At 33.0% G+C, this 41736-nt stretch carries 44 protein-coding genes; 5 read left to right on the top strand and 39 right to left on the bottom strand.

Annotated features, from left to right (window positions below; all coding sequences use genetic code 11):
- Window positions 1–142 precede the first annotated feature (142 nt).
- Window positions 143–715 carry a recombinase family protein gene (locus F5ESL0237_RS07615; RefSeq protein ID WP_122025106.1) on the top strand — a complete coding sequence of 191 codons (573 nt, stop codon included), beginning with the start codon at window positions 143–145 and terminating at the stop codon, window positions 713–715.
- A 407-nt stretch (window positions 716–1122) separates the two neighbouring features.
- On the opposite strand, the gene F5ESL0237_RS07620 is transcribed toward F5ESL0237_RS07615, so the two are convergent.
- From F5ESL0237_RS07620 to lepB, 4 genes are all read right to left on the bottom strand, one after another.
- Window positions 1123–2181: a replication initiator protein A gene (locus F5ESL0237_RS07620; protein WP_122025107.1), complete on the bottom strand. Its 1059-nt coding sequence runs from the start codon at window positions 2179–2181 to the stop codon at window positions 1123–1125.
- Window positions 2182–2739: 558 nt separating this feature from the next.
- Window positions 2740–3033 (bottom strand): ribbon-helix-helix domain-containing protein, encoded by a 294-nt coding sequence (locus tag F5ESL0237_RS07625; RefSeq protein ID WP_122025108.1) that lies wholly within the window; start codon window positions 3031–3033, stop codon window positions 2740–2742.
- Window positions 3034–3045: 12 nt separating this feature from the next.
- A complete protein-coding gene (locus F5ESL0237_RS07630) occupies window positions 3046–3852 on the bottom strand; it encodes a ParA family protein (protein WP_122025109.1) in 807 nt (268 codons plus the stop codon).
- A gap of 353 nt (window positions 3853–4205) precedes the next feature.
- Window positions 4206–4781, bottom strand: a complete 576-nt coding sequence (gene lepB, locus F5ESL0237_RS07635) for a signal peptidase I (RefSeq protein ID WP_122025110.1) — start codon at window positions 4779–4781, stop codon at window positions 4206–4208.
- Between the two features lie 197 nt (window positions 4782–4978).
- On the opposite strand from lepB, the gene F5ESL0237_RS08415 reads away from it, so the two are divergent.
- A complete protein-coding gene (locus F5ESL0237_RS08415; RefSeq protein ID WP_158592443.1) occupies window positions 4979–5116 on the top strand; it encodes a hypothetical protein in 138 nt (45 codons plus the stop codon).
- Window positions 5117–5233: 117 nt separating this feature from the next.
- On the opposite strand, the gene F5ESL0237_RS07640 is transcribed toward F5ESL0237_RS08415, so the two are convergent.
- Entirely contained in the window at window positions 5234–5674 is a 441-nt protein-coding gene (locus F5ESL0237_RS07640) for a hypothetical protein (RefSeq protein WP_122025111.1), read from the bottom strand.
- 352 nt (window positions 5675–6026) lie between these two features.
- Between F5ESL0237_RS07640 and F5ESL0237_RS07645 the strand changes: the two genes are divergently transcribed.
- Both F5ESL0237_RS07645 and F5ESL0237_RS08650 read left to right on the top strand, forming a co-directional pair.
- Window positions 6027–6851 carry a helix-turn-helix domain-containing protein gene (locus F5ESL0237_RS07645; RefSeq protein WP_122025112.1) on the top strand — a complete coding sequence of 275 codons (825 nt, stop codon included), beginning with the start codon at window positions 6027–6029 and terminating at the stop codon, window positions 6849–6851.
- Between the two features lie 200 nt (window positions 6852–7051).
- Window positions 7052–7138 (top strand): putative holin-like toxin, encoded by an 87-nt coding sequence (locus F5ESL0237_RS08650; protein ID WP_369916880.1) that lies wholly within the window; start codon window positions 7052–7054, stop codon window positions 7136–7138.
- A gap of 168 nt (window positions 7139–7306) precedes the next feature.
- On the opposite strand, the gene F5ESL0237_RS07650 is transcribed toward F5ESL0237_RS08650, so the two are convergent.
- The gene (locus tag F5ESL0237_RS07650) at window positions 7307–7915 is read right to left on the bottom strand and encodes a recombinase family protein (RefSeq protein WP_122025113.1); all 609 of its coding nucleotides are present in this window, start codon (window positions 7913–7915) and stop codon (window positions 7307–7309) included.
- Between the two features lie 451 nt (window positions 7916–8366).
- Between F5ESL0237_RS07650 and F5ESL0237_RS07655 the strand changes: the two genes are divergently transcribed.
- The gene (locus F5ESL0237_RS07655) at window positions 8367–8897 is read left to right on the top strand and encodes a ClbS/DfsB family four-helix bundle protein (protein ID WP_122025114.1); all 531 of its coding nucleotides are present in this window, start codon (window positions 8367–8369) and stop codon (window positions 8895–8897) included.
- Between the two features lie 410 nt (window positions 8898–9307).
- Here the strand turns inward: F5ESL0237_RS07655 and F5ESL0237_RS07660 are convergent, their stop codons facing one another.
- From F5ESL0237_RS07660 to F5ESL0237_RS07820, 33 genes are all read right to left on the bottom strand, one after another.
- The gene (locus tag F5ESL0237_RS07660; RefSeq protein WP_147440995.1) at window positions 9308–9856 is read right to left on the bottom strand and encodes a hypothetical protein; all 549 of its coding nucleotides are present in this window, start codon (window positions 9854–9856) and stop codon (window positions 9308–9310) included.
- Window positions 9857–10019: 163 nt separating this feature from the next.
- Entirely contained in the window at window positions 10020–10373 is a 354-nt protein-coding gene (locus F5ESL0237_RS07665) for a hypothetical protein (RefSeq protein ID WP_122025116.1), read from the bottom strand.
- A gap of 125 nt (window positions 10374–10498) precedes the next feature.
- Window positions 10499–10846, bottom strand: a complete 348-nt coding sequence (locus F5ESL0237_RS07670; RefSeq protein ID WP_122025117.1) for a type II toxin-antitoxin system PemK/MazF family toxin — start codon at window positions 10844–10846, stop codon at window positions 10499–10501.
- Window positions 10847–10851: 5 nt separating this feature from the next.
- A complete protein-coding gene (locus tag F5ESL0237_RS07675) occupies window positions 10852–11112 on the bottom strand; it encodes a type II toxin-antitoxin system PrlF family antitoxin (RefSeq protein ID WP_122025118.1) in 261 nt (86 codons plus the stop codon).
- Between the two features lie 76 nt (window positions 11113–11188).
- On the bottom strand, window positions 11189–12865 hold the full coding sequence (gene mobP2, locus F5ESL0237_RS07680) for a MobP2 family relaxase (protein WP_147440998.1): 1677 nt from the start codon (window positions 12863–12865) through the stop codon (window positions 11189–11191).
- A 9-nt stretch (window positions 12866–12874) separates the two neighbouring features.
- Window positions 12875–13261, bottom strand: a complete 387-nt coding sequence (locus tag F5ESL0237_RS07685; protein WP_122025120.1) for a hypothetical protein — start codon at window positions 13259–13261, stop codon at window positions 12875–12877.
- A 74-nt stretch (window positions 13262–13335) separates the two neighbouring features.
- A complete protein-coding gene (locus F5ESL0237_RS07690; protein ID WP_122025121.1) occupies window positions 13336–13674 on the bottom strand; it encodes a hypothetical protein in 339 nt (112 codons plus the stop codon).
- Between the two features lie 420 nt (window positions 13675–14094).
- Window positions 14095–15012, bottom strand: coding sequence for a hypothetical protein (locus F5ESL0237_RS07695; protein ID WP_122025122.1), 918 nt, complete (start codon window positions 15010–15012; stop codon window positions 14095–14097).
- The gene (locus F5ESL0237_RS07700; RefSeq protein WP_122025123.1) at window positions 15009–15431 is read right to left on the bottom strand and encodes a conjugal transfer protein TraF; all 423 of its coding nucleotides are present in this window, start codon (window positions 15429–15431) and stop codon (window positions 15009–15011) included. Before F5ESL0237_RS07700 ends, F5ESL0237_RS07695 begins: the two co-directional genes overlap by 4 nt.
- 30 nt (window positions 15432–15461) lie before the next feature.
- A complete protein-coding gene (locus F5ESL0237_RS07705; protein ID WP_147441000.1) occupies window positions 15462–16085 on the bottom strand; it encodes a hypothetical protein in 624 nt (207 codons plus the stop codon).
- A gap of 11 nt (window positions 16086–16096) precedes the next feature.
- The gene (locus tag F5ESL0237_RS07710; protein WP_147441002.1) at window positions 16097–16729 is read right to left on the bottom strand and encodes a hypothetical protein; all 633 of its coding nucleotides are present in this window, start codon (window positions 16727–16729) and stop codon (window positions 16097–16099) included.
- A 12-nt stretch (window positions 16730–16741) separates the two neighbouring features.
- The gene (locus F5ESL0237_RS07715; RefSeq protein ID WP_122025126.1) at window positions 16742–17959 is read right to left on the bottom strand and encodes a M23 family metallopeptidase; all 1218 of its coding nucleotides are present in this window, start codon (window positions 17957–17959) and stop codon (window positions 16742–16744) included.
- 1 nt (window position 17960) lies between these two features.
- Window positions 17961–19964: a VirB4 family type IV secretion system protein gene (locus F5ESL0237_RS07720; protein ID WP_122025127.1), complete on the bottom strand. Its 2004-nt coding sequence runs from the start codon at window positions 19962–19964 to the stop codon at window positions 17961–17963.
- Window positions 19965–19977: 13 nt separating this feature from the next.
- Entirely contained in the window at window positions 19978–20892 is a 915-nt protein-coding gene (locus F5ESL0237_RS07725) for a hypothetical protein (protein WP_122025128.1), read from the bottom strand.
- Between the two features lie 13 nt (window positions 20893–20905).
- Window positions 20906–23095 carry a pLS20_p028 family conjugation system transmembrane protein gene (locus tag F5ESL0237_RS07730; RefSeq protein ID WP_122025129.1) on the bottom strand — a complete coding sequence of 730 codons (2190 nt, stop codon included), beginning with the start codon at window positions 23093–23095 and terminating at the stop codon, window positions 20906–20908.
- 62 nt (window positions 23096–23157) lie between these two features.
- Window positions 23158–25896 (bottom strand): VirD4-like conjugal transfer protein, CD1115 family, encoded by a 2739-nt coding sequence (locus tag F5ESL0237_RS07735; RefSeq protein WP_122025130.1) that lies wholly within the window; start codon window positions 25894–25896, stop codon window positions 23158–23160.
- A 15-nt stretch (window positions 25897–25911) separates the two neighbouring features.
- A complete protein-coding gene (locus F5ESL0237_RS07740; protein WP_122025131.1) occupies window positions 25912–28212 on the bottom strand; it encodes a hypothetical protein in 2301 nt (766 codons plus the stop codon).
- 31 nt (window positions 28213–28243) lie between these two features.
- Complete coding sequence (locus tag F5ESL0237_RS07745) at window positions 28244–28522, bottom strand: TrbC/VirB2 family protein (protein WP_122025132.1); 279 nt, start codon at window positions 28520–28522, stop codon at window positions 28244–28246.
- A gap of 379 nt (window positions 28523–28901) precedes the next feature.
- Window positions 28902–31004 (bottom strand): isopeptide-forming domain-containing fimbrial protein, encoded by a 2103-nt coding sequence (locus tag F5ESL0237_RS07750; RefSeq protein WP_122025133.1) that lies wholly within the window; start codon window positions 31002–31004, stop codon window positions 28902–28904.
- A 71-nt stretch (window positions 31005–31075) separates the two neighbouring features.
- The gene (locus F5ESL0237_RS07755) at window positions 31076–32284 is read right to left on the bottom strand and encodes an SLAP domain-containing protein (protein WP_122025134.1); all 1209 of its coding nucleotides are present in this window, start codon (window positions 32282–32284) and stop codon (window positions 31076–31078) included.
- A gap of 26 nt (window positions 32285–32310) precedes the next feature.
- Complete coding sequence (locus F5ESL0237_RS07760; protein ID WP_122025135.1) at window positions 32311–32613, bottom strand: DNA-binding transcriptional regulator; 303 nt, start codon at window positions 32611–32613, stop codon at window positions 32311–32313.
- Window positions 32614–32615: 2 nt separating this feature from the next.
- A complete protein-coding gene (locus tag F5ESL0237_RS07765) occupies window positions 32616–32990 on the bottom strand; it encodes a type II toxin-antitoxin system RelE/ParE family toxin (RefSeq protein WP_122025136.1) in 375 nt (124 codons plus the stop codon).
- Window positions 32991–33069: 79 nt separating this feature from the next.
- Window positions 33070–35610, bottom strand: coding sequence for an isopeptide-forming domain-containing fimbrial protein (locus F5ESL0237_RS08550; protein WP_122025137.1), 2541 nt, complete (start codon window positions 35608–35610; stop codon window positions 33070–33072).
- Window positions 35611–35730: 120 nt separating this feature from the next.
- Window positions 35731–36141 (bottom strand): hypothetical protein, encoded by a 411-nt coding sequence (locus F5ESL0237_RS07775; protein ID WP_122025138.1) that lies wholly within the window; start codon window positions 36139–36141, stop codon window positions 35731–35733.
- A gap of 14 nt (window positions 36142–36155) precedes the next feature.
- On the bottom strand, window positions 36156–36701 hold the full coding sequence (locus tag F5ESL0237_RS07780; protein ID WP_122025139.1) for a hypothetical protein: 546 nt from the start codon (window positions 36699–36701) through the stop codon (window positions 36156–36158).
- A gap of 11 nt (window positions 36702–36712) precedes the next feature.
- Complete coding sequence (locus tag F5ESL0237_RS07785) at window positions 36713–37189, bottom strand: hypothetical protein (protein ID WP_122025140.1); 477 nt, start codon at window positions 37187–37189, stop codon at window positions 36713–36715.
- 307 nt (window positions 37190–37496) lie between these two features.
- Complete coding sequence (locus tag F5ESL0237_RS07790; RefSeq protein WP_122025141.1) at window positions 37497–37949, bottom strand: hypothetical protein; 453 nt, start codon at window positions 37947–37949, stop codon at window positions 37497–37499.
- A 26-nt stretch (window positions 37950–37975) separates the two neighbouring features.
- Entirely contained in the window at window positions 37976–38434 is a 459-nt protein-coding gene (locus F5ESL0237_RS07795; RefSeq protein ID WP_122025142.1) for a hypothetical protein, read from the bottom strand.
- 192 nt (window positions 38435–38626) lie between these two features.
- Window positions 38627–39331 (bottom strand): class A sortase, encoded by a 705-nt coding sequence (locus tag F5ESL0237_RS07800; protein ID WP_122025143.1) that lies wholly within the window; start codon window positions 39329–39331, stop codon window positions 38627–38629.
- Window positions 39332–39352: 21 nt separating this feature from the next.
- Window positions 39353–39586 carry a hypothetical protein gene (locus F5ESL0237_RS07805; protein WP_122025144.1) on the bottom strand — a complete coding sequence of 78 codons (234 nt, stop codon included), beginning with the start codon at window positions 39584–39586 and terminating at the stop codon, window positions 39353–39355.
- Window positions 39587–40500: 914 nt separating this feature from the next.
- Entirely contained in the window at window positions 40501–40845 is a 345-nt protein-coding gene (locus F5ESL0237_RS07810; protein ID WP_147441003.1) for a hypothetical protein, read from the bottom strand.
- 66 nt (window positions 40846–40911) lie between these two features.
- Entirely contained in the window at window positions 40912–41202 is a 291-nt protein-coding gene (locus tag F5ESL0237_RS07815) for a hypothetical protein (protein ID WP_122025146.1), read from the bottom strand.
- A 1-nt stretch (window position 41203) separates the two neighbouring features.
- Window positions 41204–41536, bottom strand: coding sequence for a hypothetical protein (locus F5ESL0237_RS07820; protein ID WP_122025147.1), 333 nt, complete (start codon window positions 41534–41536; stop codon window positions 41204–41206).
- Between the last annotated feature and the right edge of the window lie 200 nt (window positions 41537–41736).

The raw sequence follows: 41736 nt of genomic DNA on the forward strand, positions 1-41736 counted from the left end.
CCTCTAACAACTATTGTCACTTGATAAATTACATTTCCTAGACCGCCATAACTTAAGAGTTGTGGCGGTAAAAAATTGATGTTATAATATGATTAGTTACTAACATAGCACAGCTTACCGCCAAGAATAAGAAAGGAACAAAATGAATTACGGTTATGCTAGGGTAAGTACAGTTGGGCAAAATTTGGACACACAATTAGATCTTTTAAAAAAAGCTAATTGCGACAAAATTTATCAAGAGAAATTTACTGGTGCTACTTTGAATCGACCTGTTTTTAGCAAACTGCTACATCAACTTAAATCTGGTGATCAGTTAACTGTTACTAAACTAGATCGTTTTGCTAGAAACACAATCGACGGCTTGCATATTATTAATCAACTCTTTAAAAAAAATGTTTCTGTTAACATTCTTAGCATGGGTGGAATAATTGATAATACGCCAACTGGACGACTTTCTCTGACTAATTTTTTATCTTTTGCTCAATTTGAACGGGATATGATTGTTACTAGAACTCAAGAAGGTAAAGAGTATGCTAAATTACATGATCCCAATTATCGTGAAGGGCGACCACGCACTTATAATCGTGCACAAATTGAAGCAGCTTATCGATTAAAAGAGAGTGGTATGACTTACAAAATGATCAGTAAAAGCACTGGTATAAGTGAAAGAACATTAATAAGGCGCTTCCGAGAATTAAAAGATGAAAAACATTAAAATAGTAATAAATGCAATAACCGCCATAACTCTTAATTTTTGTCTTTTTAAAAAAATAATGATTTAACAAAAACCATCATGCAATAAACCTTTAAAATAAAGGTTTATTGCTTTTTTGTTTTACTATAAATTGGATAAATTTTAAATTTTAAATTAGTTTGTTTTTTAAACAGTCATTTTTTTACATTTAAATTTTATTACTATCATACATAATATAGCTAAAAATATATATTTACCGTAATTTAATTATAATAAAAATAATTTTTAACTATGCTTATTTTCTAGCTTTGATTGTTCGTGCATGTATTAATTGAAGTGTACAGGTAACTTTCAAAATTTTTAATTTTTTCCTTAAGTCATTTTCTGCTGCTCAAATGCAATCCTTCTTTTGCTAAATCAAAGTTGTTCTACTCTTGGGACGACAGTGCAGAATGTACATAATTATTTAGATTATTAACCATTGCTGTATATAAATAGCCTTCGTAATTAGTAATGCGTTTACTCGAATCAGTGTCTACTGTACGGATTCGGTTAAAGTAATTACGTAACCACTTTGGCATTTCATCGGTTAAATTTTCTAAGTCTACCAACCCTGTGTAAGCCCCAAAGCCTTGATTAGTCATGTTTTTAGTTACTGCTTTTTTGGCATTCAAAATAATCTGAACAAAACGATAAACTTCTTTTGGTGTTTTGCACCACGACTTGATTAAGATTGCTGATTCTTTATTTAAAAATGGGGGAATATCTTTATTGTTAACTAAATCAGGTAAATGGTTAAGTAAATCTGTATTTTGTTTTTCAATTTGCTCAGGCGAATATTTGTTCTCAGAAAAGTTTAACTGAGTATCTTCATGTATCTTCTTAGTATCTATATTATTATTATATAAATTGTGTTTCATTTTGATAATGTCGCTTGGCTCTAAGGATTTCGCACTTTCGTCTCGAGGTTTCATTTTGATAATGTCTTGTGGCTCAACGGTTTTCGGCTTCGAATTATTTTCGTCTCGAGGTTTCATTTTGATAATGTCTTGTGGCTCTAAGGATTGTGCTATATTTTGCTCTATTCCTTGTTTTATGTATACATCTTTAGCTGTAACTTCTAAGTCAGCTAGGTAAAGTCGATTAGGTAGATTCTTTTTTTGTTTTGGATCAAAGCCTTGATTGATTTGAAATAATAATCCTTTTTGTTCAAGTTCTTTTTTTATTCGAACTACTTTAGCAGAACCCCAGCCAAAAAGATTATGTAGTTCTTGATTAGTAAAAATAAAATATACTCTATTATCATTGTCTACCCAGTTGTTTTGAAGGCTATAGCTTAAGCGATTCTGTAAGACCATATATGCCAATTTTGCGCTGTCACTTAAGTCCCGATATTTCTCGCCATACAGTAAAACTTCTGGGAATTGTAAATATTTAACGCCGTATGCACGTTGTGAAGTGATAAAATTAAAGTTTGTTTCGTTCATTTTGAACTCCTTTTTAGTAACAAAAAAGTCGCAGTAGATTAACTACTGCGACTTTGGTTTATCAATTTTTCGATTATTTTTCTTTTGAGATAAAAGTAAGGAAGTATTGTTTTAATATTACAAGAATGGTATACTTTATCTAAAGAAAATAATTGATTAGCTAGGTCTAGTAGTTGATCAACTGGTTTATAAAAAGTTGGCGCTTTTTATAAGCCTTTTTTGTTTCTTTATTAATTAAATTTTAAATTTTTGTTTCTTGAGATAAATATATCAATAAAAGTTTAATATTGCAACAGCAACTTTTACTAATAAAAGTCATATCAAAAATAACATCAGGTACCTCCTTATTTATAAACACATAAATAATTAAATAAATAATTAATTAAATTGTTTATTTGCGTATAAAATAACCCGTTAACTAAAACAGAGTTTAGAAAATGGGTTTTCTATAAAGATAAGTATTAAATAATAAACTGCTTTACATATTTATTAAATAAGTAATTTAATTATTTATTTAATAAATTATTTAATAATTAAACAATTTATTTATTTTCTTTTTTACAATGCGTCAATAATAGCTGAAAGTAGGTCTGATCTGCCTTTAAAGCCCCGTTCTCTAGCAATTTTATTCAATTTTTCTAATTGATCTGGTGTAATTGAAAATGTAACCGATTGTTTATGTACCTTGCTTTTGGCTGTAATATTTAATTCTATTTTCTTTCCTATACTATTTTTTTCCTTATTTTCAGGCAACTCGTCTAATGTATTTTGAAAGTTTTTCTTTATTTCTTCATCATGGTTTTTGCTGAATACTTTATTTTTATTTTTGTTGTTAAGTGATCCTAAACTCATTTAAGTTCTCCCTTACTCAGTAGTGCTATTTCTAATATTACCGAAGATAACAGGTAATTCAGAAAATAAACTTTTATATTCTTTAGCAACTGATTTGTTTTCATCTGCATATTTAAAAATAGACATATGCTTCCCAGTAGATTTGTTAAAAATTTCTCTGGAAGGAATAGCGGCAATGACAGTTTGATCGCCTTGAATATGTTCTAACAATTCATGGCTCATGCTTGTATTATGCTGTATTTTATTTGCTACAAACAGTAATTTTGCGTCAACATAAGTTTGACCGGTTCGATAGTCGAATAGTGCCTTTCTAAATTTATCAAGCCGTGCTTCCAGATCGAACTTGGCATTATATCCGTGTTCACTTGGCGTAATTGGACTGATTAGATAGTCGCTAACTGCAACCGCATTTTTCGTTATGGTACCAAAATCTGGATGTGTGTCAATCAGAATATAATCGTAACTATCAATATCAAGTTGCTCATAATTATTTTTAAGCCACATAAATAATAACATTTCTTTATTACTGTTGTTTTCTAGTTGATTACCTACAGTATCTAATTCTAGATAACCGGCAATCAAATCTAGGTTTGTACTGATATGATCGATTTTAACTTTCTGACTACTATTTTCGTTAAAGGCTTCTGCAATAGTATTGTTGCTACGTGTAGGTTCGAATAATGTAGTTAAGTTGCATTGATGATCTAGGTCAATCAAAAGCACTTTGTAACCATTTCTAACTAGCCAATCTCCGTAATTATACGTTAGTGTAGTTTTTCCTACGCCGCCTTTGATTGCTGCAAAAGTAATAATTTTCATAATAACCACCTTTCTTTTACTTAGCTATAGTATATATCTAAATAATTAAATAAACAAATAAATTATTAAATAAATAAACAATTAATTAAATTATTTGTTTATTTATTTTAAAAGCATGTACCAGTTTACCTTAGTTCATCTAGATGGTGGAAGTGTACCACATTTAAATTGAATCCAGGAGTATAAGTTTACCGTTATGTTTAACTGTTAAAGCAGCTAATCCATATTTTCGTGCCAATTATGCTAGGCACTAATTACGATATGATTAATGCCATATTCCCACTTTAGTTTAGCCAAAGAGCCAAAAAGACTTCCGAGCTAATTTTTTAGCTTGGAAGTCTTTTCTACAATTTTTAATAGAAAGTTAGCTTTTGAATTGGCCAATATCGTAATTTTACAATGCCAATTATATTATTTTTATTAATATAACCAATCAACCTACTGTCTCTTGAAACATTTCGATGATCTCCCATAACAAAATATGAGTTTTTTGGAACTTTGGAAACACCATGTGTTACTGCTAATTTCCCTAAAGTAAAATTATTTGTATATAAATCACCATTAGCATAAAGCTTTTTACCCTGAATTAAATAAGGTTCGCGTTTTTGGTGATTATTAATATACAAAGTATCATCTTTAAATTTAACAGTATCTCCAGGCATACCTATTACACGTTTTATATAAAGTTCATTTTTGGTATGTGGTGCTCTTAATATTACAATGTCATCTCTTTTTATCTTAGTATGTCTAACAGAAATAAGTCTATCTCCGTCTTCAAAGTTGGGTTGCATGGATATACCCGATACAGCGTCATTACTTAATACAAAGGTAAACAGTAAATAAAAAATAGCCAACATAAATACTGTCATGAGAGCAGTTTGTCCAATAAATTTTCCTATTGATTCTTCTTTTTCATTTTTATCGTGCATTATATCTAAATCCTTAAAATTATTTACTTTTATACATTATAATACTATACTATTTTAATGACCACAGAACATCACTGCCTACAACTGGGTGTGTAAATAACTATTGAAAAAAGGAATTTCTTCCTCGTATGATTGTCGTGTGAAACGTAAAATCAACGAAAGAGAGATTCCCTCATGGATATTCTATCGAACAATTAATGATTGCACTAGTTCAATTTGGTGCTACTGGTGTTAAAGAGGTTTTTAGAGTGCAGTTAGAACAGTCCTTAAATAACTTGCTTAAAGCCGAATTGTCTGGCTTTTTATTTTTTAATCCAAGTAAGTGTTCAACTTAAAATTACAATTTTCGAATATAAAAGAAAGCAACAGATAAAATACACTCAACATAATTGCGACTAGTACAATTATTTGTAAGATGAATTTACCTGTTGACTTTTTTATTTACCTACTGCTTATGCTGCATCGATATCAACACCTGCTAAGGCACTCTTTTTAGAATTATTGTAAACTCTTACAGAGTAATCGCCTGTGCCATTAAAATACTTAATATTATTCCCCTTGCTTACACTAAACGAATGTACTTCGCTACCATATCGGAACACTTTCACAGTCAGGTTGTTTCCATGATAAACAACAATATGTATCCTGTATCTACCAGAAGAATGGATTCTATTTGTACTTGCAGAAGATTGACCTTGTGATAATCCAGTTTCACCATGAGTTTCTGAAGTAGACATAGGCGTAGCAGCTACTTCAGTTGGTGCTGATTCTTGAGGAACAGTATTTGTTTCTACTGTAGCTGCAGATACTTGATTAATAGTTGTAGCAGCTACAGGAGCAATCATACTTAAGGTAGCAGCAACTTCACTTAAAGCTTTAATTGATTTTTTCATTTTAGTTTCTCCGTAATATTCCCATATTTTTAGTTATTTGACTAAAATTGTATATTGTATACCTAATATATTATGAAATATACATATACTAAGAGCTTATATATTACAAGCTTCTAGTAAAAAACCACATAATTAAATTTATAAACATCATAATATTAATCTTTCTATACTATTATTTTTATTTTAGGAATTTAATTAAACTAAAGAGCCCTTTTTGTTTTATTCCTAAAGTTATAATAGCATTCAAGTATTCCAAAATGTGTGCAAAAATTGCACAAATATTTTAAAAGTATAAAAAATATGGTCCCCTCTTAATTAATCGCTTCATAATTAGTAGAAAGGCTTTAGAACTATGAATAACTTTGGTAAAACTATTCATGATTTGCGTATTTCACGTAATATGACTCAACAAGAATTGGCTGATAATCTTTTTGATCGTAGTACAATTTCTAAGATTGAACACGAAAATTTAGAAACTTCTTATGAAAATGAAGTTCAATTAATATCACGTCTTGGGTTGACTCTTAATGAATTTGAATATATAAGTAACAATTACCAATTTAGTACTAAAAATAGTCTTTTGTCCCGTTTTTTTGACTTAGAAGTGAGTGTAGAAATTGATAAAGTTGAAGCATTACTGCAAGATTGTTATTTAATAAAGAATGATGGTGATATCAAGAGGATTATTAGAATTCTTAAATCCATTTTATTGCTTAATAAGTCTCACTGCGTCAATCATGCCAAAGAAATGGTTCGGCCTATTTGGTTCGATTATTTATCTAAAGTTCAATTACTTACTATTACCGATATTTCAATTTTAAATACAATTATATATGCTTTTGACTATGAAACTGCTGATGAAATCATTTCTAAGATTATTACAATTATTGATAATCATTATCCATATAAGAAATCTTTAAGAATTAATACTTTACTTAATCAAGCATCAATACAAATGTTGAAGAAAAAGTATGTTCTAGCGGCGAATAATTTAGCTAACTTGAAACCGGGACTTAAGGATTTAAAACAATATGATAAATTACTTGTGGTTAATGCTAGAATTGCAGTTTGCAAGCGTGATAAACTCAGTGCACTTGAACAGGTGACCTTGCTTCATAAAATTGGTGCCAATCAATTGGCAGAGGGACTTGAACAAGAAATAAATGAATTTTTTTAAATTACCTCTTGATTTTCGAAAAATAAAAATCGTTGCGGTTAAACAACGATTTTTTGTAACTTGTACAGTCTTATACTTAAAAAATTTTGCTATAATTATCTTTGAATTGAGAGCAAATTGTTTTGAGGGCGGTTGGCTGTTTTTCCTAAGAAAGGAGAGGGTGCTTATGGCACGAAATTCTTCAGAAAGGTTGACAGTCATTGAGCGTTTATCATGCGCTAGAATTAGCACTGGCATTCGCCACGTTTATTATTGTCTTGTTGACTTATATCGACAAACACAAGTAAACAAAAAGACCGTCCCAACAATAACTTTGGCGAGTTATGGGATTGGTCTTTTTGATTGAAACATAACTTTGCCAACCGCCTTTAAAGCGGCTGCTTGAAATTCAGAAGAGAAGTCTTGTTCGTACAAGGCTTCTTTTTCTTTACAGTCATATTGTAGCACGTTTGGTTTTATTTTGTGGAATAACTTGACTGAGTAATTCCATATTTTTCTCTATACCGTTTAAATGTTATTCGATTGATTCCAGTTACCTTGCTAACAGCAGTATCAGACATACCACTTTGATAGAGTTTAAAGGCGTGTTGCAATTGCGGACTATTTTCAGAATATTTAGGCTTTCTGCCGTGATAACGACCCTCCGCCTTAGCTATTTCGATACCTTGTCTTTGACGCTCCTTGATACGCTTACGTTCACTTTCTGCTTGATATTTATATAATTCCAGAATCAGATTATTCATTAGCTGACGGAGGTTCTGATCTTCAATACCACGAAGAGAAGGAAAATTTAAAATATCAAGTGTTGCTCCCTTAGCTTTGATAGTCCCCATGATTTTAGTCAAATCTTGGTTGTTACGCCCTAGTCGATCAAGTTCAGTTACAATTACGACATCATCTTCACGTATATAATCTAACATGTTTTGTAATTGGGGGCGTTTAGTATTTGCCCCTGACATTTTGTCACAGAATAATTTGTCTACTTGAATTTTTTCTAATGATTCAATTTGCCGATCTAAATTTTGATCACGGGTACTAACTCTTGCATATCCAATTTTTGCCATTTTTCAAATCCTTTTTGAACATAGTCTAATGAACATTAATGAAAATTAGTATAACACAATTTTTGTTATGAACAATAGAGTGTACCCTATTGTTCCTTTTGTTAACAAAAAAGCAAAAAATTGTAAAACTGTAAACTCTATGCTGTTATACATAGTTTGATTAAATACAATTGTATAAAAAAATACCTTAGGTTTAAACAAACTTAGGTATTTTTGCAATACCGCTTTCCGCTGGGCGGTTAGTTGTATATTTGTAAATTAAATTAATTAAATAATTTAATCATTATGAGTTTGAGGGTTGATTGGGTGAAAATACTAAATTATAATTGTACTTTAAACTATAGTAACTAGCTAATAATAAATAGTAAGCTTAGTTTAAAGCAATTTTGAATCTAGTTATTAGAATGTATAATAAGCAAATTAATTTAATGTTTATAGGGAGAAACAAAGTTTGAAACCAGTTAATAAAAAAGAGTTAATTTTAGTTAGTGAAGAAACTTATCAAAAACTTCTTACTTTAATTGAATCTTTACCGTCCGAATCACGAATGGCTAATTTTACCTTTGATACGCAAAAATTGAAGGAAAAGCATTGGCAGAGAGATCGGAATGTGCGTGATGTATTAATCCATTTATATGAATGGCAAAATTTATTGCTAGAGTGGGTTAATAATAATCGAATGGGGCAAAGAAGCAATTTTTTACCTCAAGGCTACAATTGGCGAAATTATGGGGAAATGAATCAAGTTTTTTGGCAAAAGCATCAAGAAACAAGTTTAAAGCAGGCATTAGATTTACTAGCTGAAAGTCATGCTCAAGTAATGGCTTTGCTTAAAACCTTTTCTAATGATGAACTTTTTCAAAAAAATATTTATCATTGGACAGGTAATAATACCCTAGGGAGCTATTTTATTGCCAACACTTCCAGCCATTATGAATGGGCTATAAAAAAATTACGCAAGTACAAACGTTCGTTAAGATAAATAAGGAAGAATTGTAAACCACTAGCATTGTGCTGGTGATTTTTTAAATACAAAGAGAGGTTGGTAATGATATTTGATAATTGTTTATGAGATTTTTAAACAATTCTAAGCGTTACAATAGAGATTTAATGGTAGAATTTTTATCTAAAAAGGAATCAAGATTATGTTGTTTATAAAGATTTTTCATAAAGAACCCTCAATAACGAGGGCTTTTTTATGAAAAATCGCCCAGAAATAAATTTAGGGTAGCTTTTTTGTTAGCTTATCGCTAATTTAAAGCCTATATAGCGATTTTAAACTATGTAGGGTATACTTACACAAAGCTACTCGCAAAACCTTTAACAGGGCAAATATAAGCGTTGTTTTTTATTTGTTACAAAAATTATCACTATTTTAATTGCATATGCTTATTATTTTTTGTACTTTTTTGGAAAATTTGTTTTAAATCCAAAACATTTTTTCCCGTTATAAATATAATTTTTGAGTTTTCCAGTTACTGAGTACGGTTTGCCGCTTTTACCAATTGCTTGGATAGTAATTTCCTCGCCTAGTAATAATTTTTTTATTTCTTGTGGGGAAAAAATATAAGTGCCAAATTGTTTTTTAAAGCTTACTTCTTTGCCAGTGGGTGCAAAAGTACCAGTTATATAGTTGTCACTTTTATCTGGTAAGTTGGGATAAAAACCAACAAATTTATATCCTTTATACGTTTGTTCTGCCAATTTACCGCTAACTTTACCTTGTGCGGTATCAAAAGTGATCGTTTTGTCTGCAAAAAGCTGTGTTAACTCGCTTTCGGTAAAACTATGGTTACCCCATTTGCTCTTAATAGCTACTTCTTTACCCTGCCAATTACCAGTAATTTTAGGTACATTCATTTTTTCTTGGCGTTTATTCCACTCAATTTTTGCTTTCTGCAAATCTGGCAAAGAAGTTAGACTAGATTGATTGCTTAACATTGTCTGTTTATCATGAATGATGATGTTAGCCATAGTATTAGGTACCGCCATTGTTGGTATTGCTAATTTGCCCACTTGTTCCATAGCTTCTTGCAATTTTAAGGTTACTTTAGGACTAGCAATTTGCGTGTGCCTACTAATCGCAGCTTGGATTAGTCCTAAATTAGTTAGACTGTATTTCTCTTTTTTGTTCTGCTAAAGTAGTTATGTTGCTATTATCAAAAGTTTCTATTTTATTGGCAATTTCTTTAATCACGGCATACAACGATGGTTTATCAAGATTTTGTTCAGCTAAAACATAATTTTTAATAAATGACCATCCACCTACACCACCGATTTGGCGTGAATTTTGATACCAAGCATTTTTGGTTGGCGTGATTACTAGGCTATCGTGGTCAATTCCTCGAAACGTTCGACCTTCGTTTCGTAATTCGATGCCCAAGATATTACATAACTCAATAATATCTGCTTGATATATTTTGTCGTACCATGAATTAGCTTCTTTTTGCTCAGCCATAATTTTTTCCTTTCAAAGCAAAAAGCGCTTAGGAACTTGCCTAAACGCTTGTCTATTAGTTTGTTAATAATAAAAAAGCCTAACTATTAGCTTTATTGCTTATAGTTAGGCTTTACTTTTTCTGCTTAATAAAATTGACTGAGGATTTTACATATCCTCTTCATTTCAAGACTAGTCAATTTTGTCTCCAGTTTACCCCCAATCCGCTGTCTTGGGTCAACTGCCCGTGCTTGTTGTAATAGTGCTGTCCCGTGGATATTGTCTTTATCTATTTTAATAAACATTGGCGACTTGACATATTTTTCTTCAGTCAGATATTTTTTTGCAGTGCTGATTGGTACAGTGATCACTGTATTAAAAATACGATTATAGTTGTTATTGCTTACGATTAAGCATGGTCGCTTCTTTTGTGTCTCTGTGCCCTTGGCAGGATTGAGGTCTAACCAAATAATATCTCCCTGTTCTAATTTCATTATTTTTAAATTCCCTTCTTTTCGTCATCACACCAATCAAACTCTGAAACATCAATATTGCCGTACTCTGTTGCCTGCTCTGTAATAACGTCCCATATATTCTTCTTAATCGAAGATACTACTACTGTATTGTTTTCTCGAATATCCCAGCTAATCATGTCTGTCGGTTTAATATCTAAAAACTTTCGAATGATTTTAGGAATTGTAATCTGATTTTTTGCAGTTAAAGTTGAAGTTACCGTGTTTTTCTTATAAAAAGGTTCCATTTTATTTGCTCCTTTGGCTTAAATTCAATGTATGAAATGAAAAGTAAGGCAAAAGTAAGGCAAAATTTTTCTATTTTTAGCGCCTTTCTTGTTCATAGCTAATTTCTTGTTGTGTGCGTTCAAAAATGCTTAATGCTCGCTGTTTTTCAAAAGTTGTTAAACTTTTTTCGCATTGTCTCTTCATTCGATTATATGCAATATTACTTGCCTTTTCCGTCAATATTGGTTTAATGGCTTTTTTTAAGCCTTTCTCCAGTCCCTTTTTATGTTTGAGATACTTTAATTCTTTAATTTGCTGATCTTTATTGTGGTTGATTTTTGATCTTGCAAAATTATTACTGTGTGGTTTGTGAGTAGAATCATAATTATTGTTGGTGGATTTTTGATTGAATCTAGTTTCAGTTTTGTGGTCAGAACTTTGTTCGTTAAAGTGATTAACTTCTTGATCAATCTTTTTGATTTCGTTTAATAGCGAATTGCCTGCTCGTTTTTTAAAATCAGTCCATTTTGCAGTTGAATCGTTAATGCGGTTATCTTTTGCTTGACCATACATTTCACGATAGTGTTCACGATAATTGCTAAAAAGCTTATTCCATTTTTGGTAATTTGGATCATCGTTCATTACCAAATCAACTAACTTATTCAATGATTGGCGTTGACTACTATTGAGATTAGCCCACCGCCATTTTTTTCGATCTTCTGGCAATTTTTGAATAAAATCATTTAATTCACGCTGAAAACTAGGTTCTTTAATTGATTTACTAAAGGCTTGAGTCATGCCTTTGGTAATTTGATTTCGTCGCAAATTCATATCCCGTAAAAGTTCTGATGTGTCAAACATTTCATTTGTAAAAGCGTGTTTCATTGCTTCAATAGTTTTAAGTTTCCGCCAGCCTTTCGGTTCAATATGGGTAACTCCGTTATCATCTTTCCATTTTTTTAATGGTCGTGAATTTGCTGCTTCAACAGTACCAAAATGAATATGAATATTATCAGTATTACGGTGGATTGCTGCCGTCCAGAATGGATTATTAAGCTTTTCTTTTTCTGTCAAAGTTTCCATCATTTTTTTACTTGCTTTCCTAATACCTGATTCATCTAGATAACCTGTTGTTGGATCAAAGACTCCCATCTTTCGCAAATATTCATTATCAAAAGAAATTACATCTTGCCACAGGATTGAGTTGTTAGCTTGAGCTGATCTCATTTTGTCTCTAATGTGACCAAGGTCACTTAGTTTAATCGTATCTTGTTCGCTAGAAAAATATCCTTGTAAAATTTTATTTTTACCAACATTGGGAGCGTCATATTTTGCTGCACCTTGAGTAACTCGCTCCAATTCTGCTTGCTCTTTTTTGGATAAACCTTCACTATTTTGTTTTTCCGCAAGTGCTTGCTTTCTCATCATATAGCCAATATATTTACTATAATCTTGAGCATTAAGTTCGATAAAATTGGCTTTGTTTAATTCTGCAATACTAGCTTGCGCTAATTTTGATTTTTTATTAACTGAAGAATAATGTTTACTGACAATTTCTAGATTAGGTTCGGTTAAGTTATGCAATAATTCTTTTCGTTGCAGGTATTCAGTTTCTTCTTCTGGTGTTAAATAAGATAGCTTTTCTAATGCTTCTTTGCGTGCCATATAGTCAACACTGTAACTTCCATAATCATTGCTTCTGTTTTGACTGGTTGATGTTGGTCGTGCGTATACAAATTCGCTCGTTAAAACTATGTGCGGTGCCTTTGCCAAAACAACCACCTACTTTCTATATGCTTTTCTTTCCTGTGCATTTTTAATTTTTTTATCTACAATTTTCATTGCAGTTTCTTCTAAATTTTTAGAAACTCCGTGTCTGACAAATTGCAAATCTTTGAGATAACATAACTCGCCAATTAATTCATTTCCTAATTCCACATTTTTGTCAGTCGCACTCAACCGCAATAATACTTTTTCCAATTTTTCAAGAATTAAATCGTCCTTATTTACTTCTTTATTTGTTTTTTCTAAGTTATCAATAGCAATATGGATTACATCTGCTATGCTATTTATAATTACATTTTCCTGTTTAATTTTTTCAATTGTTTTCCAGTCATCTTCTCGGATAAGAATATGTTTATCAATTAATTTATTTTGATTTTTATTCACTATGATTTCCTTTCGTCATGCTGAGAAGGTCATTCTACGGTCAAGTTCATCTATTAAGTGATAATTTGTGCAATTTAATGATCATACCAACGCTCTTTTTTTTCATCTGATAATCCAGGTAGATTTTCAATTAAGTTAATTGCTTCGGTTGTCTTTCCAGTCGTAAAACTAATGAGTATTTGTTTTAACAGCTCAACTTCTAATTCTGCTAAATCATTTTGATGTTGTAGTAAGATTTCATATTTTGTACGTTGATAATTTTCCAACTCATTATTAACTCGGTTCGTGATAATTAGTTTGATGTAATCATTTCTACTTAATTTCTTTTCTCTGTGGGTATTAAGTTGGGCAACTTGTTGATCTAACTTTTCAATTACTTTCTCGGGTATATTGCGGATTAAAATGTTAACCATTGCCTTCTTTACCCCTTTCTTCTTTTTACTAAATTAGTGTATTTTTTGATGAAATATTGATTTTTTGATATTCAACTTCTAAAGACATATCTAATTTCACAAACTTTTAGTGAAGAGCATAAGGGAAACCTGCTATCACTTACCAAAGGTAAGTGGATAGCTTGGCGGTGCCAAGCGGTTTCTGGGCATTCGCTATTGATATCACTTTCACTTCTAAATTTCCATAGTTATGGTGGGTCTAAAAGACTTATATATCAACAATCTTCCATAATATGGTTGTGAAATTCCATAGTATGGTGGGTCAAACTCCATACTATGGAGGGGTATATAAAATCTTTATATATCAAGCTTTATCTTCATTTCATGAATTTAGTCGATTTCTTGTTGTTTAACAAAAAAAGCAGTTATAAAACTGCTTTTTTAATTCATAATTGTGACATGATTGATTCGATTTTGGTAGTCGTTAATCTCCTTTTTACAATCACTAATTTCTTTTTTCTGTTCTGCAATATCATTTTCAGTATCATCAATTTGGTCTTGTAGCTCGCTCTTATTTTGCTTCAAAGCATTTTCCATTTTGCCATTTAATTTTGCCAAAAGTTTGCTATCATCTTCAATAACGTTTTTCTTTTCTTTGATTTTTTTATTTAAATTAGTTAGTTTTTGTTGATAATTTTTAAGTGCAAATTTTTTATAATCTTCGACATAATAACTATCATTATTGATTCTCAAATTCGTATTTTTAGCAACTTGTTCTTCTTTTAAATAGAAAGTAACTTCTGTATTTGCGCAATCAGTATTAATTGCTCTTTTTATTTTTTCTGGTGTAATTTTATACGCTAAAAGTCCATAACCTGCGTCTACACCTTGAGTTATTATTACTAGGTAATGATCGTTAACTCTCATAATCCTAGTTGGATATTTGGTCTTTTTATTATGTCGAATTTCATCTCCAATTGAATATTCAATTGAATATTTGATGTTAGCTAAATTACGATCATCTTTAGCGTCATCAATATCATTCTGATTGCCAATAAAAAATTCGCTAATTAATAATTTTGAGTCTGGATTATAAGTGCTTTTAACTTTTTTAATTGTCGCACTTTGAGTAACACTGGTGTTGTTATAAAACTGTGTCGGAATGTTATATTGCTCTTTTTTTGTCATACAAATTGGCACAATTAAAATTATGGCAAGTATTGCCCAAAAAATTGTTGTATGCTTAAGATATTTTTTTCGATCAAGATAGGGGTCTTGAGGTTTATATTCTTCTTCCTTAGTCTCGATTCCAAAAGCGTTTTTAATTCTTTCAATTAGCCCTTCAAAATAATCATTCATTTACTCGCCACCTTACTTATTTTATTTACTTTTTTTGTAAAAAATTTTCTAATGTTATCAAAATTAGAACCTGTATACCGCTTGATTTCATTTCCGTTGCGGTTAATTAAAATAAAAGTTGGTACAGCGCTAACGTGGTAATTATTTATTGCTTTTTCGTGATTTTGCCCGTTATTAGTATTAATGTATTGAACTGGTGTACCCAATTTTTCAAATAAATTAACTAATAAAAATACATGCTTGCAGTTTGGACAATCATCTCGATAGAAAAACAAAATACTAGCTTTTTTCTCAATCTTGACGGCTGATCTATCTTCTCTTTCTTTAGCAATATAATTATTAACACCGATTATCGCTATTCCTAATATTAAAAAAAGACTGGCAATCAGTACCAGTCTTTTAACTATTTTATTAATCACTTTCTTCTTCTTTCTTTATATCTGTTGGATTTAATTTTCATGTTTGAAATTAAATCCAAGTAACGTAAATTCAATAAATTTTTTGCTTCTACTATCGTATTTAAAAAGATACCAACTTGTTTGATTTCGTTTACCAACAAAATTAATTGAAGAAATAATTGTATTTTCTGATATTATTCCTGAATAAATCCCTTGTTCGTTAGCTGAATTAATATATAAATTCGTATTAAGATGTTCAACATTTTCTTTAAATCTATTAATATCTCTAACTTCTTTAATATTTAGTCCAGTATCTGATAATGCTTGATTGGTCGCATATCTTGGTAAATTTTGATTGCGAATATTTAATTCAGTTGAAGTTTCATTTTCTTTAATCGTATCTAATAATTTGAATAATGCTTGCCCGTTATTTTGCATTAACTCTACTGTTTTATTTTCTTTTTCATTAATTTTTGCAATAGGATCATGCTGTATTTTTTGAGTATGTTTGGCGCTAGAAAGCATATCTATTTGCTTTTCTTTTTGTGCTAATGAACTTTTGGCACTAACAACTTGTTGATCAATTTGTGCTTGCTCATGTTTAAAATATCCGATTACTCCTATTCCAAGTATTGTAATTACACTTGCAATACTTATTTGTATTTTCTTATTCAAGTTTTTCACTCCTATTCATCTTCTTCATAGCCTTTTAACTGAGGATTTTGTAAGTTTCTTAAACTAGCAGTGTTAACTTTTTGCTTTTGTAAATCATAGTCAATATTAATGATTCTAATTACTCCGTATTTTAAATAATTAGGCTTATAACGAACAATCGCAACTGCTTTTGCATGACTTAAATCTGAAACATCATTAAATCCAATATCTGCTTTTGCAGGCTTCGTAATTGTAAATTTGAATTTAGCATTTGCTGTAGCACTGTATGTGTCATCTGGCAAGCCGTTCAATTTATATAATTTTGTATCAAAATCTCTGCCAAATAAATCGTCTAACTCTTGGCGGTGTTGATTATACTCTGTACTATCCTTATAACCACCTAATGCCTTTGATAAGCCTTGTGATAGTTTGCTAGCAGCTTGTTTTTTAGCTGCAACCAAATCAAAGGTTGTCTGCTTTTCGACCTTTACAGGGGCGTTTGATGCTTTCTTGGCTTGGTTGATTATCTTATCGCTATTTTGTATTTCTTCATTAATCTGGGACAATTTGTTTTCATTTGGTCTAGAAGCAAAAGCAACAATCATTACTACTCCTGCTAACGTCCAACTAAAATATTGCCAAACTTTTAGATTATTCTTTTTCATTTCCATTCCTTTCTATTTTCCTAGTCCATGTTCTATTACTTTTATCGGATTTAACCAACAATCTGGGTGATCAAATCCATTAGCAACTGGGGAACCTATTTGATTCATAGTAGGATTTTTCTTATTAGTAGTAATTCCTAAGTGAACATGAGTGTCTGTAATAGTGCCTATTTTTTCTCCTATTTTTACAGTATCGCCTTGCTTAACATGTATATCGCCTTTACTAGAAAATCCTTCTTGATAAATAATATTGTAATCGCCTGCTTTTTCCCAAATATAATATTTGGCTGCGCCATTATAGCCTACTTTATATATTTTACCGCTTGTAACAGCTAATACTGCTGAACCATTATGGACACCATTTAAACCGTTTGAAAAATCAAAACCATCGTGAAAATTAGTGCTGCCACGAGAATATGAAGTGTGCCCATATTGTCCGCCATCTAAACTATTTGGCGTCCCTTTAATTGACGCAAATGGCCATGCCCACTTACCGCTATAACTGCTATTATCATCACTGTTTGTGTCAGGACATATATTACTGCCATCATTAGCCGTATCAACATCGTCAGATCCGTTTGAACCAGTCGATACCTTAATTTTACCGTTGCTGTATTTCTTGACAAATTCTTTATAGTGGTCAAATTTATACTGACCTAGCGACACATAGTGATCTATGGTATCCCCCATATAGCCGCCATGTTTAGCTGTTACAACAAAATCATACCAAGTCTTAGGCTTTTTATTGCCTAGCATATTCTTAATTGTATTGCGGTATATGGTAGCAAAAGCTCCAATATCTTTAAAGTGCGCATAATGATCGCCTTCGCTTGATATATTGCCAGGTCTCGCTATACTTGCAAAAGATGGATTGTATTTTACGCCACCAAAATTATTATCCTCAATTACTTCTTTGTCGTTTTCGTTAAGTCCAGTTTCTGCGCTTATTTGAGCAAAAACAAGGGCTGGATTAATGTGTAAATCAGCACCTACGGCTTCTGCCACTGCTATTGCCTTACTAGTAACAGTTTTACCATATCCGCTAACGTTAATACTGCCACTGCTATCATCTGTTTGTTGCTGACATGTTTGACTTTGCCAAGATAATAGTAGGGTCACTATTGTTCCGCCAATACTTGAAACACCAGCAATTAGAACTGCTCCAAATCCAAAAAAAGTGGCTGCTATTAACAACCACTTTATCCATTTATGTTTTAACCGTTGGCGCATTTTAAACGCCTCCGTTAAACAGTGCTAATTCTGATTGGCTAGGTTCAACCTGCATATGATAGCGTTGTGTAGTTCCAATGGTTACGATACATTGCCCCTGTTCTTCTTTGGGAATCTGTTCATAGTCAGTATCACTTAAAGTTGATCCTAACAACCTGTTAAGTTTTTCTAGCTGTCCAGCTTCGTGTCTAAACGTTACTTTATACTGGCAAAATAAGACAATTGATTTTAACAATTCTAGATCGGCTGAGGATACGTTATCGGGTAACATTGCACCTAAATCTTGTGTCGCAAAAGTAATTCCAGCAAAATATTTTCTAAATTCTCGCGACATATTAACAATCTGTTGCACGGCAATCATGTTATTAGGATTAATAATGTTGTGACATTCGTCAAAATAGATAGAGAAATATTGTCGATCCTTATCTACTTTGTCCACCTGTTTTAATCCATTAATAACTGCCTGATTCTGGATCAAATTAAGCGTGGAAAACAATTGTGCATGATAGATGTTAGGTTCCATTTTTGAAATACTTGATGTATCAAACGAAACTATTTGCACATCATTTAAATCTCTTAAGCTTGAATATCCGTCAAAGAGATTGCCATAATTTTCAATCATATTGTCTAAAGCAATATTAATTTGCTCATAGCTATTGCGGCGTTTAGCAGTCGCATGTATTTGATCTAAAAATTCATTAGTCGTAATCTTTTTAACGTACGTTCGGAAATCTGACAAAATAGGATATTGGTTAGGTTGTAAGCCCGTGATATGGATTTTTTCAGGGTGCTTTTGCCAATCAGCTGGCAATAAGCCATAACTTACATAAAAATGTTGGAGCAGTGAACTAAATTCTTGCTTGGTCGTTTCGTCAATCTGATTATTCATGACATTACTAAACAGAACCAGTACGTTGGCAACATGTTGCCTAAAACTTGCCATTTCATCAACTGTTTTTTGATCATTGTCAATTGTGGCAGAAGCTAATACTTGTAGAGGATTAATCATACCTTCTTTCCCATCGAGATTAATTACGACTCCTCCTTGTGACTTAACCAAGCGAGTATATTCGCCTGCTTTGTCAATGATTCTAACAAAGTAACCACGATCAAAATCACTCTTTTCATTCATCTTTAGAAAAGTGGATTTTCCCGACCCCATCTGTCCTAAAACCAGCATATTGTACGATGTACGTTCGGAAGTGTGCGCAAATCGATCAAATACAAATGGACCATTGGTTGAAGTTCTGCCATACAATGTACCATGTTCATCAAGTAAATCTTCGCCTTGAAATGGTACACCTCCACCAATAACCGCCGCTCCCATAGTTGTTGCTGCGGGAGTTATTAATGATGCGCTTGCTTCTGAAAAACTCTCGTTCCATGATTTAAATTGTTCTGGTAGCGTAAATTGATACACAGTACCACGATAGCCGTCTCCGCTTAATGTACGCTTTATTTCGCTAATTCTTGATTGTAAAGCCGCTTCTGTATCAGCGTATACTTTGATCTGAATTCTAATCGCTTTAGGTATTTCCGCACCAGAATTAAATTGTTTAGCTAATTCACGCAAATCGATCTGTTCTTGATCGGCGGAATCCATATCCGTTTGATACCGCCCTTTTCGTGCTTGATCTTGCTTTTCAGTAATTGAACGGTTTAACTGATCACGAATTTTATCAATTTTTTCTGTATGAACATCAATTTTGCACATTGTAAAATCGTTACCGATAATTTGATATAGCCATAGTAGATTAGGGTCTTTACGATAACTTATGATTGTAAGATAAGTAAAAAAGCTACCGCCAGTTGCAGCGTATTGATCGTAAAATCGAATTCCTCCTTCTGGTTGGATAGCGGATATAAATTTTAAATCATAACCCTTTCGGGCTAATCTAGAATCATCTTCTGCCGAAAAAAGTTGTTTTCCGTTATCTTTTCTTTTTAAGTGATTTCTATATTCTCCATACAGAATTTTTCGTAGAACTTCTTTAGTTTTATTCAATTCTATTTCCTTTCTATTCGTTAATCGGATTATTTATTGAATTGAAAACATCAATCGTCTGTTTCCGATTGAGTTCACGTGGTTTAAGCCTAGGTGCCCCCATTTTGTAAAATTCAGTGCGTGACCGAACGTCCTTAATGCTATTGCCAAACAATTCAACGTAATATTTTTTTGAACTGTAAAGATCTGTGCGACATTCAATGTTATCTGCCGCTGCGATTTTTTCAGTTAAATCTCTAGCTCTGCGTATTCCTGCAGGACTAGAATCGCATTTTTGGCGCAAATAGCGCCAATACTGTTGATTATTTGACATATCTATTTTTGAAGCCATTGATATGTAGGAACAGTCTTCAACGTAAGTACGACTTACCTTGGTTAAGCTATCTTGCCATTCTCTTAAGCCAGAGTCGGGCAAATTGAATAAGTCTGTTGAATCTAGTTGTAGAAAACGTGAAGCTTTACCATTTACATAAGTTAAAATGCCATCTTCAGTACAATTGATTGGCATATTCAATGACAAGGTGTTTTTTAGTTCTCTTTCAGCTTCTTTTTGCTTTTTTCGCTTATTATTAATCAAAGAATTTGTTCCCTCCTTTTCCTTAGTTTGTAACTTTTCTTGTGATTCATTAGTTACGCTTATTGGTAAATACTTAGCAGTATCTTGTAATAAAACAAAAAACAGTACCCGCCAATTTCTCATATTGGGTGCTGCTTTTGTTCTTTTAACTATGCTAATTCCAATTAACAATCCGCATATTCCTACTATAATTTGGACAGTTTGAGCTACATTAAAAATTTGACTAATTCTAATGCTGAATAGTATGCAAAATAAGATGATTACAATATCAACAACGGGTGCAAACCAAAACATTATTGCTGCTTTAGTTGTTTTTGGAATCATCATCTGCTTACGATTATAATTATCCATTCATTGACCCTCCCTACTTTCTTGCTCTTGGTGGTTTAGGCTGTGAATTATTATTATCTCGAAGTTGATGTACCCGTGATTGAGGTTGTTGTTCATTTTTGGTATATTCACTAATTGGTCTATCTTTAATATCACTTGTTTTAGCTGAACTCTTGTTATTTGAAGGCATAAATTTGGTACCGTCAAGATTAATGCTAGGCACGCCATTACTACGTACATTATTAATATCTTGAGACCACTCATCTTCTGTGTACGGCAATTTAGTTATTGGATTGAAATTAATTGGTTCATAATTGCTGTCTTTAGATAATAAATCATTATATTTATCATATTGAGCAGCCATTTTTTTCCAAGTCGAAAAATCGTTTGCCTTTGTCGGCTGCTTTTTACTATTTGGATCTTCATTAGTAGCTGATCCATACGTACTAACAGGCTGATCATACAACGAACTGTAATTATCTTCTTCAGAATTATCATTATTAATATCATTAGGCTTTTTAAAATCTTCTTGTGGCTTGTTAACCGAATTGTTTTCATTGTCGGAAGCGCCAAAGATTTTTGCAACTTTGCCTGCAAATCCTTCATATCCAGTTTGTGCTTCATCTAAAGCTTTGCTTGCCTTATTCTGAATATCAGTTGCCTTCTTCATTGCTTGCGGTGTTTGCGTCAATGGCGGCAAACCGTCCGTGGTTATATTTCCATTATCTGAATTATTAATGTTAGATAATATCTTGTTACCACTCTGATCAAAACCTGCCATCTTGTTAATTGCATTTTGTCTTGCGCCTTGTTGAGCTTGCTTCTTTGCCGCTCTCTGAATGCTTCCAGTTGTGTTAAGCTTGTCTGCCATACCACTGATCTTATTTTTAGCACGACTAGGTACACTCAATGCAGCTGCACCTAAATTAGCAGTTTGTTGTCCTAAATAAAATGCGGAACCCATTGCTCTTAAGCCACGCTGTGCGCCTGTATCAACGTTAAAGAATTCTGCGACTTTGCTATTACCAGTTATTAACATTACCGTTGCCGCTAACATGAATATTGCAAATCCCCATACGCCCTTGATACTCGCATTAGCCCATGTACATGCTGCTTGATAGAACGCCAATTCAAATGCTTGTAAACTAACTAGTAATATTGCAGAGGTTAATGATGTAATAACCCGTTTAGTCTTTTGTCCCGTATCAAGATCAGTTGCAGTGATTACTGTACTTAAAATATCAATTACTACAATGTCGATAAATGATTTCACAATTGCATATCCTGCAAATAGAGAAGCAATTGTTAATGCAAGTAATGCTATTAAAACAGGTAAGAAATTGATCGTAAATCGTTGATAACCGCCGATTGAAAAGCCAAATAGATGCCATATATCAGTAGTATTCCAAGTTGTACCTTTACCTTTTTCCTTAGGCGTGTTTTGGACTGTATACTTTAACCAGCCGTACAAAAAGTGTGTGCCTGGCTTTTTGTCATAGTCCCCTTTTTTATAAGGATGATCTTTCTTTTCTAGTGTGGAATTATCTTTGATTTTTTCATTGTCTAAAATCTCAGTAAAATCAATTTCGCCATTATCAACCTCTTTGCGACTCATATTATTAAGTCCCCAATGTAGCTTGGCTGGAGCTGTTGTTAGCGCATTAGCCGAACTTACGTTTGTACCTGCGAAATTAGTATCAATCATATACTCAAGATCGTTAACATGACTTTTTAAGATATTAAATGGTAACGCACTTGTCCCTTTATTTACCTTACTATTATTAGTACCAAGTAATCCTTGTGCTAAATTGACTGATTCTGACGTAAGCCACGTTGTCATGTTGCCAATATTTGTGATTAAAAAAGCGCTAATAAAGAGTTGGACTATTACATTTTTTACTCGTGGCGCATGATGATCAATAATAATTTTAATTGCAATCCAAATTAAACATAGCACCATTAACCCACCAGCTAGATATTGTCCATACTGCATTAATTTGCCAACTTCACCATTACCATTAACTTGATCGACAAAATTTGACAAATTTAGCATTTGATTCATAAATTCGCTTGTTGCATTGGCGATTCCATAAACTACACTAATAATCCACCATTTAACAGTCGAAAATGCTCTAGTAAAAATATTTGAGTAACCCAAATATTTCAAAGCACTGTGTAGGGCGTTTGTTGGGGCTACATCAGCCAAACTTAATAAGTGACTCATAATTCCCTCCTTTTGTGTAATAAAAAAGGAGCCAACTATTTCTAGTTAGCTCCTTTTTTCTATTATTCTGATTTAAATTCTTTATGATATTCGTTTTCTAAATCTTCTCTCACTTCGTTATCTTCAATACTGTTAAGTGCAACTTTTATTTTTTCAAATTGATCATTATCAAAATATTCCAAAATTTTATTGGCTAAACCAAAATCTATTTCATTTTCTGTTATATAGCCATCGACTGCTTGTGCAAAGGTGGAATTGGCTCTTTTTTCTTCTTCTTCTTCAGTCGGCACTTTACCTATCATCTGCTCATCTGAAATTGGTCCAGTATACTCATTACCCATATCTTTATCTTCCTTTTCTTTATTATCTGTATTTTCCTTTTTATCATTTGCTTGATCATTTGCTTGCCCAATACTATTTTTATAGGCTTCAACTGACCCTGCTGTCGCTGATTTGCTTAAAAAATCTACAAAATTAATTTGTAAATCTTTTAATTTTAAATTTTTATGCAAACATTCAACGTCAACTAATTCATTAGTAGGATCAAACGAATCTTTTAAAAATGTATGGGCATACGGTAACATTGTTTTTTCGGTGTTAAAAATAGGATATGGACGTACCCGATTACCCCATTTATCCTGCCGATGAACCGCTCGTAAAATCAAATCTTCTCCTTCTAACATCTGTTGTAATCGACTAGGAGTAATCAATGATTCTGCTTCTGCTCGTACATTATAATTTATTGATCTCGTTGTTCCTGTATTGCTATTACCAGAACTCCCTGCTTCTACTGTCCTTTGTCCAGCTGCTTTGCTAAATTCAACATTAGTTTGATTGTTAATACATTTAATCAAGAATTGGTTCTGTCCCTGTTCCTTAATCGTTGTTGCCAATTTACCATAATAAGTATTTAGTTGCTCAAACGACTGTAAAAACAGCGAATAATCAATATTACGCCCTGCTGAGACGGTCATTATTTTATCCATGTTCTCAATCGGCTTTAGGTTTCCGAACTCGTCTAAAATAAAATGAACTCTCCTAAAGGTTTTATGATTTGGAACAATCTCACATTGTTTTGCTAATTCAGTATATAACTGATTAATAAAGAAAGTTGCGATTGTACTGTTTGAATCATCATAATCAGGTGTGGCCATAAAAACAGCAATTGGCTTTTCTGAATAAGCAAGACGAAAATCTGTTACTTCTAGTTCATTATACAGCGTTTTAATTATTGCATCATGTTCGCCTTGCTTACCATTAGAATCAGCGAGCTTTATTGAAAACACACTATGTAGTTGCTTACCTTCTGAATTTTCATAGCTTAGTTCAGCCCAATCTCCACTTACTAACTTATCATCAAAATTGCATTCAACAAAACCTGTATGATTACTTTTAATTTTATGTTCAGCAATAATTTTAGACTCAGGCGAATCTTTTGTTGCTGCTTTTCTAAACCGAAGCAACATTTTAGTAGAAGCATATTTTTTCGGTAATCTAAAGCTAAAATATTTTGGAAATCCGATTGATTTTAATTCAAATGAATTCATTGAAGTTAGACAAGCATTTCCAGGGTCTTGAAATGGCTTCAATTGCTCATTAAGAACTGAATTAATAGTAGCTTGTCCATTAGAAACAGAAGCAGCAACTGCCGCATATTGTTGTTTAGCATATGAACCTTGTGGCAAATGAGTAAAATAATCTTCTAGAGCATTATGCGTAATAACCTTAGTGGGACTGACCATCTCATTCCATTTCACAGTACCTGCTTCAATGATGAAGTCAATTGCATTATAGAGTGTAATCCTTTCAGGGTGTTTTTTCTTATCTGGAAAATTATTGGGGTCTAGGCAATATTTAATTAGTTCATATATTACCCCATTTATTTCTCCTTGACCGTCTTTATACGCCCATTCATTCACTCCTTTGTCTTTTTTTAACATAATTTGATAAGTAAGACTATTAATCAGTTGTGACGGATTTTCTCCTTTTTCTACTTGCTTTACGATAATATCTAAAGGATTATATGACATTGAATTCATCTGATTACCAAGATCAAGTAGATATACTTCATAACCCCGTTTTTTCAGAGTCGCAGCTGAGGCATCATATAATTCCTTTTTCGGATCATAGATAACCATTGATGACTGATTTTCGGCACGAGAGAGGTTGTCAATAAATGGTATTACTATCATTTCGCCCTTACCCGACCTACTTGTTCCGACCACAATATTATTGACTGAATCATCATCAATATAATATTGCTTACCATAATGACTAATTGGTATTCCACCATAGCCTGGAAATCTTTTATCTTTGTCAGGAATTGCTTTATATTGTTCCTTGATTTCTTTTAGGGTTGTAAATCTACTGTCTCCCTTTTGGCCATAAGCAATATTGCTAGCCATTCCACCATTAATTCCTGCACCAGCTTTGATTAATACAAATATAGTTAAAATTGCACTGCCAATTAGCAAAACAAATATTTCCTTAAAATTTACCTTACATATTAGTGGATTGAGTCCTAATTCAAGCGCTTTTGCTAATGGAAAAGAGAAATGACCTATCCCTTTTTTGGACTGTTCTTTTAATAGAATACCCAACCAATGCAAACTATTATCAGCGTATAATAGCAACAAAAAGACCATAATTGTTAAAATTATGGTCTTTTTACTAATCATTCCTTGCCCTACTTGAATCTTTTCAGGACTAGGTAATTGCTCGCCGTCTGGACGCCTTTTACTAAGTTTACGTATTTTGTTTTGCGCTGTACCTAGGAAATTTGAAACTCTAGTGAGCCTCACAGTCTCGCCCCCTCATTAATATCCATTTTTTGCTAACCAACCATTATGCCAATCTTTAACGTTATAGAAGGATAAAGCAATTGCATGGCGAGCTACATAACTAACTTTTTCCTTTTGTCTTGGTGTTAATTGTAAATAGATTGACCGCATACCATTTTCATCGTTAGCTGCAACTGCATAGTACAATCTGCTAATCCATGTTGGGTACGCATCATTAATCTCTTTCAATGCTCTAACATCGCCTTGACCTAAAGCACCATCTAGAACATCTATTTTTGCAGACCAATTGTTAGTTGCCCGATACAGAAGCACATTGCTCTTATATGCTTTTTCAGCTTTATTCTTAGAAGGTTGATTTACCACCTGTTTGTTTTTAGTTTGTGCCGCTTCGGATTTATTGCCTTTATTTTTATCTAACAATTTTTCTTGTGCTGTCTGATCTATCTTTGAGTCAGGGTGTGCTGCATTATACCAATAATAACTACCATATCCTGCTGCACCCAGTAATCCTAATAATAGGATAGCAGCTAGGCTATATATATGCTTAGATTTATGTGTTGCTTTACTTTCCCCTTGTTCCTCAGTTTTTTCCAAATCCTTAGTGGAATCAACTGGAATTGGTAATAGATTATTAGCCTTAATATTTCTATCAACCGCTTTATCTAGATCAATCGTTTTACCAGCAACTATTGCTTGTTGTTGCTCCTTTAGTGCTTCTTTAATCGCATTAGCAACACCAACAGACAAAGTCTCCGTCAAGTGAATAGGATATTCTTTATCATGCTGCTCAAGATATTTTAATTCCTGCTCCTTTAACTGATTAGCACGCTTAATTACACTAATTTTTGCTTGTTGTTGCTCAAGCATTTGTTTTGTCTTTTCATCTTTCTTCTTTTGGCGATCAATTCGGCTGCTTTGAGTCTGGACACTTTTTTCTAAATGTTCAAGATTTTTAGCAAATTTAGTTTTATGTTCTTGAAACAGGTTTTCTAATTTTTCATTATATCTATTTTCTGTTTCTTGGTGCATACTACGTAATTTACTATTACGTTTCTGAATTTCTCGTAATCTATATTTTTCCTTAAGCTCTTTTTCTTTAAGCTTTGTATCTTGCTCAACTTGATTGTTACGCTTTTCCACCAAGAGTTGTTGCTCCTTTTCAAACGCTTCTTTGCGGTGGCGCATTTCTTCATCAAGCTGGTTAGTAAAATCAGCAAGTCTACGAGCTTTCTCATCATCTAGCTCTTTATTCTTAGCTTCTATCTTCTGTTGAGCTTCTACTTGATTAGTTTTCTTTTCTTGACTAGCTGCTCCAGTAGTTTCAAATATTTCATTTTTAACTTGACCAGCAACAGTATCTTCGATCAGTGATTGATTAACTTCACTATAATTTTTTTCAAGATCACTAATCGCATCATTTTTTAGTCTAGCCGCTGCACTTTTATATTCTTCAGCTGCATTTTTTAAATGACACTTTTCAAGATCACGCTCTATCTCTGCATTAAGCGTACGTTGATAGCAATCTTGAGGATTATCAATATAACCTAGTCTTCTTTTAATCTCAGTTAAATTAAAAACTTGCTCAGAATTTTTATCCGACACTGCTTGGAAAATATTTTTTTCAGCAATAAAAGTAGAACGAGCTATTATTTCTTCCTCACTTGCTGGTTTTATTTTACTTTCATCATCAATTGTCTGGTGTTGGATATGTGGTAAAAAGTCATTAGGATTGGGAGCAACTTCTTCTTTTATTTTTGCTTTGTTCTCGCTCTTTTTATTAACTTCTTCTTTCTTTGTTATCGGTGCAGTAGTTTCCTCACTTTTACCATTTATTTTAGTTACCTTTGTTGGGGTAACACCCCTCACGGGGCGTTGATCATCTTTGATATTTTCATCTTTATCACTATTTTTTTCCTTTTCTGTATTGAATAAATAATCCATACTGGTTTCAAACGCTTCTTGATCATCATGTAAATCTTTTTCAAGTAAATTAGCTAGTCTAAGTGCCTCTTGCTCATTAGACTCTCCCTTATTATCGTTACATAAGCGATCAGCAATACTTCTTAGTCCTAAATTCTGATCTGATTTCTCAATATGTGCGTCTGATATGGTAAAAACATTTTCTTTATTTGAGTCTTCTGTATCGACTTCTATCCCTAAACTCACTTCTTCGTTATCTTTTAACTTACTAGCTAGTTTTTTAACCATTGCATCGGCAGTACTTACGTCAATTGCTCTACTGGTTTTTAAAACTCGGGTGCCAATCAGCATTTTGCGATAACTTCGTGGCACATTCACAAATTTAATTTTGCTCATTACCAAGCTCCCTCTTTATCATTACTTTTGATTAAGAAAAAATTCCCATTACCCACGGTACTAGAACTGTTGCAACCGCAATCAATACCACGCCGATAATTACATTACCAAGGTGTGCTTTTGCAAGTTGGGCTAAACGACCGCCACCCATAAAAAGCATACCGACAATAATTACTACAACGACTGCCAAAATTCCGCCAAGGGCTTTAAGACCAGGTTGTAAGTTGGTAAATACGTTGGATATTTTCCCAATAAAATCAGGTGCCCCTTTGGCTGCTGCTAAAAATAATTGATTATTTAAGTAATTCATGAGTTACCTCTTCTTCTTTTTTCTATATATTCTATTTATTATTTCTTACGTCTTCTTGTGGGCTTTAATTACCCTATTATGCGTAGTACATTTTGACCACCTGCTTAAACAAAAAAAGTAGCAAATAAGAAGTTTTTAACTACTAATTCGCTACTTACTATTACCTTTTGCCCACCACGTACCCGACCGAGGGAGTTAGTCACACTAAATCTTTATTCTTCCCTACTTACTTATTGCTAGAATCCGTCTTTATCGTTTTTAAACAACAAAAAAAGCCCAGTAATTCATATTTAACTATGATTACTAGGTATTCTTACTTATTTAATTTTAAACTACAAAATATCATGCGTTTCAGTAGCAACAAGTACAAGCACTAATTCTAATTAGGCATTTCAATCCACTTCTGAACGCTTGCCTGCGGACCTTTTGGCTCGACATAAACAATATTAGTCGGGTGGTCTTTGCCGTTAATGATCCAAATTGCCTTGTTTGGTACTCGGATAACACCGCTGTTTTTATCTAGGTACTTCATCAAGTCTGGCGTATTCTTAACACTAGCAGTAATTAACATTCTTAAGTGCTTACCATGCCACTTCTGCGGTTCATTTGCGACCCAGTCAGCGGTATTATTGTCTGTTGTCAATTTTCCAGCAGAAGTTACATCTTTATTATTATCATCAAGATCATAGACTTTGACTTCTTTGAGGTCTAATACGTCCTCTAACGTATCTTTTAATTCTAGCGTCTTACTGTCCTCGCCGTCTGGAGCAGCAACGTCTACCGTATACTTGTAAGGAGCATTGTAATCGACTTGGATAGAGTCTCCTTTGCCGTTACCGTCAGTAGAAACCGCCTTGGTTTGGGAAGTCTGCGTAAACGGTATGTTAGTAGTTGTCTTATTGCTATCGGCAGAACCATTACTTGTAGTTACTTTGGCTTCGTTATAGATAACGGCTTGGTCACTATGCTTCGAATCTTTATGATCAGCAAGACTGACGCCTGACTTAACCGTGCCATCAAATGTAATCTTATACGTTTCACGGTAAAAGTCATCTCCGGCTAAATAATCGCCTTTAGCTATAACTGATAGTTTATTATTAGAATCATTATTAACCGTAAACATGTAAGTTACATCTTGATTTTCAGCATTATAAACGTGGACATTGGAAATATCTAAATCATTATCAAGATTATCAGTAATCATATATTGATCGTATTTAAACTCTGGTCTTACCTCAGGTACGTAATGCGTAATTTGATAATGATATGTTTCATAGCGATTTTTCAAAATATCATGATCAACTGACTTATCAGTCCCAATTTCACTCGGAGTATTAGTTCCTTCGTCCGAATCAGATACAAATTTGGTCGGCTGCATTGGTTTATCTGGTGCAATATGCTTAGTACCATATTGCAAGTATGCGTGATTAAACAAGGTGGCATCGATTGAACTACTTATATCGGTAATTGGATATTCTTTATCGGCATCGGGATCAAACCTGCCCACCATGTTCCAATAACTGGGATCAGCTTCAAGATCGTCTTGATCTTTAATCGCATTTTCACCCGTATTCTCGCCAAAAACCCAATCTATAATAAAACTAGAAGAATTAGAATATGTTGCTGTGAAACCTCCCTTTTTATCCCTAGACCTTAAAGTTCCAGAATTATGTCCATCATCTTCCACCTTAGTATTATGCTGATGTGCGTCAGAATAAATATAATTTTTACCGCCCATCTTTTTATAACTTAACCAAGTATTACCATTATTATCATGATCTCCATATAATATTTGGTCGACATTAGAAAATGTTGTTGGCTCAATACCAACCCACTGATCGCCGTCAATGTCATCAAAAGTCCACGCAGCGGTCATCTTAATTGGTTTATGCGTATCGTGATCTAAATAGTCTAGCCGATACTTAACAGCGCCGTAACCTGGAGTAAACATTTCAAAATCATCTTTTCCAAGTGCTAAATACGCATTTTTAATCGGTACACGAGTGTCCGCCTTACCATTATGATTGGTATCTCTCCATTCATAATTCTGTACCTTCCAATCCATCATGGTGATTTTTACGTCAACTGTGTGACCTTGATAAATTCCAACATTAGAGTAATAGACTCCTACTTTCCCCTTCCATTTATCATTATTCCCTTCATCATCACTCATTTTAAATGCAAACCAGTGTTTAGTTTGTCCTTCTGTGTGACTAACAGATGTACACCAATCTTCATTATTGCCACCAAAGGGTGTTACTTTAGTTATCCCTTGCTTAACCTTGGCGGTAAAAGCATACTGACCAGACAATTTATTCTGATCTGCATTCGTTCCTTTTGGTAAATCAGTCATTTGCGCATTATCTGCATGTACCACATTACCACTAAAATTTAGTCCTGCAGAAACTGCGAGTAATGTTACTAAAGACCCACCAAGCGTTTTAATATAACGCTTAGTTTTAGGCTTTAAATTTAAATTCATTTACTTTTCCTTTCCAATACAAAAAAACGTCACTAAATATTAGTAACGTTTTTTACTATTCAATTAATTTTTTAGTTTGCATTATAAAAGCTGAGCCATTTGGCACTATTACCTGAAACTTCTATAAAAGCAATTCCAACATAAGAATAATTACCACCCCAGTGCGAAACCAGACCTAAGCCAGCAAAGGCTGCTTTGTCATTGTGTCCCAAAATCATTTTATTATAATATTTATCAGCTTTACAGCTATTAAAAATTTGGGTCGCAACGTGTTCTGGGTTCCGATCTTTGAAATTAAATTCTTTGGGTGTAATTTCTCCTACAATGCGACGCCCGTAATAATTATCTTCAATCCAAGTATCTGTCATATCCATACCATTAGCATTCATGGTTGGTAGATACGGTGCTAAAGTAATCTTAGTTGCTCCTGCTAAATCTTGCTCGTAATCCCACATTTTATCTGAGGAGGCACAAATTTTACTAATTAAAGAATCTAATTCAACATTAGTTTTATATGCAGGTAAGCCCTGTTCTACTCTATAATTTTGAATATCTTGCCACAAATAATTCTTTATCTGCGCTAATTCACTATCACTGAAATAAATAATTTGATCATAATCAGGTTCAGTTGCGTATCGATGCAATATGTGTTGCCACTCTTTATCAGTCGGCTTATCTGGTGCCTCGGGTTCTCCAAAATGATTTGGAACACTATTATCTATCCCTTTTTCAGTATCACTAGCTAAAATATAGCTGTTGTCGCCGATTTTATAATACTTAGCCCCGTTAATTACCTTACTTCCAGTCACTGTCCTAAAAGTGCCTTTATTCGCTGTAAACGCCGTTTTCTTGCCGTTACTGTCATAGATTCTAGCAGGATTAATTATCGTTACTTTAAAGTCATCAGTTGTTGAAGAAGTAGCCGAAGTATTTGTATTATCTGGTTTAATAGGCGTTGGATTACTTTCTTCTACAATAAAACTTGCTGTATTTACTTTAATATAGCGCCCGTGACTTAGTTTATAGTATTTCTTACCACGAATAGTCTTCTTGCCATAAGCAGGATAAACATGACCCTTTTTCAAGGTTTTCTTTGTCTTACGCTTGCCACGGCTTGAGTAAACTACTGCATTCTTTGTAAGCTTTACCTTAAAAGCCTTAGCTTTTTTAGCTGCCTGCACTGTCTGCGGTGCATCTGCACCTTGAACATGACCAATTCCAACTGCGCCTACACTTAACAATGCTGCCGAAGCTAAACTAATTAATACTCTCTTCTTCATAACTCTTACCTCTCTTCTTAAGAACTCTAATCTGCATATTCAAAAGCCAATTTTGGATTATCGTTAAATATATCCATCAGCTTAGACACGGCACCCCTTGGAGTATTTCTTCCTGTTTCCCATGACGTTACTGTTTTGGGTGAAACAGCCATTACTTTAGCAAATTCAACCTGCGTTAAATTTAGCTTCTTACGTAGCTGTTTAATAGCCGTAGCGTCATATTTAGGAGATAGGTCGATCGTTTCAACTTGAGTTTCAAAGCCTGGATCATGTCCGTCTAAAAGTTGGTTTAATTCATCTAAACCTTTTAATAGTCTTGATTCTGTCATCACTATTTCCTCCTTAATCGCTTAACAGTCGCTTTTAAAGCATTACGTTCTGCTTTAGAAAGATTTGACTTTTCACTTTTAGCATAAATTGCTACAAAGTAAAGATTATCATGAGTTATAGCAATATAGATTGTTCGATAACTTCCGCTTTTGCCCTGATTATCTTTTTTAGACGCAAATCTAAATTTATATGCACCACCAGTTCCTTCAAGTATTGAGCCAGGAAGTTTTTTACCATGATTATTAATTGGCAAATGTATTACATAGTCCTTAATTTGATTCTGTAAGTTTTTTTTGTCCGCTTGGGTAAGTCCGTACTTTTCCCAATATTCATTAAAAATAGGCGCATATTTAAATTTTATATCTATTCTTTTCATGCTATTCCTTCTACTACTAATAATTATAGTCTATTAAATAGTAGTATGCAAGTAATCAAGTTAGAAAAGTGTATATAAATTACTTCTTAAAAATCTTTTTTACTTTAGATTTAAACACTTTATTATTATTATATAAGTAAAAGCTAATACCAACTATGCCAGCTACTAACATACCGACAATCCAGCCTACATTCTTTAAAATAAAGTGACCTGTCTTAGGTAGTAATCCATTCTTACCTGTTACTGGATTGTTAGTGCCGTCGCCATGTAATGGGCTTTTCGGATTATTTGGATTATCTGGACTATTTGGATTATTCGGGTTATTTGGACTAGCTGGATTTCTTGGATCATCTTTTGGATTATTCGGACCATTTAATTTAGTATGAACAACATTAGTTGGCGTATCTTTACCGTTAATTTGCAAGTGTCCTACATTAGGAATTTGCTTATCTGTATAAGAACTAAGATCAGCGTTAAGCTTCACATTGGCTGCAACTGCTGCATACAATTTCTTACCACTATACTTGGTGGGGTCTTTAGCTGTCCATGTCCAGCTTTCATCTTCATTACTGGTTGTGAGGGCACCGTCATTAGTAATGTTATTACCGTCAGAATCAAGAATTACCACATTCTTTAAGTCTAGAACATTTTCTAGATCGTCACTTAGAACTAATGACTTTATATCAGCGTTATTGCCAATATCAAAAGTTAGGAGATAGTCAACTGCGTCTCCCCTAGCAGCTTCATTATTACCAACTGTAGTTGCATTGATAACCGATTTCAAATCATCAGCGCTAGTTGGAGCAGTTGTTGTTACGCTAGTATCCTTTTGATCATTAATGTTAACCTTTTCTTCTGATTTATATGGTTTAGATAGTGTAGCTAAAGCATCGTTAAATTCTTTATCGCTTACGCTAGAGTTAGCTTTACGGTATGAGCCGTCTGGATTTTGTACTACTAATTTCTTAGCAGCGTTAATTGCCGCATTGTGGGCATTAATATCCATTGCTTGGTTAACCTTATCTCCGCTACTCTGACTGGCTGAGGTTTCTGATTTATTGCCAAAGAATTTTGTCCAATTAGAAGGATCACGGACAATCCCCTTTTTAGCTGTTGGCTCTTCGGTTTTAGGAGTAACAACTGGTGTATTTGACGCTGTATCTTCGCCTGAATCTAGCATATGAGCCGTGTTAGGAATTTCAATCACATTATTCTTAATATACTTTTGCAAATTGGCGTCATTCTTAACTTTTGCCGTTACAACTACAGTATAAGTTTTACCGCCCATTGTCTTTACAACATCATCTTTTGGCTGCCAAATAAAACTTTCCTTGGAATTATCAAGTTTTAAACTACCCTCTGAATCAGTAACATCTTTACCGTCTGGATTTTGTACTACAACCTTTACAAGATCAAGTACATCTTCTAAATCATCGCTAAACTGGACATCTTTCAAAGTCATACCTTGCTTTGGCGTATATTGGATCTTATAGCTATAATCTTTACCAATCTCGACATTATCTTTATCTTCATGATAACTGCCAGACAATCCGTCCACGGCTTTTACTACTTTATTTTTGCCAACAGGAGGCGGCGTAACAATATTGACTTCATTAGACGGCGTATCTTCATTGTTATACTTCATTTTGGCAATATTAGGAATTTGATAGTCCTTTGAAGCTTTGTCAAGATACTTAGATAGATCAACATTCGGTTTAATATTAGCTGTTACATCAACAGTATATGAATGATCTTGCATCTTTACCAAATAATCTTTGGTTGGTTGCCAAACAAAACTCTCCTTATCGCCATCAATCTTTAAATCGCCATCACTTTTAGTTATATCATTGCCCTTGTCATCAGTTACCTTGACTTCTTTGAGGTCTAATACGTCCTCTAGGTCGTCCATAAATTGAAGATTGGTAATATCCTTACCGTTCTTAGGAACCGTGTAAGTGACCCTATAATGGACTGTATCGCCAATATCATACTTGGCTGTATCGACAAATTTACCATTCTTATCTTCAACCTGTTTTAAAACAGTTGGTTTCTTATCATTAGGAGTATGTACTTCAACTTTATTAGACGGTATATCCTTATCATTAATCAGCATATTAGCTACATTGGGGATATTATACTGATTGGTATTCTTATCTAGATACTTAGATAAATCGGCATTTTCATCAAGTTTTACTACAATCCGCATTTTCATTTTTCTAGCAAACCATTTATCAGCTGTACCTGCTTTTGCCTGCCAGCTTATTTTATTGGTTGCTTTATCAAAATCTAGTGTCCCCTGATCAGTTACATCATTACCTTTATCATCATAGATAGTTGCTTTACTATAGATGTAGCAGGGCTCCAATTTATCAAATAATTCTAGTTTCTCAATTTTAGAATCTGCCGATACTTGATAATCAGCATCAAAACTTATATCTTTTCCTTTTTCAAAGATACCATCAGTGCCCAATTTGACTTGTTCTGCCGCCATAGTTTTATTAGGCACTGTTAAAGTATTTTGACTTTGACTATAGATTCCAGCGCCAGCGCCAGTAATTGATAACCCGACCCCCAAACCAACAGCCAATTTTTTTAATTGCTTTTTACTTAAGCGTCTCATTAACTTTCCTTTCTCAAACAAAAAAAGCACCGTTACTAAAAAGTAACGGTGCCGTTAACTATTATTTTTATTTTTAAAAATTAAGCTAAATTATTCTATATAATCAACTCCTTTCAGATTTTATTTTGCTCCATGTAGTAAAAAATATGCTATTCCCCCTACGCCTATAACAAACACAACTACATAATTATTAATCGAAAAATAAAGTAAAAACAGATTAAAGAAAATTAACCCAGCATCTATAATTATCCATTTTCTTGAATATTCAGAAATAAACATAGACAAAACGCCCCATAAAATTACTATAAAAATAAAAATGAACGTTAGAAGTGCCCAGAAAAAAATAGATCCGTGTTCCATAACTATGTTAGCTTTATCAACTGCTGATAAAGAATTGAGATTATTTCCATACTGTAAGCGTAATGAATCTAAAAACCTTCTCAATTCCCAAAATTCGGAAAAGTTAGTTATGCTTACGAAAAACAACACCCAGAAAGTTACTGCTTTATTCTTAATTAATTCTTTAATCATAATTCAATGGTTTCCTATCCGTTAATTATGTAGCTAATAATTACTGCTAATATACCCCAAACAAAAGTTAATTTGGCTAAAATTGTTGTTTGTTCAGCAATTACCCAATGATAGAGCCTATTAATTAACCATAAACTGGTAAAATATAGCCATGCTATACTATTAACTAATATTGCCACATTTATTTCTGCTGGCATAATTAATAACCACGAAAATATGATGGAAAAAAAAGTCCAAATTATATAGAATGCACTATTCTTAACTCTTGTTAAAGATATGACACTAAATAGAAATATGAAAAGCGAGCCAAAAAGATTTAACATTGTACTATGTAATAAATCTATTGTATTAGCTTTTATAATTAACTTAGCTAATTCTCTCAACCAGTTTACTTTAGCCAGTAAATACAAGAGACCACCTGTATGGTTGCTGCAAGCCAATATCAACAAACTTGATGATATTAGCCCAAGTGCTAACGCTAGAAAAAGTATGGGGAAATTAATTTGATTTGAAAAACAAATCATAATCTGCTTTTTTATTTTTGTTAAATACTTTTGCATTACTATATCCTTCATATTTTGGCATTACCGATTAACCCATGATAAAGCCTATTAATTAACCACAAACCTGAAAAATATAGCCAGGTTGTGACAGAAATTAAAAACACTAAGTTTAATGATTGATCTAAAAGCAATCTTGGTATTAATAAAAATACGTTTATTAATGACCAAATAGTATATAAATTTAAGCCTTTTTTACTTGCCAAAAAGCAAGCTAGAAATATTAACCAATATATTCCCACAGTTATTAATGAAATACTGCTTACCTTATCCGCTAACTTAGCTTGAACAATGAGATTAGCAAATGATTTTGCCCCTTTTAGGCTAGATAGAAAATACCATATTTTTTCAGTTTTTCCACTAGTAACCAGTATTATTTGACCAGCCTGTATCAATCCTAAACCAATAGATATAAATAAAAGTTTTATATCTATTTGTCGTTTTAAAAATTTTTTGATGGAAACACTTTTATGTTCTTTTTTATTCATAGTTCACTTGTTTCTTCTCAAACTTTTTAAACTTATTGATCAAGATCAAACTTACTTTTAGTATAGCGCACTTATTACTAATCATAATATCCGCTATTCCAAGTAAGTACAAAGAAAATCTTTATTTTTACCTGTGTTCTCAAATATTATTTGACCAAGTTTTTCTAGTTTTATCTTATTTTCTTTCGTCACACACTTTCCTTTGAGTAAAAAAAGAAGTTACATAAGTGTAACTTCTTTAGCCTTCAAATCTCTAATCTGTTTAATCATCTCAAGTTTAGCTTTAAAGTCTAATCTCATATGTATATTAATTTTGAGGTAAGGTCACTTCTAACGAAACATCGCCAGCCATAATTCGATGTGCATAAGCTATTCCTAGCGCTCCAATAAAATCATCATTGCTGATTTTATTATTGCTATAAATATCAGGATATAAGTCTTTGATCCAATTCATCATTTTTTGATAACCATTAGCATCTATCTCCATTGTAATAGTTGTTAATGCTGATCCTGTATTAGTAGCTAACCATGATGGTAGCCTTACACGTCCCCACTTTTGACGTTCCTTAGAATCTGCTTTTTTTAAAATCATTTCCTTTTTTAATTCACGAAAAGCATATTTTACTATTGTTTTCATTGTGCTTGGCGGTGCTACAGTTGCTTTCATTTTTTTTGCCAAGCTCTGGGTAAAGCTCTCTAACATATCATTAACTTTGTTATATTCAGTTTGTGGTACTCTGATTATTAGCCGTTTTCTCATTCTAATTCCCCTTGCTGTTTAATTCCCTATTTTTTATCAAATACAAATTTAGAACCCAATTTTCCACCTTTAATTGACTGAATTAATAAAAATGCTTGGTAGCTCATAAATGTTTGACGAATGTTACCATCACATTTAGCAATTTCTGGATATAATTCTTGCTCATTATTTAATAAATTAGTAAAAGTCTTGATTGGTACATTTGCTACAAGCGCATAATTATTACTTTTAATCTTATTAAGTTCATATTGTACTTCCCAAAAATCTGCAACTACTTTTTTGAAATCAAAAGTATCTCTACAATTCGCTTCTTCCTTCAATTCCTCATTGGCAAAGAAAAAAATCATTGTAGCAATAAAATCTTGCTCATCTTCTTTTGATATTTCAAAATTTGTGCGACAAAATTTCTCAATTACTTCATATTCTTGTTTCAAAATATGGAACTTAACTTTTAACCAATTGGTATTTTTGATCTTTTCTTGCACCCTTCGAGCCCTCTTTAAATAATTAAAAAAGGAGGTTACTTCGCATAACCTCCTTATTCTTTTCTTGGTAATTTCTCGTAATATTCATTATCTTTCAATTTGTATTCTGGTGGCACATGACCTATATAGGTCACTCTTCCATCTTTTTCTTTTTTTAAAACTGCTCTTGCCATATTATCCCTCTTTATTAAATCAATATTTGAATATCGTCTTTATATTTTTTGAAGCACTATGCAAGCTTTGCGAACCTGTTAAATGTCCTCTGATAAATAATCGTCCTTGACCCGTCCAATCACATGTAAACATTGATATAACAGGCTTTTTCTGGAATTTTTTACGATTAAATGTAAGACGAAGATTATAAGCATTGATAAAATAAGCCTGATCAACTTGATAGTAATAAACATTTTTAAAGTCTGTTAGAAAAATAAGAGTACCTTTAGCTAATTGACCATTAACTTTTGCCGTATAAAGCGGGCTAAAATAGCTTGTGCCATCGTCCATATTGTGACCTGCAAGTGGATAATTGTTCTTCCCCATTTTTTGATCAGCCCTAAACGTACCAGCGCCTAGTGCCAATTCATCATTACCAACGCCTTTAAAGATGTTGAGTAAAACATGCTTTTCTGGGATAGCAATTTGACCAACGGCTCGGTAATCACGCCGACAACGCCAAGCATGTAGCAAAGAGTTAGGAGAAATAGGCTTGACCTGTTTCAAATTATAGTTAGGTTTATGCTTTTGCTTATTGTGTCTAGCTTGTTTTAGATACGTTTCAGCATTTGAAACAGAGTAAGCCGCCTTACCTTGAAATTGATCGAAATTAAGCGCAACAGTGGCTGCTCCTAATAGCAGAATTATAATTATGATTCCTGCAATATTTCTCCATCTTTTCATGTTTTTTCTTTCTTGATCTTCTTATTCAAAATGAATATGCTCAACTTTCATACGTTTATATGCTTCTTTTTCTAGTTTTTCGTATGCTAACTCTATTATTTGCTTATAAATCTTTGACTTTTTATTTGTAATAGCTGTCTTAAAGCTGTCCCAAATAATGCTTTCTTGCCATTCTTCATAACTTATATGCTTTGTCTGTTCCAAATACGCCTTTACAATCGGATCGATTGTTTTGGTGCTTCTTTTAGTTGGCAATGTAATCTCATCCTTTCTTTTTGGATTAATTAGACAAATTGGGCATAGTCTGCCCTTTTATATATTTTTATGGCTTAATATTATTTTTGTTATTGTAAGCATCAACCGAATTGGATTTCTCTGACTTATAGTCAAAATTAAGTGTTATTTCAAAGGCTCTCATTCACATGTTAATTGCCCAATTATTGGACAAAAAGGCGCACCTTTGACTTTCCACTTAGCGTCTAGCTAATCACTGATCTATTAATTATTTGAGCGTGTTTAAATGTGAGGTTAGTTATGCTAATCGTTTTAATAGATGACGGTACTTTAAGGATTCCTAAGTGTTATTAACACCGTCCCTCCCAAAAGTCCTTTACAGCAGCGACATTATAGTTTACAAGGCATTTCCTCCTAGAAAATTCTTTTTAAATCAAATTTTCTATAACTCTTAACAGCTACATTTCAGATATATTTAACGTTGCCTATGGTTATTAAGCGTAGGCTTTTGTGCTTCTTCGTCCTGGAAGCAAAGCGAGGACAGTTTTGGAGCAACTGACAACCGCCGTTCAGCAGATCATAATTGTTTAACGATCAAGACAATTATTTCTTATCACTCCGGCTAATTCGTAGCGTTCCTGTTCTTTCCAGTGGTTTCCAATGTTTTACCACGCCTTAGGTTTATCCGCTTGGCAAGGTGCAGTGTTGCAGCGACAATCGTTCTTTTGACATTTTGGCAATTCAATGTTGTGCCAGTTATCAAAATACTAATTGACCTTGTTTTCCAAGTTTCAGCACAAATAATCAGGTTACTAAATGTGCCACCAGTAATATCGAATTTTCAATGTACAACGAGCAAAAAAATTACTCTAAAGAAGTAAAGGGCGTTGCGTCCCATCTGCTTTGCTGCAGTTGTCTGTGCAATACTTCTAAAATTATAATCGATTTTTATTGCGTAAATATGATCGTAATTCTTGCTTAATATTCGGGGTATCTTCATCTGTCATCTTTTCAACAATTGTTTGATAATCGCCTAAAGCAGCTTCAACTTCTTTTTGTTCTGTTCTTAATCTTGCCAATTGACGTTGTACCTGCTTTAGCTTTCGGCGATTTCGATGTGTTGTAGGTTGAATTTCTAATTTTTCTTGCTGGTTTTGCACTTTTCTTATTTGTCCACTAATACCATTTATTTTAGTTTGATATTGTTTTTCTACTTTTTGCGGTGTCGCAATTGTTTTTTTGATTAATTCAGCTGTCTTTGTATAATCTCTTATTTTCATTAGTAAATAAGCACCAAACATACACCCAATAAATATTTCCATACTGTTCACTTTTACACCTAATCCCTATAACCCTTTGTACACAGACAATAAAAAAGCGATCACTGCTATAAATACAATTGTTAAAAGTATTGACGTAATGATTAAGCCATTATTAACGAAATTATCTAAAGCTTGATTTAGTTGCCACCAGAAACCGAAAATTTTGCCGCTATTAGCCATTTTGGCAACAAAGATAATGAATATCATAAAAAGCAGCCATAATGCTAAGCATAACTTTACGTGTAGCATTGCAAAGGTACAAAGTTTATCAAGTAATTCAAAAACAAAATTGAATATTAGATTGATAAATTTCATTTCATGGTTCCTTCTTAAACCTGCGACACCAGACTAACGATTCTCTTTTCTTGGAATATACATTTTTGCGATAACACACGGGATTACCTTGTAAATCATAGCCTGCTTGCATATTTTGATAAACAAAATTAAGAGGTTGCACTATTCCAATATATTTGTGTCGCTCTGAGACAACAATTTCTTGGTTTTCTTCAATTTGATAAAAATTGCCGTCTTGACCATTAATCCAGATTTTGCCAAACATTTTTACCTTAACAATTTTTTCAAAAAGTTGGTTAATTGAAATTTTTTTAACATAACGTCTTCTTTTTTGTGTAGTTCCGCTTTTTCTCATGATTTGTTGACCATTTTACTCATTTCGCCAACTAATTTTATTTCTAGGTTTATTTTTTTAACCATAAAATTTCCCTCTAACAACTATTGTCACTTGATAAATTACATTTCCTAGACCGCCATAACTTAAGAGTTGTGGCGGTAAAAAATTGATGTTATAATATGATTAGTTACTAACATAGCACAGCTTACCGCCAAGAA

It is taken from the genome of Lactobacillus sp. ESL0237, from assembly GCF_003692985.1.
Classification (GTDB): Bacteria; Bacillota; Bacilli; order Lactobacillales; family Lactobacillaceae; genus Lactobacillus; species Lactobacillus bombicola.

What these genes read in the sequence shown, in the direction of transcription:
- F5ESL0237_RS07615 (WP_122025106.1), top strand. Translation starts at nt 143, where the DNA reads ATGAATTACGGTTATGCTAGGGTAAGTACAGTTGGGCAAAATTTGGAC.
- F5ESL0237_RS07620 (WP_122025107.1), bottom strand. Translation starts at nt 2,181, where the DNA reads ATGAACGAAACAAACTTTAATTTTATCACTTCACAACGTGCATACGGC.
- F5ESL0237_RS07625 (WP_122025108.1), bottom strand. Translation starts at nt 3,033, where the DNA reads ATGAGTTTAGGATCACTTAACAACAAAAATAAAAATAAAGTATTCAGC.
- F5ESL0237_RS07630 (WP_122025109.1), bottom strand. Translation starts at nt 3,852, where the DNA reads ATGAAAATTATTACTTTTGCAGCAATCAAAGGCGGCGTAGGAAAAACT.
- lepB (WP_122025110.1), bottom strand. Translation starts at nt 4,781, where the DNA reads ATGCACGATAAAAATGAAAAAGAAGAATCAATAGGAAAATTTATTGGA.
- F5ESL0237_RS08415 (WP_158592443.1), top strand. Translation starts at nt 4,979, where the DNA reads ATGATTGCACTAGTTCAATTTGGTGCTACTGGTGTTAAAGAGGTTTTT.
- F5ESL0237_RS07640 (WP_122025111.1), bottom strand. Translation starts at nt 5,674, where the DNA reads ATGAAAAAATCAATTAAAGCTTTAAGTGAAGTTGCTGCTACCTTAAGT.
- F5ESL0237_RS07645 (WP_122025112.1), top strand. Translation starts at nt 6,027, where the DNA reads ATGAATAACTTTGGTAAAACTATTCATGATTTGCGTATTTCACGTAAT.
- F5ESL0237_RS07650 (WP_122025113.1), bottom strand. Translation starts at nt 7,915, where the DNA reads ATGGCAAAAATTGGATATGCAAGAGTTAGTACCCGTGATCAAAATTTA.
- F5ESL0237_RS07660 (WP_147440995.1), bottom strand. Translation starts at nt 9,856, where the DNA reads ATGTTAAGCAATCAATCTAGTCTAACTTCTTTGCCAGATTTGCAGAAA.
- F5ESL0237_RS07665 (WP_122025116.1), bottom strand. Translation starts at nt 10,373, where the DNA reads ATGGCTGAGCAAAAAGAAGCTAATTCATGGTACGACAAAATATATCAA.
- F5ESL0237_RS07670 (WP_122025117.1), bottom strand. Translation starts at nt 10,846, where the DNA reads ATGAAATTAGAACAGGGAGATATTATTTGGTTAGACCTCAATCCTGCC.
- F5ESL0237_RS07675 (WP_122025118.1), bottom strand. Translation starts at nt 11,112, where the DNA reads ATGGAACCTTTTTATAAGAAAAACACGGTAACTTCAACTTTAACTGCA.
- F5ESL0237_RS07690 (WP_122025121.1), bottom strand. Translation starts at nt 13,674, where the DNA reads ATGGTTAACATTTTAATCCGCAATATACCCGAGAAAGTAATTGAAAAG.
- F5ESL0237_RS07695 (WP_122025122.1), bottom strand. Translation starts at nt 15,012, where the DNA reads ATGAATGATTATTTTGAAGGGCTAATTGAAAGAATTAAAAACGCTTTT.
- F5ESL0237_RS07710 (WP_147441002.1), bottom strand. Translation starts at nt 16,729, where the DNA reads ATGAAAAAGAATAATCTAAAAGTTTGGCAATATTTTAGTTGGACGTTA.
- F5ESL0237_RS07715 (WP_122025126.1), bottom strand. Translation starts at nt 17,959, where the DNA reads ATGCGCCAACGGTTAAAACATAAATGGATAAAGTGGTTGTTAATAGCA.
- F5ESL0237_RS07725 (WP_122025128.1), bottom strand. Translation starts at nt 20,892, where the DNA reads ATGGATAATTATAATCGTAAGCAGATGATGATTCCAAAAACAACTAAA.
- F5ESL0237_RS07730 (WP_122025129.1), bottom strand. Translation starts at nt 23,095, where the DNA reads ATGAGTCACTTATTAAGTTTGGCTGATGTAGCCCCAACAAACGCCCTA.
- F5ESL0237_RS07740 (WP_122025131.1), bottom strand. Translation starts at nt 28,212, where the DNA reads ATGAGCAAAATTAAATTTGTGAATGTGCCACGAAGTTATCGCAAAATG.
- F5ESL0237_RS07745 (WP_122025132.1), bottom strand. Translation starts at nt 28,522, where the DNA reads ATGAATTACTTAAATAATCAATTATTTTTAGCAGCAGCCAAAGGGGCA.
- F5ESL0237_RS07750 (WP_122025133.1), bottom strand. Translation starts at nt 31,004, where the DNA reads ATGAATTTAAATTTAAAGCCTAAAACTAAGCGTTATATTAAAACGCTT.
- F5ESL0237_RS07755 (WP_122025134.1), bottom strand. Translation starts at nt 32,284, where the DNA reads ATGAAGAAGAGAGTATTAATTAGTTTAGCTTCGGCAGCATTGTTAAGT.
- F5ESL0237_RS07760 (WP_122025135.1), bottom strand. Translation starts at nt 32,613, where the DNA reads ATGACAGAATCAAGACTATTAAAAGGTTTAGATGAATTAAACCAACTT.
- F5ESL0237_RS07765 (WP_122025136.1), bottom strand. Translation starts at nt 32,990, where the DNA reads ATGAAAAGAATAGATATAAAATTTAAATATGCGCCTATTTTTAATGAA.
- F5ESL0237_RS08550 (WP_122025137.1), bottom strand. Translation starts at nt 35,610, where the DNA reads ATGAGACGCTTAAGTAAAAAGCAATTAAAAAAATTGGCTGTTGGTTTG.
- F5ESL0237_RS07775 (WP_122025138.1), bottom strand. Translation starts at nt 36,141, where the DNA reads ATGATTAAAGAATTAATTAAGAATAAAGCAGTAACTTTCTGGGTGTTG.
- F5ESL0237_RS07780 (WP_122025139.1), bottom strand. Translation starts at nt 36,701, where the DNA reads ATGCAAAAGTATTTAACAAAAATAAAAAAGCAGATTATGATTTGTTTT.
- F5ESL0237_RS07785 (WP_122025140.1), bottom strand. Translation starts at nt 37,189, where the DNA reads ATGAATAAAAAAGAACATAAAAGTGTTTCCATCAAAAAATTTTTAAAA.
- F5ESL0237_RS07790 (WP_122025141.1), bottom strand. Translation starts at nt 37,949, where the DNA reads ATGAGAAAACGGCTAATAATCAGAGTACCACAAACTGAATATAACAAA.
- F5ESL0237_RS07800 (WP_122025143.1), bottom strand. Translation starts at nt 39,331, where the DNA reads ATGAAAAGATGGAGAAATATTGCAGGAATCATAATTATAATTCTGCTA.
- F5ESL0237_RS07810 (WP_147441003.1), bottom strand. Translation starts at nt 40,845, where the DNA reads ATGAAAATAAGAGATTATACAAAGACAGCTGAATTAATCAAAAAAACA.
- F5ESL0237_RS07815 (WP_122025146.1), bottom strand. Translation starts at nt 41,202, where the DNA reads ATGAAATTTATCAATCTAATATTCAATTTTGTTTTTGAATTACTTGAT.
- F5ESL0237_RS07820 (WP_122025147.1), bottom strand. Translation starts at nt 41,536, where the DNA reads ATGAGAAAAAGCGGAACTACACAAAAAAGAAGACGTTATGTTAAAAAA.